Genomic DNA, 57671 nt, shown 5'->3' on the forward strand with positions numbered 1-57671 from the left:
ACACGTCGTCGACGACGTCCTCGGCGTCCTCGCGGGAGCCCAGTTGCAGGTGTGCGTAGCGCAGATAGGCGCGGTGGTGCTGGGAGTGGAACGCGCTGAACTCGACCGGCAGCACGCCGACCAGCTCGCTGGAGACCGCCCGGTCACCGGACGGGTCGAACTCGCCCTCACTCATGCGCTCCTCCATGCGGGCGGCGTGGGTGTCTCCTGACGGCATCGAAGGCGAGGAGTATCAGCACGGGAGTGACGGTCTGGACTCGATTCACGTCGGCGGGAAGCCTTCCGGTGAAGTGAACGGAACGGGAGTGTCTGCCCCCACCTCCAGCGGCCGGACGGACCGGCCGCTCCCCCAACACCACCCCATCGGAAAAGCCGCCCGATTGTGCACGGCTATCGACGGAAATCTTTCGGGAAATGGCGCATCTGCTCCGCTGCGCGCCCCCCTTTCCGCCGCGTACGCCCCTATTCCACGACCAGGTCCGCCCGCATCCGGCCCGCGGCGATCAGCCGTGCGTTGCGCTCGTCGGAGCGCGCCACCCACTCCTCGGCACGGGCCGGTGCCTTCCCGTGGCGCACGTGCCGGTCCACCAGCCGCCGTACGCGCAGGGCGTCGTCGGGCGCCAGGAACCAGACCTCGTCCAGGAGCGGACGCACCGCCGCCCACTCCCCCGCGTCGTGCAGCAGGTAGTTGCCCTCGGTGATCACCAGGGGCACCGCGCGGCCGACGGGGACGCTGCCGGCGACCGGCTCCTCCAGCGCCCGGTCGAAGGCCGGGGCGTAGACCGCGGCGGGCCCGGGGGTGCGCAGCCGAACCAGCAGGGCCGCGTATCCGGCTGCGTCGAAGGTGTCCGGGGCGCCCTTGCGGCCGGCCCGGCCCAGCCGCTCCAGTTCGGCCTGGGAGAGGTGGAAGCCGTCCATCGGCACGACGACGGCCAGTTCGGGTCCGAGCGCCCCGGCGAGGCGTGCGGCCAGGGTCGACTTGCCGGCACCGGGCGGCCCCGCGATGCCGAGGATCCGGCGGGTGCCCGGCGCCGCGAGCGCGCGGGCCCGTTGCTCCAGTTCGGTGAACTCCATGCCCCCATCCTGCCCGGCCGCTCTACGCAGGCGGGTGGGTGTGGGGGGTGGTGCCGACGCGGGCGACGAGCAGGGCGATGTCGTCGTCGGCGGAGGCCGGGACGAGGTGGCTGATCAGCGAGTCGCACAGATGGTCCAGCGAGTGCTGGGGTTCGGTGAGCAGGCGGGTCAGTTCCGCGAGCCGCTCGTCGATGTCGCTTCCGCGGGCCTCGACGAGGCCGTCGGTGTACATGACCAGGAGGCTGCCCGGCGGCAGGGTCAGGTCGGTGGTGGAGAAGACCGTTCCGCCCACGCCCAGGGGGGTGCCGGGCGGCAGGTCGAGGAGGCGGACCGTGCCGTCCGGGGCGACGGCCGCCGGCGGCGGGTGTCCGGCGCGTGTGATGCGGCACTGACCGGTCCGGGGGTCGATCACGGCGTACAGGAAGGTGGCGATCATCGGTTCGGCGAGGTCTTCGAGGGTCGCCTCCAGCTGCCGCATCAGCGCCTCCGGGGCGAGGTCGAGCCGGGCGAGGGCGCGGACGCTGGCGGAGAGCCGTCCCATGACCGCCGCGGCCGCGATGCCGTGGCCCATGACGTCGCCGATGAGGAGGGCGGCCTTGCCCCCGGGGAGTTGCAGGACGTCGTACCAGTCGCCGCCGATCTCGTTGACGTCGCCGGCGGGCAGGTACCGGTGGGCGACTTCGACGCCGGACGGCGGGGTGATGTGCTGGGGCAGCATGCTGCGCTGGAGGATGACGGCGGTCTCGTGCTCGCGGTGGTAGAGGCGCGCGTTGTCGATGCTGACGGCGGCGCGGGCCGCGAGCTCCCCGGCGAGCGTGACGTCGTCGGGCCCGAACGGGCCGGCGGGTCCGGTGCGGTAGAAGGTGGCGACGCCGAGGACGAGGTCCCGCGCGACCAGCGGCGCCATCATGAACGAGTGCACCCCCAGGTTCAGGATCTGCCCGGGTCTGCTCGTGTGGCGGGCGGCGGAGGCGACGGCCTGCTCGTCGAGGCGGGCGAGCAGGAAGGGCCGCCGGGCGGCGAGGGCCTGGGTGTAGGGGGCGGCCGAGGGGAACGTGAGGGTCCTGCCCAGCGGGGCGAGGACGCCGATCACCGCGGAGCCCGTCAGCGGGGCCTTGCCCAGGCGCCGCAGGGCCACGCCCCCGGCCAGGCCCGGGCCGGGTTCGTCACCGCGGGCGAGGGTGTCCAGTACGTCCACGGTGGCGGCGTCGGCGAGCTGCGGGACCGCAAGGTCGGCCAGCTCCTGCGCGGTCCGTTCCAGCTCCAGGCTGGCACCGATGCGGACGCTGGCCTCGCTGAGCAGCGCCAGCCTGCGGCGGCCCGCCTCCGCCTCGATGTGGTCGCGCTGCTGATCGGTGATGTCGAGCAGCGAGGCGATCACCCCGATCGGGCGGCCGCCGGGGTCCTCCACCCGGACGTACGAGCAGGACCAGAACCGGTCCCGGGAGGGGTCGGCGGGGGTGCGGCCCCTGCGCCGGCGGTCCAGTACCGGCTCCCCGGTGGCAAGGACCTGCCGCATCGCGTCCTCCATGTCCTCCGCGTTCACCTCCGGCAGCACCTCCACGAGCCGCCGTCCGACGTGAGCCGACTCCGAGAGGCCGTTCATCTCCTCCAGGGCCGGGTTGACCTGGAGGAACCGCAGCTGCGTGTCGAGGATGGCGATGCCGACGGGCGAGCGGGCGAACAGGCCGTCCCAGACGGCCGACGAACCGCGGATCCGGCGGGCCGCGTGCGCCTCGGCGGCGAAGACCAGGACCGCGGAGGCGCCGTGGCGCCGGCCGGGCACCGGGCAGGCCCAGATCTCCAGCTCCAGCGGGTGCCCGTCCTGGTGCCATGCGGTGACGGTGCCCATCACCCCGCGGCCGGTGACGGCGGTCTCCCACAGGGCGCGGCCGAGGCTGCGGTCGGCTCCCGGGTGCAGCAGGTCGGCGATGTGCCGGCCGACGATCTGCGGCGGGGTGTAGCCGAGCAGCTCCTGCGCGGCGCGGTTCCAGCGCACGATCGTCCCGTCGGCGCCGGTGGCCAGCTGCGCCACGGGCAGCGAGCCGAGCCACCCGCCGGCGTCCTGGGCGGCGCCGCTGATCAGGTCCTCGATCGGTGTCTGCTCGGTCATCGCGCACCCGCCCCCGTACCACCGGTGCCTCCCGGGGTGCCGTGGCCGGCTCCGTGCGACCGCCCGGCGAGGGAGGCCCTCAGCTGTGCTTCCTGCACACCACCCATGGTCGCCCGGCGGGCCCGGGACCGCTTCCCGGCGTGGTCAGGGGCGTGCGAGCACCGCCACGGCGTTGTGTCCGCCGAACCCGAACGAGTTGCTGACGGCGACCTGACCGGAGTGCCTCCTGGCCGTGCCGCTGACCACGTCGATGTCCATCGCGGTGTCGGGCTCGGTCAGCCCGGCCGTGGGCGGCACGGTGTCCTCGGCCAGCGCCATGACCGTCAGGGCCGCCTCGATGACGCCGGAGGCCCCGAGCGTGTGCCCGAGGGCGCCCTTGGCCGAGGTGACGGGCGGCCGCCGGGGAAAGACGCGGGCCAGGACGGCGGCCTCGATGCCGTCGTTCTGCCGGGTAGAGGTGCCGTGCGCGTTGACGTGTCCGACGTCGTCGGGGCCGACGCCCGCGTCCGCGAGGGCTGCGCGGACGGCCTGCTCGGCGCCGCGGCCCTCGGGGTGCGGGGCCACGAGGTGGTGTGCGTCGGTCGTGGCGGCGTAGCCGATGAGCCGGGCGAGCGGCCGGGCCGCGCGCGCGGCGGCGTGTTCGGGGCGCTCCAGAACCATGGCCCCCGCACCCTCGGCGACGACGAAGCCGTCGCGGTGGGCGTCGAAGGGCCGCGATCCGGTGTTCGACAGGGCGCCCAGCTGCGAGAACCCGGCCACCATCAGCCGGGTGACGGCCGCCTCGGCTCCGCAGACGAGGGCGATGTCGCACTGCCCGCCCGCCAGCAGGTCCCTGGCGAGACCGAGGGCCGTGGTGCCCGAGGCGCAGGCCGTGGAGGTGGCCAGGGCGGGGCCGGTCACGCCGAAGCGCAGTGCGATGTTGGCGCAGGTCATGTTGATGAGGTAGCCCGGGAGGAAGTACGGGGACACGAACTCCGGCCCCCGCTCCCCGAGCCGGGCGAGCGCCTTGTCCTGGGTGACGACGCCGCCGGTGGCGCCGCCGGTGACGACGGCGACGCGGCCGCCGTCCCACTCCCGGGGGTCGAGTCCGGCGTGATCGAGGGCCTGGGCCGTGGCCACCAGGCCGAACCGGTCGACCGGGTCGAGGTGCACCGAGCCGCGCAGGTGCAGGACGGGGTGGTCCGGTTCCGGTACCCGGCAGGTGAGGGAGACGGGCAGACCGTGCAGCAGGGGGTCGGGGGCGGCGGTGGAGCGCCCGGCGCGGACCGCCGTCCACGTGCCGTCCCGGTCGCACCCGGCCGGAGTGACCAGGCCCAGCCCCGTCACCACGGCCTCGGGGCGTCTGGTCAACGGCCCGTCCGCCGTTCCTCGACGGATGCGGCGAGCCCGGCGAGGGTGGCCGTGCGGAGTTCTTCCTCGTCGACCTTGACGCCCAGCGTCTCGTGAACGGCGATGGCCATTTCGACGATCATGAGCGAATCGGTCAGCAGGTCGCGCAGGGGCGCACTCCCCCGTACCTCTTCGGAGGGGACTTCGAACCTCTCGACGAGCAGTTCACTGATCAGGTCGAGGACGGATTCCGGCGCAGAAGTAGTCACGTCAGCTCTCGTGTGCGGTATCGGTGCCATTGCGGCCGAGTGGACGGGTACGGCGATCTCTCGTGCTCAAATAGGTACCACGGCCGGGGATTTACTCAAAACTCGTCCGCAATGGGCCTGTTGATGATTCGAAACGTGAGAGTGGGGACCATTCGTGTCGGAAAGCACGGCGGATGTGACCGATGTGATCGAGATGGCCGGCGCTGAACTCAGGTATGCGAAGGAGGCGCTCGGCAAGGCCGGGGAGAAGGCGTGGGACCGCTTCCTCGACTGGCTCGTGGACGACTACTTCCGGCTGGAGGTGACCGGTCTGGAGAACATTCCGGCCGAGGGCCCCGCGGTCGTCGTCGCCAACCACTCGGGCGCATGGGGGCTCGACGCATTCGTCCTGCAGAAGGTCTTCGCGCGCGGACTTCCGCGGGCCCTGTGCGTACCCGCGGCGCCCCTGGTGTTCCGCTTCCCGGTCATCGGCTCGTACGCCCGCAGGAAAGGCGCCATTCCGCTCGATCCGACGCTGGGATGGGAACACCTGGCCGCCGGGGAACTCGTCGGAGTGTTTCCCGAGGGCATTTCCGGCCTGGAAAAGCCGTTCCGGGAGCGCTATCGGCTCCGGCCGTTCAGCCCCGGATTCGCGGTGACGGCCGTTCGGGCGGGCGCCCCCGTGGTGCCGCTGTCGGTCATCGGCGCCGAGGAGGCCTGCCCCCGGTTCGGCGAGATTCCGGCGCTGGCACGCCTCCTGGACCTCCCGTGCTTCCCGGTCACCACGCTCTTCCCGCTGCCCTCCAAGTGGCTCGTCACCGTCGGCGAGCCGATCCCCGCCCCGCCGCGACCCGCGTCCTACGCCGCCCGGGCCGCCGCGGCCCGGCTGCTGTGCGCCGAGTCGCAGGCCGCCGTACAGGCCCTGGTGGACCGGGAACGGCGCCGGCGGGACACGCCGTTCTGGTGAGCCCCGCCGCCCGGGGAGGGGGCCGGGGCTCACCCGCCCTCGGCCACCGCCCGCACCTCGGGCCAGACCAGGGTGGTCGACCCCCAGGCCAGCCCCGCACCGTACGCGGTGAGCGCCACCCGCAGGCCCGGCGACAGTGTCCCCGCGGCCGCCGCCTGGGCGAGCAACACGGGCACCGAGGCCGCCGCGGCGTTCCCGTACGTCTCGATGTGCGACAGCACCCGGCCCGGCGGCAGGCCCAGCTCGGCGGTGAGCCCGTCCAGGATGCGCTGGTTGGCCTGGTGGGCGACCAGCACGTCCAGGTCCGCCGGCCGCCAGCCGGCCCGGTGCAGGGCCCGGGTGACGGAATCGCACATCCCGACCACGGCCTGCTTGCGCACGACGGGCCCGTCCATCCGGAAGTACGGGGAGAACTCCGCCCCCGGCTCGGCCAGTTGCCGCTTCCTGGCCCGCGCACCACCGCCGGGCACCTCCAGCAGATCGGCCTGCGCGCCGTCGCTGCCCAGGTCGAAGGGCCCGAAGGCGCCGGGCGCGCCGGCTTCGGCGGCGTGCAGCACCACCGCGCCCGCCCCGTCGCCGAAGATGGCCGACATCAGCCAGTCCTGTGGATCGAGGAACGCGCTGAACACGTCCGAGGCGACCAGCAGGACGCGCCCGAAGGCCCCGCCGGTGATCATCGAGGTCGCCACGCCCAGGCCGTACAGGAACCCGCTGCAGCCCGACGCCAGGTCGAACGCCGGTACCGTGCCCAGTCCGAGGCGCGCCGCGACCTCCGGGGCCCCGGCCGGCAGGAGCCGGTCCGGGGAGATGGTGGTCAGCACCACCGCGTCGACGGAGTCCACCCCGGCTGCCGTGAGCGCGTGGCGGCCGGCCCGTACCGCCAGGTCGACGGTGGCCTCCCCGTCCGCGATCCGCCGGCTCGCCACACCGATGCGCTCGCGGATCCACTCGTCGCCGATGGGCCGCTGCCCGCACAGCTCGGCGTTGGTGAGGACGCGCGGGGGCACGTACGCCCCGAGCCCGGCGAGTGCCGCGGCCCTGCCGGCCGCGGGCGCGGATGCCGGGAGGGGCCCCGGGCCGGGCCCCGGGGCCGGAGCGGATGCCGCCGGGGCGAGCACCGGATCCGGGGCGGGCGCCGGATCCGGGGCGGGCGCCGGATCCGGGGCGGGCGCCGGATCCGGGGCGGGCGCCGGTCCGGTATGCGCTGCCGAAACGTGCACGTACTCCTCCGCTCAGTCCGACAGCCGCTTCGCTGCCCGCCGTACACCGTCGGCGGCCGTGGCGCACCGCTCCGCGTGGCCCAGCAGGACCATCCGGAACCGCTCCCCCTCCTCGTCGGCGTTCCAGCCGCTGTTCGCGGCGCAGGCCGCGAGGCTCTCCGCGTGCCGCTCCAGCCGGTCGGCGCTGGCGTGCGCCAGCGCCCCGTACGCCGCCGGGGCGTAGCCGAACGCCGAGACCGGCACGGCCGTCGCCTTGCCGACCGTCACCCGTCCGTCGCCCGGCCGGGCGGCGAGGTCCTCCAGCGCCACGACCAGGGTCCGCGGGTCGAGCGCGTCGGGCAGCCGGTCCGCGGTGAACTGCGGGGAGATCACCACCGGCCGGACCGATTCGGTGACGACGCGTACGACGTGCTCGGCGACGAGCGCCGCGAACCGCGATGCCGCGCAACCCGTCGGGGCCCCGCACAGCGGCGGCATCCCCGACGTCGCCGCCGTCGCCGACGGGCCCGAAGGCCCCGCTTCCGGGTGGGGTTCGCCGTCGAGACCCCGCAGCCAGCCGGGCACCCGCAGGATCTCGGTGCCGGCCCGGACGGCCAGGTCCTGCCAGGTGAAGTCCTCCCGTACGGGGTACACGGCCGCGGCCACCGGCGGCCAGCGGCGCAGCGCCTCGCCGACGGCCGCCTCCGGGGACGCGGCGGCGCCCACGGCGAGCAGGGCCAGCGCCTGGAGCACGGTCCCGGCGGCGGCCTCGGAGACCAGCGCGAGCGCGTGCGCGACGGCCGGCAGGGCGGTCCCGGGATCCGTTCCCCTGCCCCCCGGCCCCCGGCCCGTCAGCCGGCCGGCGAGGCAGTCGGGGTCCGGGTCCGCCAGGTACGGTTCCAGCCGGCGCCGCAGTGCGTCGGCGCGGCCGTCGTAGGCCCTGCCGTCCGCGGCCTCCGTGGCCGCCGTGAGCACCTCGCTGAGCAGTGTGTCCTCGACCGCGGCGGCGCCCGCGACCACGCGCCGGCCCAGCCGCTGCATGCCGCGCCGCCAGTCGCGCCACTCCAGCGTGCCGTCCCCGCGCCGGCCCTCGATCACCCGGTCGACGTCCTCGGACAGCAGGGCGCCCAGTTCCGCCGCGGGCACGGCCGCCTCGCGCGGCAGCGGCACGTGCGGCGACAGCCCGTACCGCTGTCCGCCGGGGGTGAGGCCGACCGCGGGCGCGAGCGCCCCGGCCTCGTCGGCGCGGGCCAGCAGACCCGCGGCGTCCGGGCCCGCCAGCGGCACGAGGAACGAGCCGAACGGGGTGCTCAGCCGCACCGGCCGCCCGGAGCGGGTGCGCCGCAGGAAGGCCAGCAGCCGGCGCGTCACCCCGTCCCGGGTCAGCGCGTCCAGTCCGAGGGCGCGGGCCGGGGCGTCCACCCATGGCAGGCGCTGGGCGGCCATCACCGCGCTGAACACGGCGTTCTCCAGGGGCCAGGCCGTCGCGGGGCGTCGCGGCGTGGTGGCCGGGCTCTCGGCAGAGGTCATCGGTCGGTCTCCCTTGTGGTCCCTGGTGGTCACTTGTCGCGCAGCATGTACGGCTGGTTGCCGACGACTTCGCCGTCGTAGGCGCTGATGAGCTTGTTGACCTGTTCCCGGTAGGGGGCGAGTCCGCCGCGCAGCGCGTCGGAGTACGCCTGCGGGGCGTGCGACAGCGGGTAGTCGTACGACTCGTCCAGCCAGGCCAGTTCGACCCAGCTCTCGGGGATGTGATGGGGCGCGGCCGGGCCGCGGCCGTCGAGCCCCGGGATCACGTCGTGCTTGTTGACGAGGCTGACCACCTGCGTGGTGTGGTCGGCGGGCCGCTTGCCGTCGATCGGGGACCCGATCGCGATCACGTGCGTGACCCGGTAGGTCGAGGACACCTCCACGTCGCTCGCGAGGTTCATCGCGGTCATCCCGCCCAGACTGTGTCCGACGATCATGAGCTCGGATCCGGCGGGCACCCCGGCCCGCAGGAGCAGCTTCTTCGCGGCCCGTGTGTACGTCGTGTCGGTGCGCAGCAGTCCGTCGAAGGCGCCGACCAGGTCCTGCGGGGTGCTGTTGCTGAGCAGGGCGAAGCTCGTGCCGGGCAGCAGGAGCACGTACCGTACGGCGCCGTCCGCGCACGCGACGCGGCGCAGCAGCACGAGGCCGTGGTTGCCGAGGGCCCCGATGTCGTTGACGTAGCTGACGATGTCGTTGCGGGAGGAGGCGAGCACCTTCGCGAGGATCGGGTCCGGCTCGGTGCGCTCGGCGCGGCCCGGGCCGGGGTTGAGGAAGCCCAGGACGGAGCTCGGCAGTCCGAGGATCGGGTCGGTGGTCGGCACGCCCCCGGCGAGGGTCACCCAGGAGAACTCGTCGTTGACCGGGTTCTCGTCGAGCATGCCGAGCAGGGCCAGCAGTTCCATGATCACGGGGCTCACCGTGGTCAGGGCGCGGGTCACGCCGAGCAGTTCGACCAGCCCGTGCATCGCACGCAGCGCCTCCAGCCGGTTCCCGGCCACCATCGCGTCGGTCAGGCGGCGGGCGGCCGGTGCGCCGAGGTTGGGGTGGTCGGCCGCGGCGGCCTTGATGCGCAGGGCGAAGGCGTCCACGGCCATGGCCACCTTGGCGGGGCGACGGTACGTCATGCTCCCCGCCATCCGGGCGAGTTCGCCGACCATCCCCCCGTTCGCCCCGAATCCGAGGCCGGTGGAACCGGTCAGCGCCTGGGCGCAGGTGAGGGCCGTGCCGAGGGCCCAGCCGGGCCGCCGCAGCGCCTCCAGCCCGAACCGCCAGCTGAACAGCGCCCCGGTCAGCTCCGCACCGGACTGCTTGGCCGTCAGGGCCGCGTCCGCGAGGAGGACCGAGGCCGCGATGAGGAGTCCGGTGTCGATGCGCTCCGGGGCGGACGCGGGACCGGCCGGTGCGGGTGCGGATCCGGGGGCCGGTGACGGTGCCGGCACGACGGGGCCGTCGGCACCGGAGCCCTTCCGTGTGGGCAGACGCCGAGCCGTTTCGTCGACCACCTGAGGCGCCACGTGCGTACCTCTCATCCCTGTGAACGGCTTCGCAGCCTTGCCCGCTGTGTGCGGGGGAATGGTGGCACCGAATGTGATCCTTTCCGTGCGCCCGGGCCCCGCCTGCGCAGGTCGCCCCCGTACGGAACCGGGCCCGCAGCCCGGTCCGGCGCGCGCCGCGTTCACCCGACGGGGTGGACCGCCCCGGCAGGGTGACCGGCCCTGCCCGTGGTTGACGCACCTCCGGCCCGGTCGGTTTTTTGGCATGGACGCGGCGTACAGTCGGCTGCCGACGCCGACCGAAAGCAGGAGCAATGACAGGTACCGCACCGACCTCCACCCTCGCCGGCTGGCGCCGGGCTCCGTTCGCCGCCGAGGGGCTCTCGTACGACTGCTTCGAGAAGGGCGAGGGACCCGGCGTGGTGCTCCTGCCGGAGCTGCCCGGCATCACGCCCGAGGTGCTCGGCCTCGCCGAGCACCTGGTGGACGAGGGGTTCACCGTCGTGATGCCGTCACTGTTCGGCACGCCGGGCAAGCCGGTGTCCGTGGCCCGGACCGCGGCGGTCTTCGCCCGCGTGTGCATCTCCTCGGAGTTCCGGGCCTTCGCCACGAACGCCAGCCGGCCCGTCGCCGACTACCTCAGGGCCCTCGCCCGTGACCTGGCGGCCCGTACTCCGGCGGCGGGGGTCGGTGTCATCGGCCTCTGCTTCACGGGCGGATTCGCCCTGGCCGCCGCCGTGGACGAGGCCGTGCTGGCCCCGGTGATGAGCCAGCCCTCGGCGCCCATCGCGGTGACCGCCGCCCGGCGGACCGACGCGGGCGTCTCCGAGGACGAGCTGCAGCGCGTCGTCGAACGCACCCGCGACAGCGGCCTGTGCGTGATGGGGCTCCGGTTCAGCGAGGACTGGATGGCCCCCGAGGACCGGTTCGACACGCTGCGGTCGCGGCTCGGGGACGCGTTCAAGGTCGTCCGGCTCGACTCGGCCCCGGGCAACGGCGACGGCTTCGGCCGGCTGGCCCATGCGGTGCTGACCCTGGAGGTCCGCGAAACCCCCGAGGACCACCCGGCGTTGAAGGCCAGGGCGGACGTCACCGCGTTCCTGCACGAACGGCTGGGAGGCTGAGGCCGGCGGCCGGCAGGCGAGCACTGGGGGACGGCTGACGTCCGGATCACGGGCCGGCGTTTCGGCCGGGAACGAGCTCCTGAACGTCCGGCGCACCGGCCACACTTGCCCCATGACCGGTCGTGACTTCGGCGAACTGCCGGAACGTGAACAGCAGGGGCCCGGGGACCGGGGGGCGGCGGCCGCCCGGCCGCCCGCGGTGCAGCCCGGCTACGGCTCCGACTACCGTACGGCGCCGCCGGGTTCAGGACCCGTTCCCGGCAACCCGTACGCACAGCCGCTGCCGCACCCGTACCCGTCCCCCTCGCCGCAGCCGCACACGGTGCCGCATCCGCCACTGCCCCCCGCGCCCGGCGGAGGGAGCGGGAGCCGCTTCCGGGGCAGGGCCGCCCTGCTGATCACGGCGCTGGTCGCGGCCCTGCTGGTGATCGGCGGCTGCCTGTACGCCGTGTCGGGCGCCGGCCGCGACGAGCCCCGCGCACCCGCGGCGAACGCATCGGAACCGGCCGCACCGCCGGTTTCCCCCTCGGTCGACAAGGGAGACGGCAAGGGCACCGGCGGCGGTCCGGAGACCTCCGACCTCAACGCCGGGATCAAACCGGGCGAGGCACCGGTCTGGCTGAGCGAGAACATGACGGCGGTGCCCGGCTCCGGGGCCCGGCAGTACGGTCCGTGGCGGGTGGGCGACGTCGTGGTCCGGGCGATGTTCAAGGAGGTCACCGCCCATGGGGTGACCGACGGCCGGGAGAAGTGGAAGGTCGCGCTCGCCACGCCGCTGTGCGGAGTGCCACAGGCCCCGTCCGCGGACGGGAAGCTGGTCGTCGGCATCAAGTCGGGTGACGGCGAGGGCGCGCGGTGCACGCACCTCCAGCAGATCGACCTTCGTACGGGCACGGCGGGCTGGAAGGTGGAGGTACCGCAGGAGAACTCCCACGACACGGCCGTCGAGTTCGGCATGGCGATCAGCGCGGACACCGTCGCGGTGGCCCGCTCGGCCGTCGTGAGCGGCTTCTCGGTCACCGACGGCAGGAAGCTCTACGGGACGTCGAAGACGGGCGCGTGCTACCCCGCGGCCGTCGGCGGCGGCTCCCGGCTGTTCAACGTCCGCAACTGCCCCGACCCGGACGATGCGACCGCCGAGCCACGCACCATGATCGAGGAGGTCGACCCCGCGACGGGCGCCGCCAAGTGGAACCACCTGTACGACAAGGGCTGGAGCCTCGGCCGTATCCACTCCGTGGACCCGCTGGTCGTGGCCGCGTACAACTCCGGGCAGAAGGCATGGGGCATCACGGTGTTCACCGCCGACGGCAGGGTCCGCTCGCAGAGCCGGCCCGCCTTCGGGGTCACGGGCCGGTGCAACGGGTGGGGCGACGGGACGGACGGGCTGCACGGCTGCGACGCGGCCGCGGTCGACGGCGGCACGCTCTACCTCGCCGCGGGCAAGCCCGGCAGCACCCTCGGCGTCGACACGACGGACGAGGTCGTCGCGGTCGACCTGGACACCGGCGCCGAGAGGTGGCACGCGGCCGCACCCCCGGGGCGCGCCATGTGGCCCCTGGCCGTGGAGGACGGCAAGCTCCTCGTCTACGTCGAGGCCGGCGCCGGAGCGTCGGCGGCGGTGGCGGCGCTGCCGGCCGCGACCGGCGGCGAGCCGCAGGTGGTCCTGCAGACGCCGGAGGGCACCAAGGGCGCCGAGTCGGTCTTCTTCTCCCACAGCGTGCGCGTGGCCTGGGCGGGCGGACGGCTCTTCCTGCTCAAGGGCTCCGTCTACAGCCCGGAGCCGGGGAAGGTGGACCACGCGATCCTGTCCTTCGGCCGGTAGACCGTCGGCGCCCCCGCGTCAGCCGCCGGCCGGCCCCGTGTCCTGCGTGGCGCGGACGATGCCGTCGAGCTCCTGGGCGATCCACGCCCGCTCGGCCGCTTCGCACGGGGACGGCGGCGCCGGGGCGGGTTCCCGGCGCGGAAGGGTGTTGTCCACGACCGCCCAGCCGGTGCCGCCGTCGGGGGCGGCCAGTTCGACGAGGCGGTGGTCGAGGTGACCCGTGATCATCACCGCCATGAGGGAGAGGTACTCGCGCTGCAACTCGGGCGCGAGGTCGGGGTCTCCGGGCACTTCGAGGACGGCTTCCCGCCCCTCGGCCAGCAGGGCACAGGTGGTCTGGACGGCGCGGATGAGAAGTTCGAACCGCTCCCCGCTCAGCCGCGCCCGCAGGACCTCGAGGTAGGCACCCAGGACATCGGTCTCCTGGTCGTCGTCCGGGTCTGCCGCATGGTGCTCGATCATGTTCTCCGCCCTTCCCCGGACGGCCACGTCCCCCGGCAGTGTAGGGAGTGCCGCGTACCGCCACGGCGCTCTTCGGCCACCGGCCGGCGCCACGTCAGCACCGCACTCAACAGGCGGAGCACCCATGTGAGTTGGGACACGGCCGCTCCAACGGTCCCACAAGTGGCCGGAAGACGCCCATGGCGGGCGCCGACCGGGCGCCGCCACCCCCGTCCCATTCGGATCATGCCGCCTGCATATCCCCCGGGGATATTCTCCACGTAATAGCAGCGTGAATGCAGTATCTCCTCACTTCCTACATTGACAGTGCGCTGCGCCCTGAGGGTTAATTACTTCACGGGTGGCCTGATGTAGTCGTGTGCGGACGGGTTCTGGGCGGTTCCTGACCGTTTCATTCAACCGTCACGGAGCGTGTGGTCGTGACGGTGTCCACAGCAGCGGGTCGCTCCGAAAACGCACGTGCCATGACGATCGTACATTGAGCGGGTATTGGCGAATCCGACTCTTCCGTGGGGGGATCAATGGCCCGGCTCGACCCTTTCCCCGTTCCCGATTTCCACCTTCCGTTCGGGAACTCCAAGCATCCGCTGGCCGCTCGGGCCAACTCCGAGGCGACGTCGTGGGCGCTGCGCCACGAGCTCGTCGCCGACGCCGCCGAGCAGTTCACGGCGATCGGCTGCGGACACCTCGCGGGACGGGTGAGCGGCGAGGTGCCGTACGAAACCGTCGTGCTGCTCGCCGAGTGGATGGCGTGGTCGTTCGTCCTGGACGACCAGCACGACCACCTCATCAGGAAGGGTGAACTCGCGGCCTGGCCGCCCGTCATCGACGCCATCACCCAGTACCTGGCCACCGGCAGGGTCAACAGGGCGTCGTCCCGGCGGAATCCGCTGGTGCGCGGGTTCATCGACCTGTGCGACCGGATCCTCGCCGGGATGTCCACGGGGACGGCGGCCCGCTACCGGGCCCATGTCCCATTGATGCTGCGCTCCTTGGACCAGGAGGCGGGCAACCGCGGTGCCCGCAGGCGCCCTTCGGTCCAGGAGTACATCCTCATGCGCCGGCACAGTTCCCAACTGCTGCCCATGATGGACATGGTGGAGGCCGGACTGGGGATCGACCTGCCGCAGCACGTCCACGACCACCCGGCGTTCCAGGCGGTCGTCGAGAGCGCCGTGGACATCATCTCGTGGGGCAACGACGTGTTCTCCCTGCCCAAGGAGCACGCCTGCGGGGACAACAACAACCTCGTGTCCCTCATCTCATCCTGGGAAGGATGTTCGCTTCCGGATGCGGTCCGGTCCGTCGAGGACCGCATCCAGGCCCGCATAGAGGACTACGTGTCGGCCGAGCGACGGCTGTTTCAAGTCATCGACGCCGAGGGACGGTTGGACCCCGAGGTCCGGGCCGCTGTGACCCGCTGCGTGCGGAGTTACGAAGACTGGATGATCGGCGCCGATCTGTGGCAGCGTTACGAGTGCACACGGTACAGCGACGAACGGTTCGCAGCCGGGCTGGAGTCCGCGTACACCCGCCCGGACCTGGTCTCGGTGGCATGACAGGAAGTGGATCCATGGCCCGTACGGAACAGCCCGGCCCTGTGGTCCACGCCCCCGCGGCCCCGGGGCGGTTACCGCTCCTGGGGCACGCCCTGCCCCTGTGGCGGCAGCCGATCGCGTTCCTCGAGTCGCTGCGCGAGCACGGCGACATCGTGCGCCTCGACATCGGCACCTGGCCCGTGCACGTGCTCACGAGTCCGGAGCACGTGCACGCCGTACTGGTGCAGCGGGCCCAGCAGTTCGGGCGCGGAAGGATCTTCGAGCGGCTCCGGCCCATGTTCGGCAACGGCATCGTCACGACCGACGGCGACTTCCACCGCAAGCAGCGACGGATGGTGCAGCCCGCCTTCCACCGCAACCACATCACCGAGTACGCGGAGGTGATGGGCCGGGCGGCGGAGGCGATGTGCGCCTCGTGGAAGGCGGGCGAGGAGGTCTCGATGCTCACGGAGACACGGCGGTACGCACTGTCCTCGGTGGCCGAGATGACCTTCTCGGGAGGTCTGAGCGGCCAGGCGATCGCAGAGGTGCACCGCTCCCTGCCCGTCGTCCTGGAGGGGATGCTGCTGCGTGCGGTGATGCCCAAGTCCTTGGACCTGTTGCCCATACCGCCGAACCGGAGGTTCGACGCGGCGGCCGCCCGGCTGCGCGGTGTCATCGACGAGGTGATCGCCCAGTACGGCGTCGAGCAGGCCGGGCAGGAGGACCGGCACGACCTGCTCTCCCTGCTGCTGTCCAGCGTGGACGCCGACACGGGCGCGACGATGAGCGCCGAGCAAGTCAGGGACGAGGTCATCGCGATCCTGTTCGCCGGGACGGAAACCTCGGCCACCACCCTGGCCTGGATCTTCCACGAGCTCGGCCAACACCCCGAGGTCGAGAGGCGCGTCCAGGAAGAGGTCGACGCGGTGGTGGGCGCGGGCCCCGTCCGCCCCGCCGACCTCCCCCGCCTCACGTACACGAACAACGTGTTCCAGGAGGCGCTCCGCCTGCACTCCCCCCTGCTCTTCACCCGGCGGGCCCTCGCCCCGCTCACCCTGGGCGGCGTGTCCATCCCGGCCGGGGCGGAACTGGCCTACAGCCCCTACGCACTGCACCGGGACCCCGCCCTCTTCCGCGATCCGGCGACCTTCGATCCGGACCGCTGGGAGGAGGAGGGGGAGGAACAGCGCCGGGCGCACCGGTTCATCCCGTTCGGGGCCGGCCAGCACAAGTGCATCGGTGACTCGTTCGCCGTGTGGGAGATCCTGACCGCGGTGGCGACCGTGGCGTCCCGGTGGACACTCGTTCCGGCGCCGGGCGTGACGGTGCGCGAACTCCCGGCGGGTATCCCGCAGCCCAGCGAGCTGCCGATGATCCCTGTTTCACGCCATTGACGGAATCCGGTGGGCACGGCGCGTCCGACGCCCGGTTGACCGATCTTCGGACGTCACAGCGCTCTTGAGGTCAGCAGAGGATACAGCGCTGTCCACGTACGAGTGATGTGATCCCGCAATAATGTGCTTAAGCAGCAATATCTCTTCCTCCGGGTCGTACACTCGGCCGCACGCGCAGGAGGGGGCAGGAATGTCACATGTCACGGAACCGCGAGGATGGGCGTCCCAGCCCCTGCTCGAAAGGGAGTCCGAGATTCTCGCGATCCACCGCGCGGTGGACGAACTCTGTGGCACCACGGACAGCGGTCCCACCGCCCGCCGCGGGGGTGTTCTGACGTTCGCGGGGTCGCCGGGCATCGGCAAGACGACCCTGCTGGGCGAGGCCCGCCGGCACGCCTCGGAGCGATCGTGCACCGTACTGTTCGCCCGAGGCGGCGAGCAGGAGCGGCAGGTGCCGTTCCACGTGATGCGGCAGCTGATCCAGCCGGCCTTCGCCGCCATGAGCGAGGAGGAGCGCCGCGATCTCCTCGGCAGTTGGTACAGCATCGTCGCCCCGGCGCTCGGGCTGACCGCGGCCCCGGAGGGCCCGACGGCACCCGACCCGCAGGGCGTGCGTGACGGCCTCGACTGGGTCGTCACCCACCTGACGGTGCGCAGCGCCCCGGTCGTCCTGATCCTTGACGACGCGCACTGGGCGGACGCCGAGTCCCTGGCCTGGCTGACCGCCTTCGCGGCACGGGCCGAGGAGCTCGCCATGCTGATCATGGTGGCCTGTCGGCCCGACGAGATCCCCGCCGGCGCCGGTGCGCTGCGCGCGCTCATGGGACGCCAGGGGGCACGGCCGCACGAGCTCGCTCCCCTCACCACGACCGCGGTGGCCCGCATAGTGCGCGACGCCCTCGGCCAGAGCGCCGACGACGTGTTCTGCCGGGAGTGCTGGGCGATCACCGGCGGAAACCCCTTCGAGGTCGTCGAGCTGGCGATGAAGGGCCGCGACCGCGAGCTCAAGCCCCATCAGGACAGCATTCCCGAGCTGCGCGATCTGGCCTCCGCCGTCAAGGGCAGCGGCCTGATCGACCGTCTCGAACAACTCGGTCCGTCCACCGTCCGGCTCGCCTGGGCCGCCGCGGTGCTGGGCACCGCCGTGCCGACCGGCATCGTCGGCAGCGTGGCGGCTCTCGGTGAGGCCCAGGTCGCCGACGCGATCGGCCAGCTGCGCACGGCCCGCATCCTGACCGTCCTGACCGGCCTGCGGCGCAAGGAGGTGGTGGAGTTCTTCCATCCGCTCATCGCCACCGCCGTGTACCGGTCGATTCCGCCCGGCGTGCGCGTCGCGATGCACGGCATGGCCGCACAGGCCCTCGTCGACGACGGACAGGGCCCCGCGGCCGCGGCCCGTCACCTGCTGGAGATGCACCCCGACGGCGACCCCTGGGTCGTCCAGCAGCTGCGCCAGGCCGCACGGGACAGCTTCTCCGCGGGAGCCCCCGACGCCGCACGCCGCTATCTGGCCCGTGCGCTGCGCGAACCCCCGGACGTCGAGGACCGGGCCCAGGTGCTGTTCGAACTCGGCTCCGCCAACCTCCTGCACGATCCCGCGACCACCATCAACCAGCTCAGGGCCGCTCTGGAGGAGCCCAAGGCCGAACTGGGCCTGCGCGAGGCGATCACCTACCGGCTCGCGCAGGCACTCGCCCACACCGGTCAGCTGGCCGAGGCGGCCGCGCTGCTCCAGGAGGAGGCCAAGAGCGCCGCGAACTCCCGTACGCGGCTGCGCATGCAGGCCGAGCAGTTCAAGTGGAACTCGGTCCGCGTCGACGAGGAGAACTCGCCCGCCCGCTCCCGCCTCCTGGCCCAGTTCGCCAAGCGGATCACCGGCCGCGGTCTGGCCGAGCGGCACATCCTGGGTCTGCGGGCGTGGGACGCCGCCATGCGCGGCGAACCGGCCGGCACGGCACTGGAGTACGCGGAACAGGCGCTGGACGGCGGCATGAGCTGGACCGACCAGGACTTCGGGTTCGAGGTGCCGGCCGTCGTCGCGGTCACGCTGATGTACTGCGACCAGCCCGGCCGCGCCGAGGACCTGTTCAACACAGGCATCCTCGAATTCGAGGCGAAGGGCTGGCGCGGTGCGCACCTGTCGTTCGTCTACACGCTGCTCGGGTACGTCCGCTACCGGCGCGGACGGCTCGCCGAGGCCGAGGACTTCGTACGCAACGGCCTGCAGATCGCCGACCGCGTCGGGCACGGGATCCCGGCCCAGTGGTACGCGATCGGAACCCTCATCGAGACGCTGCTCGCCCGCGGCAACACCGAGGAGGCGCAGCGGGTCGCAGTCGCCTACAAGCTGGGGGAGGACTTCCCGCAGGCGGTCGTCTATCCCGATCCCCAGGCCGTGTGGGGCAAGCTCCTGCTGGCCCAGGGCCGGATCGACGAGGCGGTGCGCCACCTCAGCGCGGCGGGCAAACGCCTCGACCTGCGCGGCACCCGCAATCCGTCGTGGAGTCCCTGGCAGCTCGACCTGGCGCTCGCGCAGATGGTCCGCGAGCCCGAGCAGGCCCGCGCCACGGCGGCCGAAGCGGTAGCGCGGGCCCGTGCGTTCGGCACGTCCAGTGTGATCGGGCACGCCCTGCGGGTGTCCGCGGCGGCCGCGGACCCGGCGCAGGCGGCCCTCCTGCTGCAGGAGGCGGTGGACCACCTCGAACAGTCCCCGGCCGCCTGCGAACTCGCCCACGCGCTCGTCGACCACGGTACGGCCCTGCACGCCCTCGGTGATCCGCACCGGGCGGCGCAGCAGCTCTACCGGGGCATGGAGACCGCGACGGCGTGCGGTGCCGACGGCCTCGCCCGCCGGGCCCGCTCCCAGCTCGCGTCGGCCGGTCTGCGGCCCCGTCGGCTGCACACCTCCGAGCAGGACACGCTGACCGTGGCCGAGAACACGGCGGCGGGGCACGCCGCCCTCGGTCTCGACAACTCGGCGATCGCGGTCAAGATGCACAGCAATCCGCAGGTGGTGTCCGAGCTGCTGTCCGCGGTCTTCACCAAGCTGGGCACCGACCGGCTCGGTCTGCGCAGGGCCCTGGGGACCTGACCGTCGGATCCCCGGCACCGGGTCGGGGGACTCAGAGCTCCGCGGTGTCGCGCGTCGGCGCCGCGGCGGCCGGGCTCCCGCCCTCCCCGGCGGCGGGCTGCCCGTGTGGCATCCGGCGCGAGGCGGCGGTGATGAGGAGGGCGAAGGCGATGGCCGTGGCGATCCCGGTGCGCAGGGTGGTGGCCTCCGCGACGAAGCCGATCAGCACGGGGCCGACGAGCAGTCCCGCGTAGCCGATCGCCGACACCTGGGCGACGGCGGCGTCCGAGTGGCCGGGTGCGGCGGACCCGGCCAGGGACATGCACAGCGGTACGACGATGCAGACGGCCAGCCCCGTCAGGGCGAAGCCGGCGATGGCCCAGACGGCCGAGGGAGCGGTCACGACGAGGAGTACGCCCAGTGCGGTCGCGGTGCCGGCGGCCGCGAGGATCGACCGGCTGCCGAACCGCAGCCGCAGCCGGTCGCCGAACAGCCGCCCGGAGAACGTGGCGAGTTCGTACACCGGGTAGGCGATCGCGGCGACGGCCTCCGTCGTGTGCAGGTCGCGTGTGAGGAGGAGGCCGCTCCAGTCGGCCACCAGCCCTTCGAGGAGGAGCGCGAGGAAGGCGACGGCGCCGATCAGGTAGACGATCCCGGGCAGCCTGTGGCGGTCCGCGGGCTCCTCCTCTTCGGCCGGCTCCTCCAGGTAGGTCCATCCGACGGCGAGGGCGAGGGGGAGCGCGACGCCCGCGACACCCAGCACCGAGGCGGTGTAGGACACGTCGAGGGCGGCGAGCGCGACGGCGAGGAGGCCGCCGGCCACGGCCCCGGCGCTCCATCCGGCGTGGAACCCGTTCATCAGGGGGCGTTCGGCGCGGCGTTCGACGAGGCTGCCCTGGGCGTTCATCATGGCCTCCGCGATGCCGGAGGCGACTCCGAAGCCGGCGGCGGCCGCGAGGAGCAGCGGGAACGAGGAGCTGAGGGCGATGAGCCCGACGGCGACGGTGACCAGCGGGGTGCCGATGCGCAGCAGCAGCCGGTTGCCGAGGGCCGCGACGATCCAGCGCATGCACTGCATCGTCGCGGTGGCCGCGACGCCCCAGGAGAGGATGACGAGCCCCACGTCGCCGGTGTCCAGGCCGAGTTTGGCGGCGAGTCCCGGCAGTCTGGCGGCCAGGATGCCGTTCACCACGCCGACGAGGGCGAAAGTGGCGACGACTCCTCTGTGGGCGCGCCGCAGGGTGCTTGCCGGGGAACTCTGCATGGACCGTCTTCCTGTGTGCGCCCACCGCTGCGGCCAGGCACGACGGGCGGTGCGGCAGGCATTCCTTCTTGATCAGAAGTGTGCCGGAAGTCTTGCGCTCATTACTAGATCATCTCGTAAGATCTTCTCGCCAGACAGGCAAGGGCAGTTGTGACCGCCATGTCCCCCACCACGGGCCGCCGCCGCGCAAGTGAAGGACGAAGGATTGATCCCCCGACTGCACGACCCCGCGGCGCGGGGCTTCGCGAGTGACAACTACGCAGGCTTACACCCGGACGTCCTGGCCGCCCTCGCCGTCGCCAACGAGGGACACCAGGCGGCGTACGGGGACGACGTCTACACCGACCGGCTCCGGCAGGTGTTCCGGGAGCACTTCGGCGACCGGGCGGAGGTCTACCCCGTACTCAACGGCACGGGCGCCAACGTGGTGGGCCTCCAGGCGATGAGCGAGCCCTGGGGGGCCGTCATCTGCGCCGAGAGCGCTCACGTCAACACCGACGAATGCGGGGCCCCCGAGCGGATCGCCCACGTCAAACTGCTCACCGTGCCGGCCCCGGACGGCAAGCTGACGCCCGCGCTGATCGAACGGCAGGCCTGGGGGCGGGGCGACGTGCACCGTGCGCAGCCGACCGTCGTCGCGATCACCCAGCCCACCGAACTCGGCACCCTGTACACGCCGCAGGAGATCGCCGACATCTGCGCGCACGCCCACGAGCGGGGCATGCGCGTCTACCTCGACGGGGCGCGGCTGGCCCAGGCGGCTGCGGCCCTCGGCGTGCCGCTGCGCGCCCTGACCACCGACGCCGGAGTGGACGTCCTGTCCTTCGGCGGCACCAAGAACGGCCTGCTGCTCGGCGAGGCCCTGGTCGTACTGGATCCGGACGCCGTCCGCGGTCCGCAGTTCCTGCGCAAGGCCGCGGCCCAGCTGGCCTCCAAGATGCGGTTCATCTCGGCGCAGTTCATCGCCCTGATGGAGAACGGGCTGTGGCTGGAGAACGCCCGGCGGGCCAACGCGATGGCCGGGCGCCTGGCCGCAGCGGTGGCCGGTCTGCCGGACGTACGGATCGTGCAGCCGGTGCAGACCAACGCGGTCTTCGCCGTCCTGCCCCCTGCCGTGACCACCCGTTTGCAGAAACGCTTCCCCTTCTACGTCCGCGACGAACGGACGGGCGAGGTCCGCTGGATGTGCTCCTTCGACACCACCCCGGCCGACGTGGATGCCTTCGCGGCGGCCCTCGCCGAGGAACTCACCGCGCACCGGCGCCTCTCGGAATCGGAGACCCCGTGAACCCCGACCACAGCGGACAGCCCCTCCCCTCGCGCGTGGGACACGCCCCGTTCAAGGGCACGCGCACCACCGAGGCACCCCTGACCTGGAGCCAGCAGGAGATCTGGGCCCTGATCGAGAACGCGGGCCCGAACGATTACGTCTACAACGTCGTCGAGGACTTCCGCATCCCCGCGGGCGTCCGCCCCACCGAGGCCGAGTGCCTCGAAGCACTGTCGTTCTTCTTCTCCCGCCACGAGTCCCTGCGGTCGGTGTTCCCGAGGAAGGCCGACGGCCGGGTGGTCCAGCGCGTCCTGGCCGAGGGGGCGCTGCCCGTCGAGTTCGTCGAGACCGACACCCCGGCGGAGGCGGACATCGCGGCCCTGAGGGCCTTCTTCGGCACCCGGCGCTTCTCCTTCGCGGACGAACTCCCGCTGCGCCTGGTCCTCCTGGTCCGCCAGGGCCGGGTCTGGGGCGGCGTGTACGTCTTCTCCCACATGGCCGTCGACTGGTACGGCATCCAGCACCTGGCCGAAGAGGTGACCGAGTACTTCCGCGGGGGCAGGAGCCTGCCGCCGCTGCCCGAGGACACCCTGACACCGGTGGACCTCGCCGCCTGGCAGGCATCGCCGGCGGGGATCCGCAAGCGCGACCGGACCCTGGCCCACGTGGCCTCCCTCTACCGCGAGCGGGCTCCCCTGGCGCTGCCGCCCGCCGTGGCCGACCTGCCCGAGGAGGAGGCGTACCGACAGATCGCCCTCCGCTCTCGCGCGGCCGACCAGGCGGTCGGCCGGATCGCCCGCCGCACCGGCATGAGCGCCGCGGCCGTCATCGTCGGCGCGGCGGCCCTGCTGCTGCGCGACCTGACCGGCAGCGACCGCGTCGATCTGCACCTGACGAGCTCGCAGCGGTTCGGCCGGGACAGCCGCACCATGGTGGCGACCCTGATGCAGGAGACGTACTTCTCGGTGGACCTCGCGGACGCCGACCTGCCACAGGCGGTCAAACGGTCCTGGCTCGCCGCCATCACCGCCTTCCAGAACTCCGGATGCGACGCCGCCGGCATGGACCGGCTGCTCGCCGAGCTCGGCGACGGCCCGGACGCGCCGCTGCGGTTCTCGTACTGCATCAACGACCGCCGCACCCGTACGGCGGACGCGGGCACGCCGCGGGAGGTCCCCGCAGCGAGCCTGCTCGCCGACACGGTGCTCACCCGGCTGCCGGTCACCGAGGAGGAGCCCTTCTACCTCATCGTCGACGACGGCGCCGACCACCTCGAGTTCTCCCTGACCTGCGACGTCCGCCACGTCACCGAGTCCGGGATGGAGACCTTCCTGCGCGACCTGGAGAACTGCCTCGTCGCATGGGCCGACTCCGCGGCATGAACACATCGCACCAACCGAAAGATCGCATCACCATGGACGATTCCGGCTTCAGCACGATGCTCACGCGGCTCTCCCAGAAGTCGCGTGACGAGTACTACAACCCCTACACCAAGTTCACGTGGCCGGACTCCGTGTCCGAGGACCAGTGGTGGATGAACCCCGACTACCTCACGGTCTCCGGCACCGGCCTGATCGAGGACGAGAAGGTGCTGAAGGCCCTCGCCCGGTACGAGACGGTCAACTTCTTCAGCCTCCACGTCCACGGCATCCGCGAGCTGATGATCGAGGTCGCGAAGCGCATCCACACGCCCGACTTCGCCCCGTACAACGAGTACCTGCACCACTTCATCGGCGAAGAGAACGCCCACATGTGGTTCTTCGCCGAGTTCTGCCACCGCTACACCGGCGGGATCTACCCGGAGGCGGCCTCCCCGCTGCGCCGCGAGGGGTTCGGGGACCTGTGGGACGACGTCGTCGTGTTCTCCCGGATCCTCATCTTCGAGGAGATCTTCGACTACTACAACAGCCGCATGGGCAAGGACCCGCTGATCCCGGACATCCTCCGGGAGATCCACTCGGCGCACCACCACGACGAGAGCCGGCACGTCGCCTTCGGCAAGCAGCTCGTCAAGCGCCTGTACGACCGCGCCCTGGCCGCCGATCCGAGCCGCCGGGACGAGATCGAGAAGTACATCAAGGACTACATGACGTACTCCGTGCGCAGCCTGTACAACCCGCAGATGTTCCGTGACTGCGGTGTGGACAAGCCCCTGGAGGTCCGCCGCAAGGCGCTGACCCACCCGGTGCGCGAGGCGTTCCACGTCAAGCTGATGGCCCGCGTCGACCGGTTCTTCGTCGCCGGTGACATCTTCCGTACCTCTTGGGGGCTCGACCATGTCAACGCGTGAGAACGGACCGGCCGAAGTGGGCGAGTCGATGGAAACGGTCATCGAGTTCCTGCGCAAGCTCAACTCCTCGGTGGACACCATCGACTGGGACCGGGACCTGATCGAGGCCCGCGTCCTCGACTCCCTGGCCTTCGTGGAGTTCCTCCTGCTCATGGAGGAACTGACCGGTGAGCCGATCGACCTGGCGAAGACGGACGTCGACAACTTCCGCACCCTCAACCGCATCAACGCACTGATCACGGAAGGAGCCGGGCATGCGCACGCCTAGTCCGGGTCCGCGCACCCCTGTCACGGTGACCGACGGCCTGGTCACCCTCGGCCCCGAGGCGGTCCGCCTCAGGGCCGCACTGGACGCCGTGTTCACCGGCTGGGCCGCGGCGGCCGGTGCGGCCGAGGTCATCTACCCGCCGCTGATCCCGGTCGCCGACCTTGCACGCTTCGACTACTTCACCAACTTCCCCCACCTCGTGCTGGCGGCGGCTCCCGTCGACACGGCTGCGGTGGCCGACCTGCCCACCCACCCGGCGGCACCCGGCACCGGCCTCGGCGGCCACCAGCTGGGCGAGGCGGGCCTCGTGCTGCCCTCGGCCGCCTGCTACAACGCCTACCTGTCCCTCTCGGGCACCGAGCTCGACGAGCCGGTCAGGCTGACCACCCTCGCGCAGTGCTTCCGGCGCGAGACGCACTACGAGGGGCTGCGACGCCTCCACGGGTTCACCATGCGGGAGATCATCGCCGTCGGCGACGCCGAGACGGTGAAGGCCCACCTCACCACCCACAAGGACCTGGTCCTCGGATTCGCCGGGCACCTGGGCCTGAGCCTGACCACCGAGGTCGCGACCGACCCGTTCTTCGACGCGAACGGCTCGCGGGCCGTCATGCAGCGGCTCTTCCCCACCAAGGAGGAATTCGTCGCCGACGGTGGCCTCGCGATCGCCTCGGTCAACTATCACCGCAACTTCTTCGGCGAGCGCGCCGGCATCACGCTCGCGGGCGCCGAGGCCCACACCTCCTGCGTGGCCTTCGGCATGGAGCGGTGGCTGCACGTCCTCGAAGCCCGCTTCGGCGGCGACTGGGACGCCGCCGAGGAGGCCGTGCGGTCCTTCCCGGCGCCGGAGGAGCCGTCGTGACGGGGCTGTCCATGCCGGCCGAGTGGGAGCCCCACGAAGCCTGCATGCTCGCCTGGCCCCCGTACGCATCTCTGTGGGGCGAAAGCTTCGCCTCCGTCGAGCGGGAGTACGCGCAGATCGTCCGGGCCATCGCCGCGTTCGAGCCGGTGACCCTGCTGGTCCTGCCCGGGCAGGCCGAGCGGGTGCGGGCGCTGTGCGGAGTCGAGGTCACCACCGTGGAGATCCCGATGGACGACGCCTGGCTGCGCGCCACCGGCCCGATCGTCGTCCACGGCCCGCGCGGGCGGGTCGGCGTGGACTTCCGGTACAACTCCTTCGGCGAGCGCTTCCACCCGTACGCGCAGGACGACAGGATCACCGAGCGTCTGCTGCCGCAGCTCGGCATCGCGCGCCGCGCGACGATGACGGTCCTCGAGGGCGGGGCCATCACGGTGGACGGCGAGGGCACCCTCATCGCGACCGAGCAGTGCGTGCTGAACGCCAATCGCAACCCGCGGCTCGGCCGCGCCGACATCGAGGCGGAGTTCGAGGCCCTGCTCGGCGCCACCAAGGTGATCTGGCTTCCCTACGGCCACCTCGCCGGTGACACGGACGGGCACGTGGACCACGTCTGCCAGTTCATCGCGCCCGGCCGGGTGCTGGTGGAGGCGTGCGGCGATCCCGCCCGCCCGGACCACGCCCGGCTGAAGGCCAACCGCGCCGTACTCGAAGCCTCCACCGACGCGGCCGGCCGGAAGCTGGAGATCCTCGAACTCCCGCCGCAGCAAGAGGTCCGTGTACACGGCCAGGACACGGTCGTGAACTACATGAACTTCTACATCGCCAACGGCGGGGTGATCATGCCGCTCGCCGGCACGAGCACGGACGCCGAGGCGCTGGAGGCGGCGCGGGCGGCCTTCCCCGGCCACGAGGTCGTGGGCGTCGAAGCCCGCACCCTGGCCACCGGCGACGCCGGGATCCACTGCATCACCCAGCAGCTCCCGGCGCCCCGCACGCCCTGACGCCCGCCATGCCCGGCGCCCGGCTGACCCCGGTCCCTTCGCGGGGCCGGGGTGACCCCGGTCCCTTCGCGGGGCCGGGGTCAGCCGTCCGTGGCCAGGAGCGGCGCGGCGGGCCGGCGCGGCGCCCCGGTCCTGATCGTCAGCGCGGCGATCAGGACAGCGACGACCACGGCCCCGACCGCCCACCAGAGGGTGACGGCGGTGTGGCCGGCCAGGAGGGCCGCGCCGAACGCCGTGCCCACCTCCTGCGCGGTGGTCACGGCTCCCGCTGCTCCGCCCGAGCGCTCGGGGCCGCCTCTCCCCGTCGCGGTCGCGAGGACCGGCACGAAGGCGATCCCGGTGCCGAGGCCGGCGAGGAGCATGCCGGGCAGTGCCCCGGACACGTACGAGCCGTCTTCGAGGGCGGTCAGGAGCAGCAGGCCGACGGCCGTGAGCACCAGGCCCACCACGGTCAGGACGCGGGGCGCGGTGCGGTGCAGCCGGCGGGCGGAGACCTGGGTGGAACCGATCACGGTGGCTCCGACCATGGGCAGCATGGCCAGTCCTGCCGTCTGCGGGGGGAAGCCGCAGACGGCTTCCAGGTAGGTGGACAGCGCCAGGTACAGGGTGAAGGTGGCGGCGGCGGCCAGGGAGAGGCTCAGCAGGCTGCCGAGGCGGCTCGGGTCCCTGAAGACGGACGACGCCACCATCGGGTCCGCGCTCGCGATCTGCCACGCCACGAAGCCCACGAGCAGCATGACGCTCCCCCCGAGCAGGATCAGGGTCAGGGGGGCGGCCCAGCCGCGTGACGGGGCCGAGCTGAGGCCGTACGTCAGGGCGGCGACTCCGCCGGAGCCGAGCAGCACGCCGAGCGGGTCGAACCGGCCTCGGGTGCGGGCCGGGCGGTCGTCCAGCAGGGTGAACGCGCCGATCAGGGCGATCACGGCGAGGGGGACGACGGCGTACAGGGACACCCGCCAGGCCAGGGTGCCGAGCAGCCATCCGCTCACGGCCAGGGCGAAGGCCGTACCTCCGCCGGCGACCGCGGCGTAGACCCCGAAGGCCCTGCCGCGCTCCCTCGGGTCGGTGAAACCGTCGGCCACCAGGGCCAGCGCCGCCGGGGTCAGCAGCGCGCCGAAGGCGCCCTGGAGGACGCGGGCGGCGGTGAGCGTGCCGGAGTCGCCGGCCGATCCTGCGAGCGCGGCGGTCGCCGCGCACCCGAACAGGCCGATGATCAGGGTCTGTTTGCGTCCCACGAGGTCGGCGAGGTGCCCGCCGATCAGGAGCACGGCGCCGAAGGCGATGTAGTACGCGTTGACCATGGGGCCCAGCGACCCGTAGGACAGGTGCAGGTCCGCCTGGACGGCCGGGATCGCCATGGTGAAGTCCGCCGCCTGCATCAGCACCAGCAGCTGCGCCAGGGCGATCACCGCCAGGCCCCACCAGCGCCTCGGGTGCGGGGGCGGCGGGCCGCCGGCCGGTGCCGGGGCCGGCACCGGGGTCGCGGACCCGTCTGGGAGCGGGCCCGGGGGCGGGCCGAAGCCCCGGGAGGGATCGAAGGGTGCGGGAGCCGTCGGGGCATAGGCGGGCGGGAGCGGCACCGACCGGTCCCGCGCCGGGGCGCCGTCCCGGTCCCGTTCCCCGGCGTGCGCCTGCGGGGTGGTCTGCGGGGGCGCCTGGGCGGGGGCCGGCGGTGCGTAGTCCAGCAGCTGGGCGGCATGGCGCCCGAGTTGGGCCAGGACCGCACCCGGCAGCCACTCCTCGGCCTGGTCCGGCGTCGTGCGCCGGGCCACTTCCGCGGGGGTGGGCCGTCGCGCCGGATCCTTGTGCAGGCAATCGCGTACCAGATCGAGGAGCGCGTCCGGTACGCCGGCCAGGTCCGCCTCGTCCTCGGCCACCCGGAAGAGGTGGGCGTTCAGGCCGGTGTCGGTGGCGCCGAACAGCAGCCGTCCGGTGGCGGCGTACACGAGGACGGCACCCAGGCAGAACACGTCGCTGGCCGGGGTGAGTTCGAGGCCGCGGACCTGTTCCGGGGACATGAATCCCGGGGAACCGATGAGCATGCCGGTGCGGGTGTGGAGGCTGTGCTCCTCGGCCAGGCTGTCCATCGCCCGCGCGATGCCGAAGTCGATGACCCGGGGGCCGTCGACGGTGACGAGGACGTTGGACGGTTTGAGGTCGCGGTGGATCAGGCCGGCCTCGTGCACGGCCCGCAGGGCGAGGGCGAGGCGGTTGGCGAGGGTGTGCACGGAGTACTCGGGCAGCGGTCCGAACTGCCGGGCGACGACGGCGTGCAGGTCGGGCCCCGGGATGTACTGGGTCGCCACCCACGGGACGGCCGCCTCGGGGTCGGCGTCGAGCACGGCCGCCGTGCAGCTCCCGCCCACCCGCCGGGCCGCGGCCACTTCGCGCGCGAAGCGCCTGCGGAACTCGGGATGCCCGGCGTACTCGGCCTGCACGACCTTCACGGCGACGGTACGGCCACCCTCGGAGCGGCCCAGGTAGACCAGGCCCATCCCGCCCTCACCCAGCCTGGCGATCAGTCGGTACGGTCCGATACTGGGCGGGTCTTCGGCGATCAGCTGGTCCACGGGGGCAGGATAGGCCAACTGTCCTACGTGGGTGGGCACATCGGCTGAACCACCCGCCCGGACGGAAAGCCCCCGGCGCTCCCGAGCCCGCCCAGCCTCTGCTCATCTGAGCGGAGCGCCGCCACGGCCGGTGGGCCGCGCTCCCGCTTGGCCGCTTCGACCGGCCGCGGGATATCATTTACCTGCCGCGGAACAATACTCCCAGGGACTCAGGGAGACCGGTTCCCATGGACCTCAACACCATCACCCAAGTCATCCGCCGGCCGCCCGACCGTCCGGGCGAGGACTGGCGGGAAGGCGACGCCTGGCTGGCGGGCGGGACGTGGCTGTTCTCGGCGGACCAGCCGGAGCTGCGCCGCCTCATCGACCTGACGGCATTGCGCTGGGATCCCCTCGTGCCGGGCGACGAGGGACTCGAAATCGGCGCGACCTGCACCATCCGCGAGCTGTACGCGTTCGCGTCACCGCCGGACTGGACCGCGAGCGGTCTTTTCGCCACGAGTTGCGAGGCGTTCCTGTCCTCCTTCAAGGTCTGGAACGCGGCGACCGTCGGGGGCAACATCTGCATGTCCCTCCCCGCCGGCCCCATGATCACGCTGACGGCCGCCCTGGAGGCGACGTACGAACTGTGGGCTCCCGACGGATCCACGCGGATCGTCGACGCCCTCGAATTCGTGACCGGCGATCACGCGAACGTCCTCGCGCCCGGCGAAATCCTGCGCCGCGTCGACATCCCGGCGCACGCCCTGCGCAAGCGCACCGCCCACCGCCGCTTCACGCTGACCCGCCTCGGCCGTTCGACCGTGTTCCTCATCGGAACGCAGACGCCGGGGGCGAACGACCTGCTGCTCACCGTCACCGCCGGCACCACACGTCCCGTGCGCATGGCGTTCGACTCCATGCCCGATGCCGCAACGCTCCAGCAGAGCATCGACGTCATCCCCGCCGACGTCTGGTTCGCGGATCCCAACGGAACCCCCGACCACCGTCACCACCTGACACGGCACTTCGCCGAAGAGATCCGCAGGGAACTCATGGACGGGGGCCCGGCATGAGCTACTCGGTCAACGGCAACCGCTTCGACGAGGAACCGGCCCCCGGACAGTGCCTGCGCACCTTCCTCCGCTCGCTCGGCCACTACGGCGTCAAGAAGGGGTGCGACGCGGGCGACTGCGGCGCCTGCACCGTGTGGCTGGACGGCAGCCCGGTGCACAGCTGCATCACCCCGGCCTTCCGCGCGGAGGGGCACGAGGTGACCACCATCGAGGGGCTCGGATCGCCCGGCCGTCTGCATCCGATGCAGCGCCAGTTCCGCGACGCCCCGGGGTTCCAGTGCGGATTCTGCACCGCCGGCATGATCATGACCGCGGCCACCTTCACCGAGGCCCAGAAGGCGGACCTGCCACGGGCGCTGAAGGGCAACCTCTGCCGCTGCACCGGCTACCGGGGCATCGAGGACGCCGTGAAGGGGGTCGTCGGCGTGGAGACGGCCGCGCCGGGCAAGGCCGTGGGGACGAGCGTCGGCGCGCCGGCGGCGAACGAGGTGGTGACCGGTCGCACCGAGTTCACGATGGACACCCACGTCGAGGGCATGCTGCACCTCAAGGTGCTGCACTCGCCGCACGCGCACGCGCGGATCGTCTCGATCGACAAGAGCGCCGCACTCGCGGTTCCCGGTGTGCATCGCGTCTACACCTGGGAAGACGTACCCCACAGGCGTTTCACCACGGCGATCCACACCGACCACCTCGTCGATCCGGACGACACCCTCATCCTCGACAGAACGGTCCGGTTCGTCGGCCAGCGCGTCGTCGCGGTCCTGGCGGACACGCCCGGGGCGGCAGAGGAGGGCTGCCGCAAGGTCGCCGTCGAGTACGAGGTACTGCCGGCGGTCTTCGACCCCGAAGAGGCGATGGCCGACGGAGCGCCACAGATCCACGGTGCGGCGGATCCGTTCGTCCGCGACCCCGTCCGCAACATCCTGCTCGAAATCCACTCGCACATCGGTGATGTCGAGGCCGGGTTCGCCGGGGCCGATGTGATCCACGAGGGCACGTACTCCTCGCCGCGCGTACAGCACGCGCACCTCGAAACCCACGGCTCGATCGCCTGGATGGAGGACGGCCGCCTGAACGTCCGCACCAGCTCCCAGTCGCCCTCGATCGCGAAGGTCAAACTCACGTACCTGTTCGCGCTGCGTCCGGACCAGGTCCGTGTCTTCTGCAAACGCGTCGGCGGCGGCTTCGGCGGCAAACAGGAGGTGATCTCCGAGGACCTGGCGGCGCTGGCCACCCTGGACACCGGGCGGCCCGTCTGCTTCGAGTACACGCGCGAGGAGGAGTTCACGACGGCTTCACCGCGGCACCCGATGACCCTGACGGTCAGGCTCGGCGCGAAGGCGGACGGAACACTCACGGCGGTCCAGGTCCGCAACGTGTCGAACACGGGCGCCTACGGCAACCACGGCGGCGAAACCCTCTTCGCGGGCAGTGCGGCCGTCATGCTCTACCGCTGCCCCAACAAGAAGTACGACGCGTACTCCGTGTACACCAACACCGTCCCGAGCGGGGCACTGCGCGGCTACGGGATGACACAGCCCGCGTTCGCCGTGGAGTCGGCGATGCACGAACTGGCGATCGCCCTGCACTTGGACCCGCTCGAACTGCGGCGCCGCAACATCGTACGGCCGGGCGATCCGCTCGTCGCCATGCACGACGGCCCCGACGACGTGGTCTTCACCGAGGACGGACTCTCGAAGTGCATCGACCTGGTGGACAGGGCCCTGGCCCGGACGGCCGATGAGCCCTCCCCCGGACCCGGTTGGCTCGTCGGGACCGGCTCCGCGAGTTCCCTGCACGAGACCGCGCCCCCGACCGAGCACATCTCGGAGGCCTGGGTCACGCTCGGGGACGACCTCATCTACGAACTGGCCGTCGGCACCGTCGAATTCGGCGAGGGCACGTCGACCGCCCATGTCCAGATCGCCGCCAACCAGCTGGGCACGACACCGTCGCGGATCCGGCTGGTGCAGTCCGACACCGACCGCACCGGATTCGACACCGGCGCCTTCGCCAGCGCGGGCCTCTTCGTGTCGGGCAACGCGGTCCTGAGGGCGGCCAACGCGGTGCGCGACCGCATCCTCGAATTCGCCGCCGCCCACACCGGCGTCCACCTCGTCATGTGCGCGATGGCGGACGACGCAGTCGTCTGCGGCGACCGGCGCGTGTCCCTGGCGGAGCTCGTCGCGCTGGCCCGGGCCCGCGGCATCCGGTTCACAGCCGCCCGCAAGGCATACGGCTCGCCCCGCAGCGTCGTCTCCAATACGCAGGGCTTCCGGGTCGCCGTCCACCGGGTGACGGGCGAGATCCGCGTCCTGTACAGCGTCCAGGCGACCGACGCCGGCGTGCTCATCAACCCGGCCCAGGTCCGCGGCCAGGTGGAGGGCGGCGTCGCCCAGGGCATCGGGTTCACGCTGACGGAGAACTACCACGTCGACGCGAACGGCGCGATGGTCAACCCGAACTTCCGCAACTACCGCATCCCCGCGTACGCGGACGTCCCCCGCACCGAAGTGCTCCTGGTGGAATCGGGGGACTCGGTCGGGCCCATGCGGTCGAAGGGGATGGCGGAATGCTGCATCAACCCCGTCGCCCCCGCGCTGGCGAACGCGCTGCACGACGCCACGGGCGTGCGGTACCGCGCTCTGCCCCTGACCCCCGAACGCATCTACAGCCGGCTGGGTGAAAGCCAGTCGGTGCAGACGGCCTGAGAACATGAACGCCACACAGCACGAAGACGCCACGGCGACCGCGATCATCGGCCAGAAGGTCCTCCCCGGTCTGGACAGGGAGTACGAGGCCTGGCAGGAGGAGGTCAACGCCGCTGCCGCCGGCTACCCCGGCGCCCTCGGTTCCGAGATCTCCCCGCCGACCCCGCTGCAACCCGACTGGGTCACGGTGTACCGCTTCGACTCCATAGCCCATCTGCAATCGTGGATCAACAGCGCCACCAGGCAGCGGCTCCTGGACGCCGGCAGCAGGTTCTTCGACGGTCCCGCGACCCAGCAGGTGGTCAGCGGGGGGACCAAGCCCGAGGATCCGCTGGTCACGGTGGTGGTCACGCACCACGTCCACCCGGACGCCACCGAGGACTTCCTCGCATGGCAGCGCCACATGAGGGACGCGGAGAGCAAGTTCGAGGGATTCCGCGGAACCGAGGTCTTCCGGCCCATCGAAGGCCTTCAGGAGGAATGGACCACGCTGTACCGGTTCGACAACGCCGAGCACCTCGACGCCTGGCTGACGTCGACCAAACGGCAGGAAGTCCTCTCCGAGGGCAGGAAGTTCAGCGACTTCAGGATGCGCACCATCGACAACTCCTTCGGCAGCTGGTTCGCCTTCGACGAGAACGGCAGGCAAGCGCCGCCGCCCTCGGTCACCAAGACGGCCATCGCGGTCTGGGTGGGCCTCTACCCGACCGTCGTCCTGCTGGCCCTCGCCACATCTCCCATGAAGCTGCCGATCTGGTCGGGGCTGCTCCTGGGAAACCTCCTGTCGAGCCTGGTCATGAGCTTCTTCACGATGCCGTTCTACGTGAACCCGCTGCTCAAGCGGTGGCTGCGCCCCGATCCCGACCAGTCGGCGCGCAAGACCAACCTCATCGGCCTCGGGATCGTCGCCGCGGCCATTCTGTTCTGGGTCCTCGTCTTCTACCTCGTGACGCGCGTCATCTGGACCCTGCCCTGACCCGACGCGGCCGTGGCGCCCAGGCGGCCGACGGCACCGAGGAGGTGACCGACGGATGACCACACCCGGGCACGGCCGCTACGGCGAGGCGGTCTTCCGCCCCGAGCAGGCCGGCGAGGACGACCGCATCGACCTCGGGGCACTCGCGTACGACGACATGACGATGGACCGGCTGCGGGCCCTGGGAGCGGGGCCGGGCTGGAACTGCCTCGACGTCGGGGCCGGTACCGGAACCATCGCCCGCCGGCTGCTCGAGGAGGCCGGGGTGGCGAGCGTGCTCGCGGTCGACCGCGACACGCGCTTCCTCCAGGCCCGCCCGCTGCCGGGACTCGCCGTCCTGGAAGCGGACGTCAGCGCGCCGGGTTTCGACCCCGGCCGCCGGTTCCAGCTGGTCCACGCCCGGTTCGTCCTGATGCACCTGCGCGCGTGGCGCAGCCTGATCAGCGGGCTCGGCGGCCTTCTCGCGCAGGACGGGGTGCTGGTGCTGAGCGACGCCATCGACCTGACCACCGGTACGGCGGCACCCAGCCCGTACACCCGGGTGATGCAGGCCATGTGGCAGGGGCTGCGGGACACCATCGGCACGGACATCTCGTGGGTGGCGGACTACCCGCGCCACCTTCGGGAGGCGGGGCTCGGGTCCGTGGCCGCCGAGGTGCGGGTGCCTCCCCTGCTCCCGGGCAGCCCCATCAGCCTCTTCTGGGCCGGGACCTGGGACCGGGCCAGGGAGTCGATCGTGGCCACCGGACTGGTGGACGACGCGACGGTCGACGAGGCGATCGGCTACCTCGGCTCCCCGGACTGCGCCGCACTGTCACCGGGGATGATCACCGCCTGGGGGCGCAGACCCGCGCCGGGGTGAACCGGTCGCGGCGGTCAGCCGCGGGAATGCCCCCAGCCCACGGGGTTCCCGCCGCCGCGGTGCGGTCCCCGGCGCCGCCTGTCGCTGCGGCACCAGATGCGGTAGGCGCTGAAACACGAGGCCACGGCGACCGAGGCGGCGCACCAGAGTCCGACGAAGACGAGGATCATCGCGAGCAGGGACATGCGGCCTCACTCCTGTCCTGACGCACCGTCGGAGCCCGTGGCCCGGACCGCTTCCCGGGGCCCGCTCGGCATTGCAGTACGTGTACCCCCGCCGCGCCCGCTTCAGCCCACCGACGCGCCCCCGGATGGCGCCGGGCGCACGACTACGGGAGGAGGCCGGCCGGGAGGTATTCCGGGAGGGGGTTCAGGGAGTGGGTCGTGGCCTTGTCGATCAGGTCCTGGACCGGGTCCTGGACCGGTTGGGTCAGGGGGCTGCCCAGTCGGGTGGCGACGTTCTCGCGCAGCGTCGGGAGCAGGGCGTAGAGGCGGTCGCCGGGGCAGGACGTGGAGTTGAAGTCCCGGTGGCCGTAGATCTCCGAGGCCGGCAGGCCGTACTGGCGGCAGATGTGGGCGCACAGGTCCGCCAGCGCGGCGAACTGCGCCGCCGGCGGCTCCTCGGTCATGTAGGTGCCCTCGTTCTCGATGCCGATCGACACGGTGTTCTGCCCGACGCAGTGCGCCGCGCGCACCTGGCGCGTGCCGGTGCGGAGCTCCGCGAGGCTGTTGTGCCGGCCCTCCAGGAGGAAGGCGCCGCGGCTGACCGTGAAGTGCTGCCCGGTGTCGATCCAGCCCTGGGCGTCCATGTGGTACGTCTGGATCGCCCTGGCCAGGGCGTACGCGCGCTGCTGGGAGTAGTCGGTGACGTTCAGCGTCGCGGTGTGGTGGACGATGATCCGCTCCGGGCGGTTCGCCAGGATCACCACGTCTTCGGAGGCGGGTCGCGCGCCCCAGGTGGCGCAGCTCGCGATCTCCGGTCCGGCCACGGCGTGCGCGCGGCCCGCCGGAAGGAGGGGGAGCGCGGCACCGGCGGCCACGGCGAGCGCGCCCGTGACGACCGACCGGCGGCTGAAGTGTGCTGTGTGCGCCGGGTCCTGCTGTTGCACGGGGGAGGTCATACCGTGCCCTTTCCGTCGGAGGCTGCCCATTGAAGGGGCCCTCGCCCGCCGGAGCGGCCGGGACACACCGGCGGCCTGCACATTCGCCGGTCCCGGATCCGCGCCCGGCCTCCGCGGCGGCACCACGGGGTGAGCGGGGGCGGCCATCCGGGTGCGGCGCGGGCCGCGTCCGGCGCTCCGGCAGGGCCGTCTCTCCCATCCTTGGCGGGGGAGGCCGGTCCACCGGTCCCCGGTCCGCCGACGCCCCCTCGCACCCGCCCCGCCCCGCCCCGCCGCACAAGGAGTACGGAATGTCCTTCGACGCCGTCGAACGCTTTCTCGCCGCCCTCGACCCGACGCACCGCGAGACCGTCGAGGGCAGGCCGCGCGCGGAGCAGGAGCGGCTCGCCGCGGCCTGGGAGGAGGAACTGGAGCGGGACACCGACATCGACACACTGGACGAGCTGTCACCCCCCGCCGCCGAGAGCGAGGCGGCGCGGCGGGTGATGGAGCGTCGGTCCGAGTAGCCGGGCCCGTGGGCCGGGTCGCGGGCCCCGCCGCCCTCCCGGGGTGTCCTCCGGCTCCTGCTCAGACGCGGTCGGCCGCGATCAGCACGTACTGGAACGAGCCGTCCTTGTAGGAGTTGATGAACGCCTCCTCGATTCCGGTGACCAGGGAGGACGTGGCCCGAAGCTCCCAGTACGGCAGGGTCGCGGGGGTCAGGTCGATGACGGCCTGCGGGACGAGCCGGTTGTCGGCCATGGCCCGCATGTACTCCCGGCGGGAGTGGATGTTGCACTCGAAGTGGGCGTTGATCTGGGAGACCCACTTCGAGGGCTGGCCGTAACGGGGGTTCCAGCAACCGGTGATGGTCACGTAACGGCCGCCGACGGCGAGCACGCGGGAGTGCTCGGCCATCAGGTCGTGCAGGTCGACGTACATGCTCGACTCGTTGTTCCAGGAGCCCGCGGCCTGCCCCGTCTCGAACGGCATGTCGAGCATGTTGCAGACGCGGGCGCGGACCGAGTCCTCGATGCCGAGTTCACGAGCGCGCTGGTTGGCGAACTCGGCCTGCTTGGCCGACAGGGTGACGCCCTCGACCCTGCATCCGAACCGCTGGTGGGCCATGACCGACGAGCCGCCGCGGCCGCAGCCGGCGTCGACCAGCATGTCGCCGCGGCCGATGGTGCCCAGGTGGTCCAGGAGGACATCGGCCTGTGCCGACTCCAGCCGGTGGAGCTCGGCGATCAGCTTCTTCTCGTATGCGCTGTCGTCGGGGTCCCCGAGGGCAGCATGGTCGACGTCACCGATGCCGTAGTGGTGGTGGTAGAGGCCGTCCACGTCGCCGAGACGCAGGTTCACCGGCCGGGCCTCGTGGTCCCAGTACCGGGCGATGTCACCCTGGTAGGGCGTCGCCGGGGCCGGGATGAACGCGGACGCGGCGGAGGCGGGGGCAAAGGTGAGATCGGTGTTGGTCACGTGTAGATCCGTTCGTTACCAGAAGTCGGGAAGGCTGTAGCGGTAGGTATTGGTCTGGTGCCAGTAGTGGTTGCCGTCGACCCACGCGGCCACGCCGCGCAGGAAGCGCAGGACGTTCGGGACGGGGCAGGCGGCGGCCAGGTCGGCGGCCGCGGCCTCGAAGGAGCGCATGAGGTCGTTGTGGACCTCGACCGCCTTCAGGTAGGCCTCGCGGACGGAGCCCCCCTCGCGTTCGGCGAGCACCACGGGGAGGTTCAAGTGCCGGCCGGGGCTGGCGAGTTCCTTGGTGTAGGAGTAAAGGTCGTTGACGATGGTGGTGGCGTTCCCGGCGAGCGCGATCACCCGCTGCATGGCGGGCTGGGCGTGCAGGTCCGCCGGCAGTTCGTAGCCGCCCACGGTGTCGGTGATGGTGGGGCAGGGGCGGAAGTTGTTGAACTGCCGCATCGCCAGGTACTCCCACACCTCCGGGACGTAGTCCGTCTCGGCCCAGGCCGCCTCGGCGAGGTAGCCCAGGTGGAGCCGGGCCATGTCGTGGCGGAACCGGTCGGCCTGCGAGGGGGTGGCCCCCTGGAGCAGGTACTCCATGGCCGAGCGGTACGCACGCCGCGGGGCGTCCGACTGGAGCGACTGCGCCCACTGCGGCGCGTAGTCCGTGGTGGTGTGGAGCGGGTCCAGAGCGGTGTGCGCCAGCAGCAGGCGCCCGCCGAGGCCGACGGGCGAGCCTCCGTGGTCCTCGCAGTAGCAGTCGTCGACCACGTTCTCGGCGACCATCAGGCGCGCGGCGATCATGAGATGGTCGACGGAGGGGGCGTCCGGGTGGCAGGCGACCATGTAGCGGCCGATGGAGAAGCCGTCGAACTGGTCCTCCCACTCCGGCGGGTAGAGCTCGACCTCGTCCACCGCCCATGTCTTGATCCTGCTGCCGATCTCTTCCACCCGTACGGGGTCCGGTTCCGGTACGGGGTGGTGGTAGAGGCCGGGGATCGGCCGGCCGGCCGCCGAGGGCTCCGGCGGCGCGGGCGGCTCCCCGCGCCGGGCCGGGTGCAGTGCCACCGTGCCCAGACCGCTGGGGCCGCGCAGGATCCGCTCCAGCGCGGGGTTCACCGCCCGTTCGGGCACCGCCGGGACCTCCACGGCTACGGGGGCCGCGGCCGCGGCGGCCCCGCCCGGGGCGGCGACCGCCGGCTCCGCCGGGAGGACCGCAGGCCCCGAAGGGAGGACCGGCGGCCCGACGGGGAGGACCGGCGGCCCTGCCGGGAGGACCGACGCGCGAGCGGCGGGGACGGGCGGGGCGACGGCCTCGACGCCGCGGCCGTGACCGTGGGCCCCGAAACGGGCCGCGGCGGCGGGCAGGCCCGACTGCAGAGGGGAAGGCCCGGGGTCGGGCATCCGTGACTCCTAGGTGAGGTGGTTGGCTGTCCCGGATCCCGGGCAGGACCGGCCGGCCCGGGACGCGGGGTCCCGGGCTTCACGGCCGTCGGGCAGGTCCTCCGGGAGGACGCGGGGAGGGCCCTCAGTCGTGCCTGCGGGCGATCTGGACGTTCTCCAGCACGCCGAGGGCGTCGGGCACCAGGATGGCGGCGGAGTAGTACGTGGAGACCAGGTAGGAGATGATCGACCGCTCGTCGATGCCCATGAACCGCACCGACAGGCCCGGCTCGTACTCCTCCGGCAGACCGGTCTGGCGCAGGCCGATGACGCCCTGGTTGTCCTCGCCGGTACGCATCACGAGGATCGAGCTCGTGTTCTCCTTGCTGATGGGGATCTTGTTGCACGGCAGGATCGGCACGCCGCGCCAGGCCGGGACCTGCTGTCCGCCGAGGTCGACGTGGTCCGGGTACAGACCGCGGGCGTTGAACTCGCGCCCGATCGCCGCGATCGTCTTGGGGTGGGCGAGGAAGAGTTTGGAGCCGCGGCGGCGGCACAGCAGCTCGTCGAGGTCGTCCGGGGTGGGCGGGCCGGAGTGGGTCTGGATCCGCTGCTTGAAGGCGGCGTTGTGGAGCAGACCGAACTCACGGTTGTTGATCAGCTCGTGCTCCTGGCGCTCGCGCAGCGCCTCGATGGTGAGCCTGAGCTGCTCCTCGGTCTGGTTCATCGGCTCGTTGTAGAGGTCGGCGACCCTGGTGTGCACCCGCAGCACGGTCTGCGCGATGGAGAGTTCGTACTCGCGCGGGTTGAGCTCGTAGTCGACGAAGGTGCCGGGCAGCTCCGGCTCACCGGTGTGGCCGGCCGACATCGCGATCTCGGCCTCGCCGTGCTTGTTCTGCCGCTGGTGCGGCAGCGAGCCGAACTGCTGGATGTGGGCCTGCAGTTGCGGCGCCGAGGACAGCACGGAGGCGAAATCGGAGCGGGAGAGGGTGAGCAGGGTGCCGGCGGTGGCCGCGGTGGCGGTGAAGTCCCAGCCTCCGGCCCCGTCGAGCAGGGCGTGCTCGCCGAACCGGTCACCGTCCGCGAGCACGGCTACGGCGACCTCGTCACCGTACTTGCCGACGGAGGTCTGGTTGACCCGGCCGTGCGCGATCATGTGGATCTCGTCCGCGGGGGTGCCGCGTTCGACCAGCACCTCACCGGCACGGAAGTCGCGCTGGACGCACCGGCCGGCGAGCGCGGTCAGCACCTCCACGTCGTCGAAGCCGCGGAGCATGGCCAGTTCGCCGAGCTCGCGCGGGATCACCCGGACGTGGGCCCCGTCCTGGACGAACTCGATGCGGCCGTCGCCGACGGTGTACGTGAGCCGGCGGTTCACCCGGTAGGTGCCGCCCTTGGTCTCCACCCAGGGGAGCATCCTGAGCAGCCAGCGGGAGGTGATCTCCTGCATCTGCGGGGCGGACTTGGTGGTGGTGGCGAGGTTGCGGGCAGCCGCCGTACCCAGGCTGGTCTGCCGGGGCGCCTCGAGCTGCGCCTCCAGGCTGGTGTCCACGGTCATCGGACGGGAGCTCCTTCGTAAGGGTGGTGAGCGGAGCCTGCGGGGCGCACGTCACCGGCGAAAGAAGAAAGAAAGGGGGCGGATATCCGGGCAATCCATCCAGATCCGGGAGCACACTAACCGTCCGTGCACGCCGTGAGCCCCTTCAGCCCTCGCCATTACCTCGATACGGCGATCTTGTCGCGCGGGATGTTTAAGGGGCGATACATCAACTTTCGGCCTCGATCGAACGCCCGTACTCGGTACTGAAGTTGACCCAGAATCAGACATTCGGCCCCGCCGCGGTCACCCCGGCGCCGGTCCCCGCTCGGGCATGCTCGTTCTCCGGCCAGCCTCCCGCCCGCCCGGGCGGGAGATCCCCGTGAGCTTGGAGCGGTGAGTCCCGATGTGCAGCAGTCCCGCGGACGCGGTCTCCCGCCAGGAGTTCGACGCGATCTTCGCGGCGGTCCGGACCTGGGGCCGCTGGGCCCCGGCCGACCGCGGCGCCTGGAACCGGGTCACCCCGGAGCACGTACGGCGGGCCGCGGGCCTGGTCCGCTCCGGGACCGCGGTACCGCTGGGGCTGCCCTGGGACACCCGGCCCGGCCCGGACAACCCGAGGCCGGCCCTGCACCACATGACCGACCTCGGCGACGCGGAGGCCCCGGAGCCCGCCACCTACAAGGACTTCCTCGCGGTCGACTACCACGGCAAGGCCGTGAGCCACCTGGACGCGCTGTCACACGTCGCCTACGAGGGGCGACTCTACGACGGCCGTGAGGCGCGGGAGGCCGTCGGCTCCACGGGCGCGGGGTTCGGCTCCGTGGCGGCGCTCGGCCCGCTCGTCACCAAAGGGGTGCTCCTCGACCTGCCGGCCGTCCTCGGGGTGGACTGGCTGGAGCCCGGGCATCCGGTCCGCGCACGGGACGTCGTCGCCGCGGAGCGCGCACTGGGCGTGACGATCGACGAGGGCTGCGCGGTGCTGCTGCGCTCCGGACGGTTCCGCCGCAGCCGCGAGCTCGGCGCATGGGACTCCGGCGCCGCGAGCGCGGGCTTCCACGTGGACGCGGTGCCGCTGCTGGCCGAGCGCGCCATCGCCCTGCTCGGCGGCGACGGGGACAGCGATCTGCGCCCCTCGCCGGTCGAAGGCGTCCACTCCCCCGTCCACGCCCTCGCCGTGGCCGCCATGGGGGTGCCGCTGCTGGACAATCTGGACCTCGAAGCGCTGTCGGGGGCCTGCGCCGGGGCGGAGCACTACGAGTTCATGATCGTCGTGGCGCCGCTGAACGTACCCGGCGGGACGGGCTCCCCGGTCGGTCCGGTGGCGGTCCTCTGATCGGGCGATTCGGATCAATGGGTAGGAATATACTCAAAAAGCACTTGCTCGGTGAGGCCGCTCCGAGGCGGCCGGGGCACGGCGCCGAGGGCTCGGCAAGGGGAAGTGATGCACATGGGGGTCACGGGAGAGCAGATCGGTCCCGCACGCTCCCGTGAGCGGTTCCTGGTGGGCGAGGCGATCGCCGACGGGGTGCGCAGCCCGATCCTGAACTCCTGGCGGCGCTGCCGGACCCTGGGCCTGTCGCCGGACCAGACCGATCTCCCCTACCGGGACGACTTCGATCCCGACAGCCGGCTCGTCCACGCCGCCGGGCCCGTGCTGGACCAGCTGGCCTCCCGGTTCAACGGCAGCCGGATGAACGTCTGCCTCGCCGACGGGAACGGAACGGTGCTCCAGCGCCGCTTCGGGGAACCCGGTCTCGCCCGCAGCCTGCCCCCCATCCAGGCCGTCCCCGGCTTCGTCTTCGCCGAACGCTTCGCGGGCACCAACGGCATCGGCCTCGCGCTCGCCGAGCGGCGGCTCGTCAGGGTCTACGGGGCCGAGCACTTCGCCGAGCGGTCCCAGTCGAACGCCTGTTCCGCCACCCCGATCCGCGATCAGCTGAGCGGGCACATCGTGGGCGTCCTCTGCCTCGGCTACCCGCACGGTTACGAGGACCCGGCCCTGGCCGTCCTGGTCCGCCGGGCGGCGCAGGGCATCGAGCGGCGCCTGATGGAGCAGCGCTCGGCGCGGGAGCGCGCCCTGCTGCGCACCTATCTGGAGGCCGGCCACCTGGCCCGCAACGGGGCGATCGCCGCGGACGGGCCGCCGATGGGCCTGGACGGGATCGGCGACAGCGGGCTGGACCGGAGCGACCAGACGATCCTCAAGGAGAAGGCCACCGAGCTCATCTGCTCGCCCCAGCGGGCCGCCGTCGAGGTGACCCTGCCGCACGGGCGGGGAGTCACCCTGCTGAGCACTCCGCTCACGAGCCGCTCCGGGGTGGAGGGCGTCGTCGTCGAGGCCGTGTTCACCGGCGAGCCGCCTCCGGAGCACCACCTCGCCGTCCCCACCCACGCCGTCCCCACCCGCGCCGTCCCCACCCACGCCGGACCGCCGACCGGACCGCCGCCCCCGACGGCCCCCGGGACGGCCCACGGAAGGGGGCTCGTCCTGGTCGGTGAGCCGGAGGTGGGCAAGTACGCCATCGCCGCGCGGCGCCGCCTGGAGCTGCTGGCCGAGGCCAGCACCCGGATCGGCACCACGCTGGACGTGACCCGCACCGCCTGGGAGCTCGCCGAGATGGCCGTTCCGCACCTGGCCGACTACGTGACGATCGACGTGCCGGAGTCGGTGCTGCGCGGCGAGGAGTCCGCCGACCCCCGCAGCGAGCTGCACCGTGCGGTGCTGCACGGCATCCGGGACGACTGCCCCTTCTACCCCGCCGGCGAACGGGTCGAGCTGCGCGCCGCGACCCCCCACATGCGGTGTCTGGACAGCGGGCACGCCGTACTGGAACCCGACCTCAAACAGGCCGTCGGCTGGATCGACCAGGAGCCCGAGCACGCCCGGCGGCTCCTCGCCCACAAGGTGCACTCCCTCGTCTCCGTCCCGCTCCTCGCCCGCGGCGTCCTGCTGGGCATCGCGACCTTCTACCGCTCCGAGGACCCGGCCCCCTACGGGGACGACGACAGCCGGCTGGCCCAGGAACTCGCGGCGCGCGCCGCCCTCTGCATCGACAACGCGCGCCGCTACACCCGTGAGCACAACCTGGCTCTGGCCCTGCAGCAGAGCCTGCTCCCGCACGGCGTGCCCGAGCAGGGTGCCGTCGAGGTCGCCCACCGCTACCTGCCCGCCGCGTCCGGGGTGGGCGGCGACTGGTTCGACGTCATCCCCCTCTCCGGCACCCGCGTCGCCCTCCTCGTCGGTGACGTCGTCGGCCACGGACTGCACGCCGCCGCGACCATGGGCCGGCTGCGGACCGCCGCGCGCAACTTCGCCGAACTGGAACTGGCCCCCGACGAGCTCATGACCCACCTGGACAACCTCCTGGCGCGCCTGGACCGGGAGGAGGGCGGGGACACCGGCCCCGGCAGCACCGGAATCGCCGGCGCCACCTGCCTCTACGCCGTGTACGACCCGATCACCCGGCAGTGCACCATGGCCCGCGCCGGGCATCCGCCGCCCGCGCTGGTCCACCCCGACGGCCGGGTGACCTTCCCCGAGCTGCCCGCCGGACCACCGCTGGGACTGGGCGGGCTGCCCTTCGAGACCGCGGAGATCCGGCTCCCCGAGGGGAGCACGCTGGTGCTGTACACGGACGGGCTCGTCGAGGACCGCCACCGCGACATCGACGTGGCCCTGGACCGGCTGGGCCGCGTCCTGGCCCGGTCGGACCGCAGCCCGGAGGAGACCTGCCGGGCGGTCATGGACGCCATGGCGCCCGAAAACCCCGGGGACGACATCGCGCTGCTCGTCGCCCGCACCCGTACGGTGCCCGCGGACCGGATCGCCTCCTGGGACGTGCCCGCCGACCCCGCCGAGGTCGCCGGCGTCCGCGCCGCCGCCACCCGCCGGCTCGCCGACTGGGGACTGGAGGAGCTCGCGTTCGCCGTCGAGCTGATGCTCAGTGAGCTGGTCACCAACGCGGTGCGCTACGGCACCGAGCCCATCCAGGTACGCCTCGTCCACGACCGCACCCTGATCTGCGAGGTCTCCGACGGCAGCAGCACCGCCCCGCACCTGCGGCGGGCGGCCAGCACGGAGGAGGGCGGCCGCGGCCTGTTCCTCGTCGCACAGCTCGCCCACGCCTGGGGCACCCGGTACACGGCCCAGGGCAAGGTCATCTGGGCCGAGTGCGCGCTGGCCGCGGCCTGAGCCGCCCGGCGGCCCCGCCCCTCGTCCGTGCCCTCGGCCCGGGCGACTCGACCATCGAGGCACAGAAGGTGACATATCGCTCATATGGGTACGACCACCAGTAGCATCACCGGTGTCCTCGTCCCTTCAGGAAGAACCTCCCCAGGCGGCCCCCGGAGGAGTCCGTGCACGACACTCCCCTCACCTCCACGCGCCCGCCCTCACCCTCCGGCGGGGAGCCCCTCGTCCGGATCCGCGGTCTCGGCAAGCGGTTCGGCGGCACCCTCGCCCTGGACGCGGTCGACCTCGACGTCCACGGCGGCAGCGTCCTCGCCCTCCTCGGGCCCAACGGCTCCGGGAAGTCCACCCTCATCAAGGTGCTCGCCGGGGTCCACCGCGCCGACACGGGCGAGGTGACCGTGGCCGGGCACCCGCTCGGCTCCGAGGCGGCCTCCCGCAGCATGTCCTTCATCCACCAGGACCTCGGCCTGGTCGACTGGATGACCGTCGCCGAGAACATCGCCCTGGGGACCGGCTATCCGCGCCGCGGCGGCCTGATCTCCTGGCGGCGGACCCGGGAGCGGTGCGCCGAGGCGCTGCGGATCGTCGCCGGGCACCTGGACGCCGGCTCCCGTGTCGCCGACCTCGCCCCCGCCGAACGCTCGCTGGTCGCCATCGCCCGCGGCCTGGCGAGGAGCGCGCGGCTCCTCGTCCTCGACGAGCCGACCGCCACCCTGCCCGCCGCGGACTGCGCGCGCCTGTTCGGCGTCCTGCACGACCTGCGGGACCGGGGGCACGGGATCCTCTACGTCAGCCACCGGCTCGACGAGGTGTACGAGGTCGCCGACGCCTTCGCCGTCCTGCGCGACGGCCGGATCGTCAGCGGGGGGCCGCTCGCCGCGTACGACCCGGCCCGTCTGGTGCGCGACATCGTGGGACACGAACCCGCCGGGCCGGCAGGCCTGCAGCCGTCCGCCGCCGCTTCCGCTTCCGCGCGCCCCGCCGGCCGGCCTCCCGTACTGCGCCTCGACCGCGTGACGACCGCCCGCACCGGACCCGTGAGCCTGGAGCTGAGGGGCGGCGAGGTGCTCGGGATGGTGGGCCTGACCGGGGCCGGGCACATGCACCTCGGCCGCGCCCTGGCCGGCGCACTGCCCCTGCTCGGCGGCCAGGCGCTGCTCGACGGACGTCCGTACCGTCCGCGCACCGTCGCCGCCGCCCTCGGCTGCGGCGTCGGTTTCGTGGCCGCGAACCGGCAGGAGGAGGGCTGCGCCGCGGAACTGACCGTCCGGGAGAACTTCCTGGCCAATCCCCGGGCGGCCGGTGTGGCGGCGTGGCACTGGATCGGTCCGCGGCGCGAGCGCGCCGAGGCCACCGCCCTGATCGACCGTTTCTCGGTGGTCCCGCGCGACAGCGAGGTCCCGATCGCCACCCTGTCCGGCGGCAACCAGCAGAAGGTCATGGTCGGCCGGCGGCTGCGGGGGGACCTGCGGCTGCTGGTCCTCGAGGAGCCGACGGCCGGCGTGGACGTGGGCGCGAAGGCCTCGATCCACCGGCTCCTGGACGAAGCGGTGGCCGCCGGCCTGGCGGTCCTGCTCATCTCCACCGATTTCGAGGAGGTCGCCGACGTGTGCCACCGGGCGCTGGTGTTCGGGCGCGGGAGCGTGGTGGCCGAGCTGACGGGCGAAGCGCTGAGCGTCGCCGAACTCACCCGCACCGCAGCGGCCCTGCCCGCGATCACCGCAAGCGCGGACGGCCGGTGAGGCCCTCCTCCGGCGGCAGCCCGGCACGCCGGTCCGTGTCCCGTCGGTCCGTGTCCGGTCGCCTGCACGCGCACTTCCTCGGCAGGTACGGTCTCCTGGCCCTCACCGTCCTGCTCTTCCTGGTCTTCTCCGTCGTCCTGCCCGACACGTTCCCCACGGGGGACAACGTCTCCTCGATCCTCTCCGCCCAGTCCGTGACGGCCGTCCTGGCGCTCGGTGCGACGATCTGCATCGCGGGCGGCAAGTTCGACCTGTCCATCGGCTACGGCCTGGGGCTGGCGCACGTCATGGTGCTGTACCTGATCGTCGACGCGGGCTGGCCCTGGCCCCTCGCCTGCCTCGCGGTGGTGCTCGGAGCGGCACTGGCGGGCGCCGTGAACGGTGCCGTCGTCGAGTTCGCCCGCATCGACGCCTTCATCGCGACGCTGGGCACCGGCAGCATGATGTACGCCGTCACCGGTTGGATCACCGACGGGAGCCGGATCGTGCCGGGCCCCGACGGCCTCCCGGCCGCCTTCACCGACCTCTACGACGCCCGGTTCCTGGGGCTGCCGCTGCCCGCCTTCTACGTCCTCGGCCTCGTGGTCGTGCTGTGGGTGGTCCTGGAGCGGCTGCCGTTCGGCCGGTACCTGTACGTCATCGGCTCCAACCCGCGCGCCGCCGCGATGGTCGGCATCCCCACGCACCGCTACAGCGTCCACGCCTTCGCCGCATCGGGCACCGTCGTCGGCCTGGCCGGCGTGCTGCTCGCCTCGCAGCAGCAGATCGGCAATCCGAGCGTCGGCCTGGACTACCTGCTGCCCGCGTTCGTCGGCGCCCTGCTCGGCTCCACCGCGATCAAGCCGGGGCGCGCCAACGCCGTCGGGACGCTCGTGGCCGTGACCGTGCTCGCCGTCGGGCTCGCCGGGATCGGCCAGCTCGGTGCCCAGTTCTGGGCCACCCCGCTGTTCAACGGCGCCACGCTGCTCATCGCGGTCGGCCTGGCCGGCTACTCGGCCCGACGGCGGCTGCGCCCCGACGCCGTCGCCGCGGGCGGACCGCCCGAGGAGCGGCCGCCCGTGACCGGCGCCGACGACGGCTCCCCATGAACACCTCCCCGCGCACCCCAGCCTCAGGAGCACCGTGTACCCGAACCGCAAGACCGCTCTCGCGGCCGCAGCGCTGCTGGCGGCGGCCGCCACCGCCGTCGCCGGCTGCGGGGGCGGCGGCCCGTCCAGCGCGACCGGCGCCTCGGCCGCCGGCTGTCCGGACGTCCTGCGGGAGGCGAAGGCGACCGTCCGGCGGGCGGAGAACCCCGGCACCTCGTGGAACGGGCCCACGACCGGCCCCGCGGCCGTCCCCGGCAAGTCGCTCGTCTACGTCGCGCAGACCATGACGAACCCCGGGGTCGCCGGGGTCGCGAAGGGCGTCCGGGAGGCGGCTCGGGCCATCGGCTGGAACGTCCGGGTGATCGACGGGGACGGCACACCGGCCGGCATCCAGGCGGCGCTCGGCCAGGCCGTCACCCTCAAGCCCTCGGGCATCGTCATCGGCGGGTTCGACCCGCGGCTGACCTCCCGGCAGGTGGCGCGGGCCGAAGCGGCCGGCATTCCGCTCATCGGCTGGCACGCCGTCAGCTCCCCCGGCCCGAGCAAGGATCCGAAGCTCTTCACCAACGTCACCACGAAGGTGGAGGAGGTGGCGAAGGCCAGTGCCGACTGGGTGATCGCCCGGTCCGACGGCTCGGCCGGGGTCGTCGTCTTCACCGACGACTCGATCCCGTTCGCCGGCACGAAGTCCCGGCTGATCGAGCAGCGGCTCGCCGCCTGTCCCGGTGTGCAGCTCCTGGCGCACAAGAACATCCCGATTCCGGACGCGAGCCGGCGCACCCCCCAGGAGGTCTCCTCGCTGCTGTCGCGCCTGCAGAAGAGGTGGACGTACTCGGTCGCGATCAACGACCTCTACTTCGACGACGCCGCGCCGGCCTTCCGCGCCGTCGGCAGGCCCGGCGCCGGGCCGCCCTACAACATCGGCGCCGGCGACGGCGACCCCTCGGCGTTCCGGCGCATCAACAGCAGGCAGTACCAGGCCGCCACCGTCCCGGAACCCCTCTCCCAGCAGGGCTGGCAGATCGTCGACGAGTTCAACCGCGCCTTCGCCGGGCAGCCGGCCAGCGGCTACGTCGCCCCCGTCCACATCGCCACGGCCGCCAACAGCTCCGGGGCCACCTCCTGGGACCCCCACGGCTACCAGCAGGCGTACGAGAAGATCTGGCACGGCTGACCCCGCGGCGCCGTGCCGTGACGTGCCGCACGAGGCCGCCGCGCGCCTCGAACGGCTGTCCGCCGAGAAGCGGTACGCCCGTGACGTGGAGACTGCCCGAACCGCTACAGGTACGGGTCGAAGGGGATGCCGGCCGGTTTGGCCTCCGCGAGGTGGGAGGAGAAGGCTCCGTCCTTCAGGCCGAAGTGCGCGCTGCCGAAGTCGGCCTGGCTGAGCTTGTCCCGCAGCGTCGCCGGGTAGCCGGACCAGCCGACCAGTGCGGGGAACTGCCAGGTGCCCCGGTGGTTCTCGGGCGGTTCGTCATTGCCGTTCGCCGCGCGGAAGCAGTGGGTGCTCACGCCGTCCTTGTGGTAAACGATCTTGGGGTGGGTGCCTTCCCAGCGGATCTGGTCGCGGGTGTGCAGGGTGAAGTCCCCGTGGTTGGACGTGGCGACGTACTTGGCCTCGCCGCCCTGGATCCACACCACCACGTGCTCCCAGTCGTGGCGGTGGCCGCCGAGGCTGATGCCGGGCACGGCCTGGTCCTTCTCGAAGTACAGCGCGTAGACGACGGCGCACCAGCCGTTGTTGCAGGTGGCGCGGGAGTAGCCGTTGGTGTTGGCGAGGTCCGAGGCGTCGCGGCAGCTGCCGTCAAGGGCCCCGGTGGGCTTCAGACCGCCGTTCAGGACTCCGGTCGGGCCGATGGCGGGGGTCGGGTAGCAGCCGTCGGTGTCGTAGTCGTACGCCGGCTGGAAGGTCGTCTCGATGGCTTCGGCGTTGGCGGGGAGCGCCGGGGGCGGAGCCGCGAAGGCGGTCTGCGGGAGGGCGACGACCAGCGCGAGGGCGGCGCCGACGACGAGGGATGATCTCCGGATGGGGTGACGCGTCCGCACAGCAGGCCTCCGGGCCGATCGGTTCGGGGGTGCGCAGGGTCTCCGGCCGGGACGGCCGGCACGCCCGAGCATCATTCGCGAACCTGCGGGCCCCGGCAAGTGTCCGTATCGCCCAACTGCCCGTTCTCCAGGGCTGGTTGAAGCGATCCCGAGCGCCGCAAGGCCGGGGCCGGTCCCGGCCGGACGACCGGGGCGGGCCGTGGCCGTCCGGTCGAGGGCCCGGATCCTGCTTCACGGCGTTCGGTTCCCGCTCGAAACAGTGATATGCATCACTGCTCCCAGCGTGATCACGGAACCATTACGTCCGCTCATGACTCCCCGACATGTCGATATTTGTCCCACCGGAATCGACATGCCCGTCTTCACCGGAATGGTCATCCCGGGCAGCGGGGCGTTCCTCGGCAACTTGCCATGTCGCAGGCGTGTCTGATGGTCGGTCCCCATCCCGCGCACCCTGCCGCCGGCGCGGTCTGCATGACTGTCCGCCCTTTTCAAGCCCGGTTCCGGGCGCTCCCGCACGGGCGCCGGGCGAGACTTGCCAGCCCGTTCCGGGGCTTCTAAGAATGGCGGCCCGGCCCCGGCGCTCCAGCAGCTCAGGCGCAGGACGCATCGCAGAAACCACGTGAGGTCACGCATGCACAAGCACCGCAAGAAGACGCACTACAAGAAAATAACCATCGCCGCCGTCACCCTGGGCCTCGTGGGCATCCCCACGGCCGCCATGGCGTGCCTGCACACCGACGGGCCGGGCTCGGCCCGTGCCGGCCGGCACGGGGCGCACCCCTTCCACGGCGCCCCCTCACCCAGCGAGTCGCTCCAGCTCCTGGCGGCGCCGACGGACACCCCGGTGGACCCGGCGACGGCCACGGCCACGCCGGCCGCGCAGACCCCCGAGGCCGCGCAGACCACCGCTCCGCAGACCACCGCGCCCGCCCCCGAGGCACCGAGGCCGCCCGCCGCGACGCGGCCCGCGAAGCCGGCCCCGGCCCGCCCGACGGCTCCGGTCGTCCCGGCGAAGCCGGCCGCCCCGGCCCCCACGGCATCCGGCCCGGCGGCCGAGGTGGTGGCCCTGGTGAACGAGGAGCGCGCCAAGGTCGGTTGCCCGGCCCTCACCGTCAACGCGAAGCTGACGGCCGCGGCCGTGAACCACAGCCAGGACATGGCCGCTCACTCCAACATGTCGCACACCGGCTCCGACGGCTCGGACCCGGGCCAGCGCATCACCGCGAGCGGGTTCAGCTGGATGACCTACGGCGAGAACGTCGCGTACGGGTACAGCACTCCCGAGCAGGTCATGACCGGCTGGATGAACAGCCCCGGGCACCGGGAGAACATCCTCAACTGTGCGTTCAAGGAGATCGGCGTGGGTCTCGCACAGCCGAACTCCTACTGGACGCAGGACTTCGGCACGGCCCGCTGATCCGGGCACGGGCCGCCCGGACGGGTTCCCCTCTCATCCGGCCCGGCGGGCAGAGCGGCCGCCGGCTTCCCCGGCGAACCCGTCCGGGTCGGCGAAGGCCTCGCCGGCTCCGAGCAGGAGCACCATCTGGTCGAACTCCACGGCGGCCGGGCCCTTGTCCTTCTTCTGCGACGTGGCGACCTGCCAGATCGTCCCGTCCGGTGCCCGTACGACACCGCCGTACCCCCGGAGCGACTTCGCGGCGGGCTTCAGCACGGTGGCCCCGGCGCCGACGGCGGCTTCGACGTACCCGTTGACGACGGACGGCTGGGAGACCGTGAGCGAGAGCGCGAACCCGCGGAAGCCGGTCGTCGGCGTGTCGCAGGCGCGCAGGCGTAGGTGGGTGCCCAGGTCGTCCCGGCACATGAGCGCCGTCGCGCGCTCGATGCGGCGCGCTGTGACGTAGGCGTGCGGCGACCGGCCGTACGCGAGCCGGAACCGCCGGGCGAGCTGCCCGGCCGGCATGTCCGCGTCGCGCGCGAGCGCCTCGACGTCCAGCGGCCGCGCGTACTCCCGGTCGATCCGGTCACGGACGCCGCGCAGGCGCGCGAGGTCCTTGAGGTGCTGCGCCTCGGCGCGTGCGCGCCCCCACCCCGGATGGCACATAGGAGAACTCCCTCCTGTCGGCCGGACGCCCTCAGCGCAGTTCCTGGAAGCGGATCAGGTTGCCCGCGGGGTCGCGGAAGGCGCAGTCGCGGACGCCGTACGGCTGCTCGGTCGGCTCCTGTACGACTTCGGCGTCGGCGGCCACGAGCTTCTCGAAGGTGGCGTCGAGGTCCGGGGTGGCCAGCAGGATCCAGCCGTAGGTGCCTTTGGCCATCATCTCGACGATGGTGCGGCGCTCGGCTTCGGTGATGCCGGGGTCGGCGGCCGGCGGCGCCAGGAGGACGGACGTGTCCGGCCGGCCGACGGGGCCGACGGTGATCCAGCGCATGGCGCCCTGTCCGACGTCGCTGCGGACCTCGAACCCGAGGGCGTCGCGGTAGAACGCGAGGGCGGCCTCCGGGTCGTCGTGCGGGAGGAAGACCGTGTGAATGGTGATGTCCATGACCTTCACGCTAGTGGCCGTCGGGCGGTGCGCGCTTCTCCATTCCTGACGCCCCGTACTGCAACGGGGGGAGGAACGCGAGGCGTGCGTCCGGCCGCGCCGGTGCGGGCCGCATCCTGACCTCTCGTCGGCGTACCCCACGGAGGAACCATGGCCGAGCCCGTCACCCCTCAGGCCACTGCCGCGACGCTGCTGCGCCGCCCCCGGTTGTGGCTCGTACCCACGGTCCTCACGGCGCTGCTCGCGCTGCTGCTGTCGCTCCTGTACATGGGTGGCATCGTCAACCCCAACCGGGAGCTGAAGAACCTGCCGATCGCGCTCGTCGACGACGACACGGGCAAACCACCGCCCGGGCAGCAGGAGAACCTGGGCGCGCAGATCACGACCGCGATCGCCGCCGACACCGGCGGCGGCAAGGCCGAGTGGCGCAGGCTCACGCACACCGAGGCCCGCGACCAGCTCGAATCCGGCAAGGTCTACGGCGCCCTGGTCGTCCCGGCCGACTTCACGGACACCGTCGTCGCCCTCACCACGCCGGGTGCCACCCAGAAGCCGACGCTCACCGTGCTCACCAACCCCGGCAAGGGCAGTCTCGGGTCCTCCCTCGCCGCCCAGATCACGACCAAGGCCGCCCACCAGGCGTCCCAGGGCATCGGCAGGCAGCTCACGGCGGCGGGTGCGCAGGCCGGTCCCACCGCGAAGCTGCTGCTCGCCGACCCGGTGAACGTCGTCACCCAGGTCGGACGCCCGATCGGCGCCGCCAGTGGCCTCGGACTGACCGCCTTCTACTACACTCTCCTGCTGGTGCTGGCGGGGTTCATGGGCGGCAACGTGATCAGCAACGGCGTCGACACCGCCCTCGGCTACGCGGACAACGAGATCGGCCCGTGGCACACCCGCCGGCCTACCGTACCGATCAACCGCACCCAGACGCTGCTGCTGAAGATGGTGATGACCGCGGGCATCACGCTCGTCAGCGTCTCGCTGGTGCTCCTCGCCTGCGTGGGCATCCTCGGCATGGACGCGTCCCACGTGCCGCTGCTGTGGGTCTACTCGTACTGCGCGGCCCTCGCCGTCGGCCTGGGCGTCCAGGCCATCAACGCCGCGTTCGGCGGGATCGGCCAGCTGGTGTCGATGTTCGTCTTCATCGTCCTGGGCCTGCCTTCCTCGGGCGCCACCGTGCCGCTCCAGGCGGTCCCCGGGTTCTACCGGTTCCTGTCGCTGTTCGAGCCCATGCGGCAGCTGAGCGACGGGGTGCGCGCCATCCTCTACTTCGACGCCCGCGGCGACGCCGGTCTCACCCGCTCCTGGATCATGATCGCGATCGGCGCCGTCCTCGCTCTGCTCTTCGGCTTCGCCATGACCGGGTACTACGACCGGACCGGGCACAAGAGGCTCACGCCCCAGCCCGCCTGACCGCCGCAGCCCGCCTGACCGGATGAGCGGACGGGCGAGGTGGTCGACGCGGCGGGGCGGGTCACTTCCCGACGGTGTTCATCAGGATGATCGCCGCCAGGTCGGCGAAGATCACGAAGAGGATGCCGCAGATCATGGCCCAGGCCCGGCCCGATTCGTCCAACTCCGTCCAGCGCATGGGATCACCTTCCGGTCGTCGCACGCGGCGCGTGCGGTTGCTCGGTGGGCGTCGTCGGGCAGCCGGCCCTCCACCTGCAGCCCGGCCTCGTCGACCTCCTGCGCCACCGGCGCGAACGGTCCGCTGAGGTGGGCGACGCGGGTGGGATCGAAGGTCCGGGTCGTGTGCGTGCTCACGCCGGCCTCCCGGACGCCCGGGTACGTCGAGCGGCTCCCGTGCGCCACGTTTCAGTGAAGCCCGCCGGCGTCGGCGGGGCAACCAGGGAGGGTTTTGTATCGGCCGCGTATCGGGGAGCGCTTGGTTGCCCATCGAAGCCGGACACCGGGTCAGCGGCACGGTCACCGCTCCGGGTGCCTGCCGTATCGTTCCCTTCCGGGTCCCCGGCCGCGCAAGAGCGCACCCGGGACCCGTCCCCGCCCGTCCGACAGGAGTCGTCCCCCGTGTCCCCGTCCGCCCCCGCCCCGGCCTCCCCGCCCCCCGTGCGCGTGCTGCTGGTGGAGGACGACGAGCTGATGCGCCGGTCCTTCGCCGTCGCCCTCGAACGCTACGGATACCGGGTGGCGACCGCCGCCGACGGCCTCGCGGGGCTGGAGCTCTTCCGTGACGAGGGCTTCGACCTGCTGATCCTGGACGTGATGCTGCCGGGTCTGGACGGGATCGGCCTGTGCCGCAGGGTACGGGAGACCAGCCTGGTGCCGGTCCTGATGATGTCCGCCCGCGGCGACGGGCTCGACGTCGTCGCCGGGCTGGAGGCCGGGGCCGACGACTACGTGGTCAAGCCCGTGGACACCTACGTCCTCGTGGCGCGCATCCGCTCGCTGCTGCGGCGGGCGACGTACGCTCCCGCCCCGGCGGGCGGGCCCGCGGCGGACGCGGAGCCGTCGCCGTCCGGGGAGGACCTGCTGGTCTTCGGCGACCTGACGATCGACACCGGCGGGCTGGAGGTGTCCGTCTCCGGCCACCCGGTGGCGCTGACCCCGACCGAGCTGAAGCTGCTGCTGGAGTTCGCCGCCCACCCCGGCGTCGTGCTGGAGCGCCACACCCTGCTGCGCAACGTCTGGGAGTACGGCTGGGACGGCGACAGCCGGGTCGTCGACCTGTGCGTACAGCGGCTGCGCCGCAAGCTGGGCCGGGACCGGATCGAAACCGTCCGCGGCTTCGGCTACAAGCTCAGGCGCTGACACCGGTGCGCCCGTTCCCCCTCCGCCGCGCTCGGGCGGCCCGCGTCTCGCTGCGCTGGAAGATCGCCGCGCTGGCCGCGGCCACCGCGGGCCTGGTCGCGGCGGCCGTCGGCGTACTGGTCCACGTGTGGACCGCGCACGACATCCGCGACCGGGCGCAGATGCGGGCGTTCAACGCGGTGTACTCGGCGATCGACACCCACCGGCGCACCGGGACGCTGCCGGACGGCGCCGAGCTCGACCCCGAGGAGCTGCCCGACGTACTGCGTCACCCGGCCGACGGCGACCGGCACACGGCCTACGACGGGCACGTCGACAACAATGTGGGACCGAGCGTCTGGGCCGCCCAGCGGGTCGGCGGACCGGGCAGCCCGGTGCTGGCCGTCCGGGCCAACATGAGCTCGGAGCTGTACGAGCTGCGCCGCCTGGACATGAGCATGACAGTGGCTTCGTTCGTCGCGCTCGCGGCGGCCGTGCCCCTGGCGGCCTACGGGGCCGGACTGCTCGGCCGTCGGCTGCGGCGGGTCTCCGAGACCGCGGGCCGCATCTCCACCGGGGACCTCGACGCCCGGACCGGTCCCGTCAAGGGCCGCGACGAGGTCTCCGACATCGCCGCCACCGTCGACCTCATGGCCGACAGCCTGGGCCGACGGCTGCGCAGCGAGCGGCGGTTCACCGCGGACGTGGCCCACGAGCTGCGCACCCCGGTCGGCGGGCTGCTGGCCGCCGCCGACCTGCTGCCGCCGGGCGAGACGGAGGACCTGGTCCGGGCCCGCGTGCGCGATCTGCGCGGCCTGGTCGAGGACCTGCTGGAGATCTCCCGGCTGGACGCGGGCGCCGAGCAGGCGGTCCGGGCCCATGTGCCGCTCGGGGCCGTCGTCCGCGAGGCGGTGGCCCGGACCGGATACGACGCGCGGGTCACCGTCACCGGCCCGGACGCCGACGCGGAGCCCGCCTCGCCGGCGGAGGTCCGGGGGACCGCGGGGATCCGGGAGACCGCGGAGACCGCCGGAGGCGCGAAGACCGCGGGGATTTCCGGCATCGCGGGGACCCCGCGAACCGCGGAGACCGCTTCGACCGTGGAGACCGACCCCCGCCGCCTCGAACGGATCGTCGCCAACCTCGTCGTCAACGCCCACCGGCACGGGGCCGCTCCGGTCGAGGTCGCCGTCGCGGGCCGTACGGTCGTCGTGCGCGACCACGGCCCCGGCTTCCCGCAGGACCTGCTGCGCGACGGACCGCGCCGCTTCCACACGGGCGCGGCGGAGCGCGGTGCGGGCCACGGGCTGGGCCTGACCATCGCCCTGGGGCAGGCCCGGGTCCTCGGCGCCGAGCTGCGCCTGGACAACGCCCCGGACGGCGGCGCCGTCGCCAGCCTGCGCCTGCCCCTCTGACGGCACGGCCGCGGTCCGGGACGCTGCCGCCCCGCTGCCGCTGCCGTCGCCGCTGCACAACCGATACGAAGCGACGCGGACGCCGATACACGGCGGCCCCGGCCCCGATACGCACGCCCGACACCCTTCGTAGTGCCTCCACCGAACATCTCAGGCACGCGAAGAGGAGTCCCCCGTGACCGCAGCACCCGCCCCCTTTGACGCCCTCGTCCCGCACCCGCCGGCCGGGTTCGCCGCCGCGACCAGCGATCTGTCGAAGGTCTACGGCAGTGGCGACACCCGTGTCGTCGCCCTGGACCGGGTCAGCATCGCCTTCCGGGAGGGCGAGTTCACCGCGATCATGGGCCCTTCCGGCTGCGGCAAGTCCACCCTGATGCACTGCGCCGCCGGGCTCGACTCCGCCAGCTCCGGCTCCGTGCGCATCGGCACCACCGAGCTGAGCACCCTGGGCGACCGGCAGCTGACCGAACTGCGCCGCGACCGGGTCGGTTTCATCTTCCAGGCGTTCAACCTGCTGCCGACGCTGACCGCGCTGGAGAACATCACGCTGCCGCTGTCCATCGCCGGCCGTCGCCCCGACCGCCCGTGGCTGGACCGGGTCGTCACCATGGTCGGTCTCTCCGGACGGCTCGGCCACCGGCCCGCAGAGCTGTCCGGCGGGCAGCAGCAGCGCGTGGCGGTGGCCCGGGCCCTGGTGTCCCGCCCCGCGATCGTGTTCGGGGACGAGCCCACCGGCAACCTCGACTCCCGGGCCGGGGCCGAGGTCCTCGGCTTCCTGCGCGACTCGGTCCGCGAGCTCGGCCAGACCGTCGTCATGGTCACCCACGACCCGGTCGCCGCCGGTTACGCCGACCGCGTGGTCTTCCTCTCCGACGGCCGCCTGGTCGACGAGATGGCCCGGCCCACCCCGGACCGGGTGCTGGACCGGATGAAGGCGTTCGACGCCCGCTCGCGCACCAGCTGACCCGCTCCCGCCCGCACCCGGGCCCCCGTCCGCGCATCCCCACGTCCCCGAAAGCCACCATGCTGAAAACAGCCCTGCGCAACGTCCTCGCGCACAAGGCCCGTCTGGCCATGACCGTCCTCGCGGTCTGCCTGGGCGTCGCGTTCGTCTGCGGCACCCTCGTCTTCGCGGAGTCCTCCGCCGCGGCCTACCGCGCGGCCGCGTCGAAGGACTTCGCCGACATCGCCGTCACCGTGACCCCCAAGTCCTCCCCGCCCGGAGCCTCGGACGAGCAGCCCGGAGCGCTCGACGACGCACTCGTACGGAAGCTGGCCGAACTGCCCGGTGTCGCCTCCGCACGGCCCGCGGCGGACGGATCGGCCGTCCTGAACGGCGCCGACGGGCGGCCGCTGCGCGACGGCAGGGCGTGGGCCAACCTGGCCGGCGCCTACGTCCCGGGCAAGGACGGCAAGGACGGCCGCTATCCGCTGCTCAAGGGCCGCGCCCCGCAGAACGGTGACGAACTCGCGGTGGACAGCGGCACCGCCGCCGCCGGCGGGTTCGCCCTCGGTGACACCGTCACGCTGGCCACCGACGGCCCGGTCATGAAGAAGCGGCTCGTGGGCGTCGTCAGCACCGGGGACACCCGGGTGACCGCCGGCGGCACCCTCGCCCTGTTCGACAAGGCCACGGCCCAGCAACTGTTCGCGTCCCCCGGCCAGTACACCTCCGTCGACGTGTCCGCCACCGCCGGCACCGACCAGTTCACGCTCGGCGAGCGGGTCACGGCCGTGCTCCCGGCCGACCGGGCCGAGGCCGTCACGGGCCGCGCCCAGGCCGCCCGGCAGGCGGTCCTCACCGACACGCTGACCCGCGGCTACCAGAAGATGCCGATGGTGTTCGCCGGGGTCTCGCTCTTCATCGGCTCGTTCCTCATCGTCAACACCTTCACCATGCTCGTCGCCCGGCGGACCCGGGAGATCGCACTGCTGCGGGC

Annotated in this window: 47 protein-coding genes (2 of these 47 running past the window's edge); 28 read left to right on the forward strand and 19 right to left on the reverse strand. The window is 72.6% G+C overall.

The features are described from left to right. The 5 genes from ACIPK4_RS23640 to ACIPK4_RS23660 form a co-directional block, all read right to left on the reverse strand. Positions 1–175, reverse strand: the start of a protein-coding gene (locus ACIPK4_RS23640; RefSeq protein ID WP_402315629.1) for an RNA polymerase sigma factor. 404 nt of this gene lie to the left of the window's left edge; 175 of the gene's 579 nt are visible here — the first part of the coding sequence; it begins with the start codon at positions 173–175; the stop codon falls past the left edge of the window. A gap of 287 nt (positions 176–462) precedes the next feature. Further along, complete coding sequence (locus ACIPK4_RS23645) at positions 463–1074, reverse strand: nucleoside/nucleotide kinase family protein (protein ID WP_402315631.1); 612 nt, start codon at positions 1072–1074, stop codon at positions 463–465. A gap of 22 nt (positions 1075–1096) precedes the next feature. Next, entirely contained in the window at positions 1097–3187 is a 2091-nt protein-coding gene (locus ACIPK4_RS23650; protein WP_402315633.1) for a SpoIIE family protein phosphatase, read from the reverse strand. 144 nt (positions 3188–3331) lie between these two features. Further along, positions 3332–4537, reverse strand: coding sequence for a beta-ketoacyl-[acyl-carrier-protein] synthase family protein (locus ACIPK4_RS23655; RefSeq protein WP_402315635.1), 1206 nt, complete (start codon positions 4535–4537; stop codon positions 3332–3334). Next, complete coding sequence (locus ACIPK4_RS23660) at positions 4534–4785, reverse strand: acyl carrier protein (RefSeq protein ID WP_402315637.1); 252 nt, start codon at positions 4783–4785, stop codon at positions 4534–4536. Before ACIPK4_RS23660 ends, ACIPK4_RS23655 begins: the two co-directional genes overlap by 4 nt. Positions 4786–4939: 154 nt before the next feature. Between ACIPK4_RS23660 and ACIPK4_RS23665 the strand changes: the two genes are divergently transcribed. Beyond that, positions 4940–5731: a lysophospholipid acyltransferase family protein gene (locus tag ACIPK4_RS23665; RefSeq protein WP_402315639.1), complete on the forward strand. Its 792-nt coding sequence runs from the start codon at positions 4940–4942 to the stop codon at positions 5729–5731. 29 nt (positions 5732–5760) lie between these two features. On the opposite strand, the gene ACIPK4_RS23670 is transcribed toward ACIPK4_RS23665, so the two are convergent. The 3 genes from ACIPK4_RS23670 to ACIPK4_RS23680 are packed head-to-tail and all read right to left on the reverse strand — an operon-like array spanning position 5761 to position 9899. Continuing rightward, positions 5761–6951 (reverse strand): beta-ketoacyl-ACP synthase 3, encoded by a 1191-nt coding sequence (locus ACIPK4_RS23670; protein ID WP_402315641.1) that lies wholly within the window; start codon positions 6949–6951, stop codon positions 5761–5763. 12 nt (positions 6952–6963) lie between these two features. Then, on the reverse strand, positions 6964–8460 hold the full coding sequence (locus ACIPK4_RS23675) for a hypothetical protein (protein ID WP_402315643.1): 1497 nt from the start codon (positions 8458–8460) through the stop codon (positions 6964–6966). A gap of 29 nt (positions 8461–8489) precedes the next feature. Further along, on the reverse strand, positions 8490–9899 hold the full coding sequence (locus tag ACIPK4_RS23680; protein ID WP_402315645.1) for a hypothetical protein: 1410 nt from the start codon (positions 9897–9899) through the stop codon (positions 8490–8492). Between the two features lie 368 nt (positions 9900–10267). Between ACIPK4_RS23680 and ACIPK4_RS23685 the strand changes: the two genes are divergently transcribed. Beyond that, positions 10268–11077: a dienelactone hydrolase family protein gene (locus ACIPK4_RS23685; RefSeq protein WP_402315647.1), complete on the forward strand. Its 810-nt coding sequence runs from the start codon at positions 10268–10270 to the stop codon at positions 11075–11077. 112 nt (positions 11078–11189) lie between these two features. Then, positions 11190–12902 (forward strand): PQQ-binding-like beta-propeller repeat protein, encoded by a 1713-nt coding sequence (locus ACIPK4_RS23690; RefSeq protein ID WP_402315649.1) that lies wholly within the window; start codon positions 11190–11192, stop codon positions 12900–12902. Positions 12903–12920: 18 nt separating this feature from the next. Here the strand turns inward: ACIPK4_RS23690 and ACIPK4_RS23695 are convergent, their stop codons facing one another. After that, complete coding sequence (locus tag ACIPK4_RS23695; protein WP_402315651.1) at positions 12921–13364, reverse strand: hypothetical protein; 444 nt, start codon at positions 13362–13364, stop codon at positions 12921–12923. A 521-nt stretch (positions 13365–13885) separates the two neighbouring features. Here ACIPK4_RS23695 and ACIPK4_RS23700 point away from each other — a divergent pair. The 3 genes from ACIPK4_RS23700 to ACIPK4_RS23710 all read left to right on the forward strand — a co-directional run bounded on the left by ACIPK4_RS23700 (position 13886) and on the right by ACIPK4_RS23710 (position 19390). Beyond that, positions 13886–14923 carry a terpene synthase family protein gene (locus ACIPK4_RS23700; protein WP_402315653.1) on the forward strand — a complete coding sequence of 346 codons (1038 nt, stop codon included), beginning with the start codon at positions 13886–13888 and terminating at the stop codon, positions 14921–14923. Beyond that, the gene (locus ACIPK4_RS23705; protein WP_402315655.1) at positions 14920–16299 is read left to right on the forward strand and encodes a cytochrome P450; all 1380 of its coding nucleotides are present in this window, start codon (positions 14920–14922) and stop codon (positions 16297–16299) included. The genes ACIPK4_RS23700 and ACIPK4_RS23705 overlap by 4 nt, the downstream gene beginning before the upstream one ends. Positions 16300–16489: 190 nt before the next feature. Then, positions 16490–19390 (forward strand): ATP-binding protein, encoded by a 2901-nt coding sequence (locus ACIPK4_RS23710; RefSeq protein WP_402315657.1) that lies wholly within the window; start codon positions 16490–16492, stop codon positions 19388–19390. A 31-nt stretch (positions 19391–19421) separates the two neighbouring features. On the opposite strand, the gene ACIPK4_RS23715 is transcribed toward ACIPK4_RS23710, so the two are convergent. Next, positions 19422–20633 carry an MFS transporter gene (locus ACIPK4_RS23715; protein ID WP_402315658.1) on the reverse strand — a complete coding sequence of 404 codons (1212 nt, stop codon included), beginning with the start codon at positions 20631–20633 and terminating at the stop codon, positions 19422–19424. 205 nt (positions 20634–20838) lie between these two features. Between ACIPK4_RS23715 and ACIPK4_RS23720 the strand changes: the two genes are divergently transcribed. From ACIPK4_RS23720 to ACIPK4_RS23745, 6 genes are read left to right on the forward strand one after another with little or no spacing between them, the layout of a single operon-like run. Next, entirely contained in the window at positions 20839–21921 is a 1083-nt protein-coding gene (locus tag ACIPK4_RS23720; RefSeq protein WP_402315660.1) for a threonine aldolase family protein, read from the forward strand. After that, a complete protein-coding gene (locus ACIPK4_RS23725; RefSeq protein WP_402315662.1) occupies positions 21918–23285 on the forward strand; it encodes a condensation domain-containing protein in 1368 nt (455 codons plus the stop codon). The genes ACIPK4_RS23720 and ACIPK4_RS23725 overlap by 4 nt, the downstream gene beginning before the upstream one ends. A 32-nt stretch (positions 23286–23317) precedes the next feature. Continuing rightward, positions 23318–24193 (forward strand): diiron oxygenase, encoded by an 876-nt coding sequence (locus ACIPK4_RS23730; RefSeq protein ID WP_376193075.1) that lies wholly within the window; start codon positions 23318–23320, stop codon positions 24191–24193. Next, on the forward strand, positions 24180–24461 hold the full coding sequence (locus ACIPK4_RS23735; protein WP_402315664.1) for an acyl carrier protein: 282 nt from the start codon (positions 24180–24182) through the stop codon (positions 24459–24461). Before ACIPK4_RS23730 ends, ACIPK4_RS23735 begins: the two co-directional genes overlap by 14 nt. Further along, positions 24448–25323, forward strand: a complete 876-nt coding sequence (locus ACIPK4_RS23740) for a hypothetical protein (RefSeq protein WP_402315665.1) — start codon at positions 24448–24450, stop codon at positions 25321–25323. Before ACIPK4_RS23735 ends, ACIPK4_RS23740 begins: the two co-directional genes overlap by 14 nt. After that, on the forward strand, positions 25320–26324 hold the full coding sequence (locus ACIPK4_RS23745; protein ID WP_402315667.1) for an agmatine/peptidylarginine deiminase: 1005 nt from the start codon (positions 25320–25322) through the stop codon (positions 26322–26324). The genes ACIPK4_RS23740 and ACIPK4_RS23745 overlap by 4 nt, the downstream gene beginning before the upstream one ends. Positions 26325–26404: 80 nt before the next feature. Here the strand turns inward: ACIPK4_RS23745 and ACIPK4_RS23750 are convergent, their stop codons facing one another. After that, complete coding sequence (locus ACIPK4_RS23750; RefSeq protein ID WP_402315669.1) at positions 26405–28894, reverse strand: MDR family MFS transporter; 2490 nt, start codon at positions 28892–28894, stop codon at positions 26405–26407. 227 nt (positions 28895–29121) lie between these two features. On the opposite strand from ACIPK4_RS23750, the gene ACIPK4_RS23755 reads away from it, so the two are divergent. The 4 genes from ACIPK4_RS23755 to ACIPK4_RS23770 are packed head-to-tail and all read left to right on the forward strand — an operon-like array spanning position 29122 to position 34501. Next, on the forward strand, positions 29122–29949 hold the full coding sequence (locus ACIPK4_RS23755; protein ID WP_402315671.1) for an FAD binding domain-containing protein: 828 nt from the start codon (positions 29122–29124) through the stop codon (positions 29947–29949). After that, the gene (locus ACIPK4_RS23760) at positions 29946–32663 is read left to right on the forward strand and encodes a molybdopterin-dependent oxidoreductase (RefSeq protein ID WP_402315673.1); all 2718 of its coding nucleotides are present in this window, start codon (positions 29946–29948) and stop codon (positions 32661–32663) included. The genes ACIPK4_RS23755 and ACIPK4_RS23760 overlap by 4 nt, the downstream gene beginning before the upstream one ends. A 4-nt stretch (positions 32664–32667) precedes the next feature. Continuing rightward, complete coding sequence (locus tag ACIPK4_RS23765) at positions 32668–33639, forward strand: antibiotic biosynthesis monooxygenase (RefSeq protein ID WP_402315675.1); 972 nt, start codon at positions 32668–32670, stop codon at positions 33637–33639. Positions 33640–33694: 55 nt separating this feature from the next. Further along, complete coding sequence (locus ACIPK4_RS23770) at positions 33695–34501, forward strand: class I SAM-dependent methyltransferase (RefSeq protein ID WP_402315677.1); 807 nt, start codon at positions 33695–33697, stop codon at positions 34499–34501. 14 nt (positions 34502–34515) lie between these two features. Here ACIPK4_RS23770 and ACIPK4_RS23775 read toward each other — a convergent pair whose 3' ends face one another. Together ACIPK4_RS23775 and ACIPK4_RS23780 are read right to left on the reverse strand one after the other, a co-directional pair. Next, on the reverse strand, positions 34516–34686 hold the full coding sequence (locus ACIPK4_RS23775; RefSeq protein ID WP_402315679.1) for a hypothetical protein: 171 nt from the start codon (positions 34684–34686) through the stop codon (positions 34516–34518). Between the two features lie 143 nt (positions 34687–34829). After that, positions 34830–35621, reverse strand: a complete 792-nt coding sequence (locus ACIPK4_RS23780) for a peptidoglycan recognition family protein (protein WP_402315680.1) — start codon at positions 35619–35621, stop codon at positions 34830–34832. Positions 35622–35911: 290 nt separating this feature from the next. On the opposite strand from ACIPK4_RS23780, the gene ACIPK4_RS23785 reads away from it, so the two are divergent. Then, positions 35912–36127 (forward strand): hypothetical protein, encoded by a 216-nt coding sequence (locus ACIPK4_RS23785; RefSeq protein ID WP_402315682.1) that lies wholly within the window; start codon positions 35912–35914, stop codon positions 36125–36127. 61 nt (positions 36128–36188) lie between these two features. Here ACIPK4_RS23785 and ACIPK4_RS23790 read toward each other — a convergent pair whose 3' ends face one another. The 3 genes from ACIPK4_RS23790 to ACIPK4_RS23800 form a co-directional block, all read right to left on the reverse strand. Continuing rightward, on the reverse strand, positions 36189–37079 hold the full coding sequence (locus ACIPK4_RS23790; protein ID WP_054224280.1) for a geranyl diphosphate 2-C-methyltransferase: 891 nt from the start codon (positions 37077–37079) through the stop codon (positions 36189–36191). A 15-nt stretch (positions 37080–37094) separates the two neighbouring features. After that, the gene (locus ACIPK4_RS23795) at positions 37095–38468 is read right to left on the reverse strand and encodes a family 2 encapsulin nanocompartment cargo protein terpene cyclase (RefSeq protein WP_402315684.1); all 1374 of its coding nucleotides are present in this window, start codon (positions 38466–38468) and stop codon (positions 37095–37097) included. 124 nt (positions 38469–38592) lie between these two features. After that, positions 38593–40005, reverse strand: coding sequence for a family 2B encapsulin nanocompartment shell protein (locus tag ACIPK4_RS23800; protein WP_402315686.1), 1413 nt, complete (start codon positions 40003–40005; stop codon positions 38593–38595). Positions 40006–40390: 385 nt separating this feature from the next. Between ACIPK4_RS23800 and ACIPK4_RS23805 the strand changes: the two genes are divergently transcribed. The 5 genes from ACIPK4_RS23805 to ACIPK4_RS23825 all read left to right on the forward strand — a co-directional run bounded on the left by ACIPK4_RS23805 (position 40391) and on the right by ACIPK4_RS23825 (position 48183). Then, complete coding sequence (locus ACIPK4_RS23805; protein WP_402315688.1) at positions 40391–41320, forward strand: cyclase family protein; 930 nt, start codon at positions 40391–40393, stop codon at positions 41318–41320. A gap of 114 nt (positions 41321–41434) precedes the next feature. Continuing rightward, positions 41435–44179, forward strand: coding sequence for a SpoIIE family protein phosphatase (locus ACIPK4_RS23810; protein WP_402315690.1), 2745 nt, complete (start codon positions 41435–41437; stop codon positions 44177–44179). 164 nt (positions 44180–44343) lie between these two features. Then, positions 44344–45921, forward strand: a complete 1578-nt coding sequence (locus ACIPK4_RS23815; protein ID WP_402315692.1) for a sugar ABC transporter ATP-binding protein — start codon at positions 44344–44346, stop codon at positions 45919–45921. A 50-nt stretch (positions 45922–45971) separates the two neighbouring features. After that, entirely contained in the window at positions 45972–47009 is a 1038-nt protein-coding gene (locus ACIPK4_RS23820) for an ABC transporter permease (protein WP_402315694.1), read from the forward strand. 34 nt (positions 47010–47043) lie between these two features. Then, a complete protein-coding gene (locus ACIPK4_RS23825) occupies positions 47044–48183 on the forward strand; it encodes a substrate-binding domain-containing protein (RefSeq protein WP_402315696.1) in 1140 nt (379 codons plus the stop codon). Positions 48184–48287: 104 nt separating this feature from the next. Here the strand turns inward: ACIPK4_RS23825 and ACIPK4_RS23830 are convergent, their stop codons facing one another. Next, on the reverse strand, positions 48288–49055 hold the full coding sequence (locus tag ACIPK4_RS23830) for an NPP1 family protein (protein ID WP_402315698.1): 768 nt from the start codon (positions 49053–49055) through the stop codon (positions 48288–48290). A 634-nt stretch (positions 49056–49689) separates the two neighbouring features. Between ACIPK4_RS23830 and ACIPK4_RS23835 the strand changes: the two genes are divergently transcribed. Further along, positions 49690–50475, forward strand: a complete 786-nt coding sequence (locus ACIPK4_RS23835) for a CAP domain-containing protein (protein ID WP_402315700.1) — start codon at positions 49690–49692, stop codon at positions 50473–50475. Positions 50476–50508: 33 nt separating this feature from the next. Here ACIPK4_RS23835 and ACIPK4_RS23840 read toward each other — a convergent pair whose 3' ends face one another. Both ACIPK4_RS23840 and ACIPK4_RS23845 read right to left on the reverse strand, forming a co-directional pair. After that, positions 50509–51120 (reverse strand): hypothetical protein, encoded by a 612-nt coding sequence (locus ACIPK4_RS23840; RefSeq protein WP_402315702.1) that lies wholly within the window; start codon positions 51118–51120, stop codon positions 50509–50511. Positions 51121–51151: 31 nt separating this feature from the next. Beyond that, a complete protein-coding gene (locus tag ACIPK4_RS23845) occupies positions 51152–51562 on the reverse strand; it encodes a VOC family protein (protein ID WP_054224394.1) in 411 nt (136 codons plus the stop codon). A 150-nt stretch (positions 51563–51712) separates the two neighbouring features. On the opposite strand from ACIPK4_RS23845, the gene ACIPK4_RS23850 reads away from it, so the two are divergent. The 5 genes from ACIPK4_RS23850 to ACIPK4_RS23870 form a co-directional block, all read left to right on the forward strand. Next, on the forward strand, positions 51713–52978 hold the full coding sequence (locus ACIPK4_RS23850; protein ID WP_402315704.1) for a YhgE/Pip domain-containing protein: 1266 nt from the start codon (positions 51713–51715) through the stop codon (positions 52976–52978). A gap of 618 nt (positions 52979–53596) precedes the next feature. Continuing rightward, on the forward strand, positions 53597–54337 hold the full coding sequence (gene cseB / locus ACIPK4_RS23855) for a two-component system response regulator CseB (protein WP_402315706.1): 741 nt from the start codon (positions 53597–53599) through the stop codon (positions 54335–54337). A 5-nt stretch (positions 54338–54342) separates the two neighbouring features. After that, on the forward strand, positions 54343–55731 hold the full coding sequence (locus ACIPK4_RS23860) for a sensor histidine kinase (RefSeq protein ID WP_402315708.1): 1389 nt from the start codon (positions 54343–54345) through the stop codon (positions 55729–55731). A gap of 175 nt (positions 55732–55906) precedes the next feature. Further along, the gene (locus tag ACIPK4_RS23865) at positions 55907–56695 is read left to right on the forward strand and encodes an ABC transporter ATP-binding protein (RefSeq protein ID WP_402315710.1); all 789 of its coding nucleotides are present in this window, start codon (positions 55907–55909) and stop codon (positions 56693–56695) included. 59 nt (positions 56696–56754) lie between these two features. After that, a protein-coding gene (locus tag ACIPK4_RS23870; protein ID WP_402315712.1) for an ABC transporter permease crosses the window boundary here: on the forward strand, positions 56755–57671 show its 5' portion. Its footprint extends 1645 nt past the window's final position; the window shows 917 of its 2562 coding nt (coding positions 1–917); the start codon lies at positions 56755–56757; its stop codon lies beyond the right edge, outside the window.

The organism is Streptomyces sp. NPDC086989, assembly GCF_044745505.1.
GTDB lineage: Bacteria > Actinomycetota > Actinomycetes > Streptomycetales > Streptomycetaceae > Streptomyces.

Bases quoted from the DNA above. Each gene is read 5' to 3' on its own strand.
- ACIPK4_RS23645 (WP_402315631.1), bottom strand. From the start codon at position 1,074: ATGGAGTTCACCGAACTGGAGCAACGGGCCCGCGCGCTCGCGGCGCCG.
- ACIPK4_RS23650 (WP_402315633.1), bottom strand. From the start codon at position 3,187: ATGACCGAGCAGACACCGATCGAGGACCTGATCAGCGGCGCCGCCCAG.
- ACIPK4_RS23675 (WP_402315643.1), bottom strand. From the start codon at position 8,460: ATGACCTCTGCCGAGAGCCCGGCCACCACGCCGCGACGCCCCGCGACG.
- ACIPK4_RS23685 (WP_402315647.1), top strand. From the start codon at position 10,268: ATGACAGGTACCGCACCGACCTCCACCCTCGCCGGCTGGCGCCGGGCT.
- ACIPK4_RS23690 (WP_402315649.1), top strand. From the start codon at position 11,190: ATGACCGGTCGTGACTTCGGCGAACTGCCGGAACGTGAACAGCAGGGG.
- ACIPK4_RS23695 (WP_402315651.1), bottom strand. From the start codon at position 13,364: ATGATCGAGCACCATGCGGCAGACCCGGACGACGACCAGGAGACCGAT.
- ACIPK4_RS23700 (WP_402315653.1), top strand. From the start codon at position 13,886: ATGGCCCGGCTCGACCCTTTCCCCGTTCCCGATTTCCACCTTCCGTTC.
- ACIPK4_RS23705 (WP_402315655.1), top strand. From the start codon at position 14,920: ATGACAGGAAGTGGATCCATGGCCCGTACGGAACAGCCCGGCCCTGTG.
- ACIPK4_RS23710 (WP_402315657.1), top strand. From the start codon at position 16,490: ATGTCACATGTCACGGAACCGCGAGGATGGGCGTCCCAGCCCCTGCTC.
- ACIPK4_RS23715 (WP_402315658.1), bottom strand. From the start codon at position 20,633: ATGCAGAGTTCCCCGGCAAGCACCCTGCGGCGCGCCCACAGAGGAGTC.
- ACIPK4_RS23730 (WP_376193075.1), top strand. From the start codon at position 23,318: ATGGACGATTCCGGCTTCAGCACGATGCTCACGCGGCTCTCCCAGAAG.
- ACIPK4_RS23735 (WP_402315664.1), top strand. From the start codon at position 24,180: ATGTCAACGCGTGAGAACGGACCGGCCGAAGTGGGCGAGTCGATGGAA.
- ACIPK4_RS23740 (WP_402315665.1), top strand. From the start codon at position 24,448: ATGCGCACGCCTAGTCCGGGTCCGCGCACCCCTGTCACGGTGACCGAC.
- ACIPK4_RS23755 (WP_402315671.1), top strand. From the start codon at position 29,122: ATGGACCTCAACACCATCACCCAAGTCATCCGCCGGCCGCCCGACCGT.
- ACIPK4_RS23760 (WP_402315673.1), top strand. From the start codon at position 29,946: ATGAGCTACTCGGTCAACGGCAACCGCTTCGACGAGGAACCGGCCCCC.
- ACIPK4_RS23765 (WP_402315675.1), top strand. From the start codon at position 32,668: ATGAACGCCACACAGCACGAAGACGCCACGGCGACCGCGATCATCGGC.
- ACIPK4_RS23770 (WP_402315677.1), top strand. From the start codon at position 33,695: ATGACCACACCCGGGCACGGCCGCTACGGCGAGGCGGTCTTCCGCCCC.
- ACIPK4_RS23775 (WP_402315679.1), bottom strand. From the start codon at position 34,686: ATGTCCCTGCTCGCGATGATCCTCGTCTTCGTCGGACTCTGGTGCGCC.
- ACIPK4_RS23780 (WP_402315680.1), bottom strand. From the start codon at position 35,621: ATGACCTCCCCCGTGCAACAGCAGGACCCGGCGCACACAGCACACTTC.
- ACIPK4_RS23785 (WP_402315682.1), top strand. From the start codon at position 35,912: ATGTCCTTCGACGCCGTCGAACGCTTTCTCGCCGCCCTCGACCCGACG.
- ACIPK4_RS23795 (WP_402315684.1), bottom strand. From the start codon at position 38,468: ATGCCCGACCCCGGGCCTTCCCCTCTGCAGTCGGGCCTGCCCGCCGCC.
- ACIPK4_RS23800 (WP_402315686.1), bottom strand. From the start codon at position 40,005: ATGACCGTGGACACCAGCCTGGAGGCGCAGCTCGAGGCGCCCCGGCAG.
- ACIPK4_RS23805 (WP_402315688.1), top strand. From the start codon at position 40,391: ATGTGCAGCAGTCCCGCGGACGCGGTCTCCCGCCAGGAGTTCGACGCG.
- ACIPK4_RS23810 (WP_402315690.1), top strand. From the start codon at position 41,435: ATGGGGGTCACGGGAGAGCAGATCGGTCCCGCACGCTCCCGTGAGCGG.
- ACIPK4_RS23835 (WP_402315700.1), top strand. From the start codon at position 49,690: ATGCACAAGCACCGCAAGAAGACGCACTACAAGAAAATAACCATCGCC.
- ACIPK4_RS23840 (WP_402315702.1), bottom strand. From the start codon at position 51,120: ATGTGCCATCCGGGGTGGGGGCGCGCACGCGCCGAGGCGCAGCACCTC.
- ACIPK4_RS23845 (WP_054224394.1), bottom strand. From the start codon at position 51,562: ATGGACATCACCATTCACACGGTCTTCCTCCCGCACGACGACCCGGAG.
- ACIPK4_RS23850 (WP_402315704.1), top strand. From the start codon at position 51,713: ATGGCCGAGCCCGTCACCCCTCAGGCCACTGCCGCGACGCTGCTGCGC.